The following is a 56,775-nucleotide window of genomic DNA, read 5'->3' as shown; positions in this document are numbered from 1 at the left end:
GCACGGGCAAACCCTTCCGGGCCGAGTTCCTGGAGACGCTGGCGGGACCCTGGCCGGGCCGCTGCGTCATCCAGGGCCGGAAGCTTGTCCGCCGGGTCCGTGTGGACCTTGAGTTCGCCGTTGGGCTTGTTGACTGTGACGTCGGCAAGCCAGGTCAGCAGCTTGGTGCCGCGGTCGGCCGAGACCCGTGCCTTCAGCAGCTGGGGCCGTTCGTCAATGAACGAGGTGGCCACATCCCCGGCGACGAAGTCGGGATCGTCCAAGACCGCCTGCAGGAAGGAGATGTTGGTGGACACGCCGCGGATGCGGAACTCGGCGAGGGCGCGGCGGGCCCGGGCGACGGCGGCCGGGTAGTTGCGGCCGCGGCAGGTCAGCTTGACCAGCATGGAGTCGAAGTGCGGGCTGATCTCCGCGCCCGAGTAGACGGTGCCGCCGTCAAGCCGGACGCCGGCGCCGCCGGCCGAGCGGTAGCCGGTGATCTTGCCGACGTCGGGCCGGAAGCCGTTGGCCGGGTCCTCCGTGGTGATGCGGCACTGCAGGGCGGCGCCCTTGAGCTGGACGCTCTCCTGGGACAGGCCCAGGTCCGCGAGGCTCTCACCGGCGGCGATGCGCAGCTGCGCCTGGACGAGGTCGACGTCGGTGACTTCCTCGGTCACAGTGTGCTCGACCTGGATCCGGGGGTTCATTTCGATGAACACGTGCTGGCCGGCCCGCTCACCCACCGTGTCGACAAGGAATTCGACGGTACCGGCGTTGACGTAGTTCAGCGCCTTCGCGAACTTCACGGCGTCGCGGTACAGCGCGTGCCGGATGCCTTCGTCGAGGTTCGGGGCCGGGGCGATCTCGATGACCTTCTGGTGGCGGCGTTGGATGGAACAGTCACGCTCGAAGAGGTGCATCACGTTGCCCTCCGCGTCGGCCAGGATCTGGACCTCGATGTGGCGCGGGCGCAGGACGGCCTGCTCCAGGAACATGGTGGGGTCGCCGAACGCGGCGTCGGCTTCGCGCATGGCGGCCTGCAGGGCCTCCGGGAGCGCCTCGCGGGTGTCCACGCGGCGCATGCCGCGCCCGCCGCCGCCGGCGACGGCCTTGGCAAAAATGGGGAAGCCGATTTCATCCGCGGCGGCGATCAGTTCGTCCAGGTCCTTCGACGGCTGGCTGGACTTGAGGACCGGGACGCCGGCCTTGCGCGCGGCCTCGAGGGCGGCAACCTTATTACCGGCGAGTTCCAGAACCTCGGCCGGCGGGCCGACGAAGGTGATGCCGGCCTCCTTCGCGGCCCGCGCCAGGCGCGGGTTCTCGGAGAGGAAACCGTAACCGGGGTAAATGGCGTCCGCCCCGGACTCCTTGGCGACGCGCACCACCTCATCAACGTCCAGGTAGGCCCGGACCGGGTGTCCCTCCTCGCCGATCAGATACGCCTCATCGGCCTTCTGGCGGTGAATGGAGTTGCGGTCCTCATGGGGAAACACAGCGACAGTCTTGGCACCCAGCTCGTAGCTCGCGCGGAAGGCGCGAATCGCGATTTCGCCGCGGTTGGCCACCAGAATCTTAGAAAACATACTTCTCCTGCTTCATCGCGGGCGTATCGGTAAGTGCTCACAGTGTCTAGGACCTGTGCGGGCAAACACAAATCATTGTGGCGACTGTCACAGCATTATCCGTCACGGACGCCGCGATGGGCAGGGCCTTGGCCTTAGAGCTTTCCCCGTCCATCCGATTGGCGAGGTTCTGGCGCCCCACGCCGGATGAAACGGGTTTCGCCGGAGCATCCACATATGATGAGTGGGTGGGTGGCGCATGCACGCCCCGGCTCCGAAGAACGCAGGAGCCGGCACGACCCCGTCTCGGCAACCGGCGTTAGGTATTGGTTTTTCAAGTGCAAGTAGTGAGCATCAGCAGCCTCAAAGGCGGTGTCGGCAAGACATCCGTGACCACCGGACTGGCGTCGGCGGCATTGGCCGCCGGAATCCCCACCCTCGTCGTCGACCTTGATCCGCATGCCGACGCCAGCACGGCCCTGGGCGTGAGTCCGGACGACCAGCTCGATATCGGCAGGATGCTGAGGTCGCCGCGGCGGGCACATCTGGCGGACAACGTGGTCCCCAGCGGCTGGGTGGAACACGCCCGGATCAACGGCCGCAGCAACGCCAGCGGCAGTGCCAACGGCAGGATTCAGTCCGGCGCGGCAACCTCCATCCTGGACGTGGCCGTCGGCTCTGCCTATACCGGCATCTACGACCGCCCCGACCTGGGCCGCCGCGACCTTCGCCGGCTTTCCACGGTCCTGGCCGGCGCCACGAACTACGAACTCGTCCTGGTCGATTGCCCCCCGTCACTGAACGGCCTGACCCGGATGGCGTGGTCCGCAAGCGACAAGGTGACCCTGGTAGCCGAGCCCGGGCTTTTCTCGGTGGCCGGCACGGAACGCACCATGCGCGCCATCCAGCTCTTCCGGCAGGAATTCGCCCCCAAGCTGTCCCCTGCCGGCATCGTGGCCAACCGGGTGCGCAGCAGTTCGGCTGAGCACACGTTCCGGCTCTCGGAGATGGAATCCATGTTCGGCCAACTGCTGTTGAGCCCGCATATCCCGGAGCAGGCCAACTGGCAGCAGATCCAGGGCGCCGCCCACTCCATCCACCACTGGCCCGGCGACTCGGCCAAGAATGCGGCAGGGCTCTTCGATGCCCTGCTGCAGAACCTGCTGAACCAGGGCGGCGTGGCCCCGGCCGGCGCTGTCCGCGACCGCAGCCTTCGGTAGCCCCGGACTGCCGTACACAGCCCAACAGAAATGAGGCCGCCTTCCCTGTCCGGGAGGCGGCCTCATCTTGTTGTACTTAGTTTCTGTGCACAGTCGTCCCTGTGCTCAGTCACGTCTATAGCTGCGGGGGCTAGCCGATCTTGCGGGCCGCCCGGCGTTTGCTCAGCTCGTCGTCGGGAAAGGACTGGTCCGCGGCGTGTTCGCTGGGAAGGGCTGCGAGGCTTCCTTCAACTTCGCGCCATACGCGGCCGACGGCGATGCCGAACACCCCCTGGCCGCCCTGGACGAGATCGATGACTTCATCTGCCGATGTGCACTCGTAGACGCTGGCGCCGTCGCTCATGAGCGTGATTTGGGCGAGGTCCTCGACGCCGCGCTCCCGCAGGTGTTCCACGGCGGTGCGGATCTGTTGCAGGGAGACGCCCGTGTCCAGGAGCCGTTTGACCACCTTGAGAACCAGAATGTCGCGGAAGCCGTAGAGCCGCTGCGAGCCGGAGCCGGCCGCACCGCGGACGGCGGGCTCAACGAGTCCGGTGCGCGCCCAATAATCGAGTTGGCGGTAGGTAATGCCGGCCGCCTTGCAGGCGGTGGGTCCGCGGTAGCCCGCGTCCTCGTCCAGAACGGGGAGATCCTCGGTGAACAGCAGGCCTTGGGCACCGCTGGCGGGCACAGCAACGCCGGCCGTTGAGGCCTGCTTCAGCTCGCCTGCTTCGCCTTTCGGACTCACGTGGACCCTCCTTGTCGTGGGTTCCCCTGGGTTTGTTGCATCGGCAGCAATAGATGTGAACAGCTGCATGACACCGGATGAATACTTCATCCGTGTAATTCAGCCGGACTCCACCTTCCAGTGTGACTTGCGCGGCTACCGTATGCAATGGGAACTTGTACCTTCGACGTTAGGCCTGCCGGGGCCCAAGGTCAAAGACGTTGGGGCTATTCCAAGGGCGTGTCGAAAGTTTCATCCTCGACTTTAACGTTTGGTGCCGCCACAGCTGTCACGCACGTATCAGAAACACCAGCAGTCACAGGCACGCCCGCAATCGCGGCAGGTTCCCTGGCGCCGGTTGCCTGGGCCGGCTCAGCCGCCGAAGTCTTCGGGTTCGACGTCGTCGAGGAACTCGCGGAAGCGCCGCAGTTCGACTTCCTCGTCCACGGCGGGTCCGGGGTGCGTGTCCTCGCCCTCGTCGTGTTCGGTGATCCGGACGCCGGCCTCGTCCATGACGGCGTCGGCGCACCAGATCCGGCACTTGGCGCGCAGGGCAACGGCCAACCCATCGGAGGCCCGGGAGCTCACGGTGGTGCCGTTCTCGAACTGCAGCTGCCCGTAGAAGATGTTGTCCTCCACCGCCACGATGTTGACGCTGACGATCGTGTGGCCCAGGGCCTCGACAACGTCCACCAGGAGGTCGTGGGTCATCGGCCGGGGCGGGATGACCCCCTGCTGGGCCAGGGCGATGGCGCTGGCCTCCGGGGTCCCGATCCAGATGGGCACGTGGCGCTCACCATGGATTTCCTTGAGCAGGACAAGCGGCTGGTTGGACGGCAACTCGATCCGCACGCCGACAATCTCCACCTCAATCATCAGATGTCCATCCTTGAGATGCGGTCGTGGACCAGCGCCTGGTGCAAGGACAGGCAGAGGTCGCTGATTTCCCGGGCCGCCTCGGCGGCGCGGGCGTGGGAGGCTGCGTCCTTGCGGGAGGTCAGGGTGGCCACAGCACGCTCCACGAGCCCGAATTCGCGGTCGGCAGCCGCCTGGAAGGGCCGCAGGTGGCGGGGTTCCAGGCCATGGCTCTCCAGCTGGACGCAGGCCCGCGCGACCTGCAGCGCGTGTTCGTCGAATTTGCCGTTGACGTGCCCGATCAGGCCGTAGCTCAGGAGCGATTCCAGCAGTGGGACGCTCGCCCCGGATTCGGCGCGCAGCTGCTCCTCGCTGAGCCTGCGTGCCCGGCTCTGCAGCTCGGAGGCGAGCTCCTCGGAGACAATCCGCGGGGACAACGTGACGCCTGCCGGCAGGTTCTCCGGCCGTTCGCCCCGGTCGATCGCATCCAGGTAGTCCTTGATGACCTTCAGCGGCAGGTACTGGTCACGCTGGAGTGAGAGGACGAAGCGCAGCCGTTCGACGTCGTTCTCGGAGTACTGACGGTAGCCGGCAGGTGTCCGCTGCGGGTTGATGAGTCCCTTTTCTTCAAGGAACCGGATTTTTGACGCAGTCATGCTGGGGAAGTCGTCGCTCAGTTGAGCCAGGACTTCCCCGATGTTCAGAACCTGGGGTCCGCGCCGATCCGCATGTGCCGTGGCCACAGGCAACTACCCCGGAATCAGACGTTGCCTGCTGCGCGGGCAGGGCTGAGGTAGAAGGTGAGGCGGAATTTGCCGATCTGGACCTCGTTGCCGGACTTCAGTTCCACCGAGTCCACGCGGTCGTGGTTGACGTAGGTGCCGTTCAGGCTCCCGGTGTCCACAACCTCAAAGCTGCGCGCAGTGCGGCGGAATTCGACGTGCCTGCGCGAGACAGTGACGTCGTCGAGGAAGATGTCGGCGTCCGGGTGGCGGCCCGCCGTGGTGACGTCGGAGTCCAGCAGGAACCGCGCACCGGCGTTGGGGCCGCTGTGCGCGACGAGCAGGGCCGATCCGAAGGGAAGGGCCTCAACCGCTGCCCGTTCCTCAGTTGAAAGCTTCGGCGTGAAATTGGGTTCGTCGCGCACCGGAGTGAGGTTGATCGACGTGGTCTCCGAAGCCTTCACTCCACCCGTGCCGTAACCGTCACCGGTGTCGTTCCGTTCGTGCCCAAACATTGAGTCCTCCTCATTCGTTGCAGGTGTCCCCCCTGCAAACAACGCATGCCGTCCGGAAAAGCCTTGCAGTCCCGGTAATGAGGCCCTTCGGCGGGGCGCGGCTTTGTTTTGTTATCCCAACAACACTCGCCGGCGGCCCCGGCCCGAATGACCTCTGTCTTTAGCCTACCTGCTGTTCATACTCGGATGCACTGAGCAAGGACTCGACCGCGTCGGCTTCCGCGAGCTTGATTTCGATCAGCCAGCCTTCACCGTACGGATCGGAGTTGATAAGGGCGGAATCGGTGTCCAGCGACTCGTTCCTGGCGACCACCTCGCCCGTCACCGGGGCGTAAATGTCACTGACGCTCTTGGTGGATTCGACCTCTCCGACGACGTCGTTGGCCTTGATGGTGGTCCCGACCTCGGGCATCTGGGCGTAGACGACATCCCCGAGGGCGTCCTGGGCAAAATCAGTGATGCCCACGCGCACAACCCCGTCGGCGTTGGGGGCCGAAACCCATTCGTGTTCTGCGGTGTAGGACAGGTCTTCGGGAATGATGCTCATGACGGGCCTTTCATCGGGTCAATCACCTGGCGGCGGCAGTCGTTTGTTCTAGCCGCCGCTGAAAGTATAGGCACATCGGGCAGGGGCCGGGGAGGCATCTGCGAAGATGGTGCCATGGCAGAACATGCTCCGCTGAAGGGCGGGAATGTGAACAACCGGGGCGCCGGGACCGTCCGGACACGTGAGGGCTAGGCCGTGCCTGAGCTTCCTGAAGTTGCGGCCCTGACGGACTTTCTGGACGAGCACCTGCGCGGAGCAATGGTGCGGAAAATCCAGCCGGTGTCCTTCGCCGTGCTCAAGACGGCAGACCCTCCCTACTCCGACCTCCAGGGCAAGGCCGTCAGCGGCGTGCAAAGGTTCGGCAAGTTTGTCAGCCTGGAAGCGGACGGGCTGCATTTTGTCTTCCACCTCGCCCGGGCCGGCTGGGTCCGCTTCACGGACTCCCCCACCGACGCCCAGCTGAAAATGGGGAAGGGCCACATCGCGCTGCGGCTGACGTTCTCGGGCGATTCCGGCCCGGTGGGCATGGACCTGACCGAGGCGGGCACGAAGAAGAGCCTGGCGGTCTATGTGGTCCGTGATCCGCACGACGTGCCCGGCATCGCGGCGCTCGGACCGGATCCGTTCAGTCCGGACTTCGACGTCGATGCCCTGGCCGGGATTCTCGGCTCCAGTTCCCAGCAGATCAAGGGCGTCCTGAGGAGCCAGGGCATCATCGCCGGGATTGGGAACGCGTACAGTGACGAGATCCTGCACGCCGCCAGGACTTCGCCGTTCGCGATCGCCAGGTCGCTGGACCGGACGGACGTTCAGCGCCTCTACGACGCCATCCACACCATTCTGGGAACGGCGGTGGCGGAGGCCAAGGGCAAGCCGCCCAACGAACTCAAGGACACCAAGCGGAGCCACATGCGGGTCCACGGCCGGACCGGCGAACCGTGTCCGGTGTGCGGGGACACGGTCCGGGAGGTTTCCTTTGCCGATTCCGCCCTGCAGTACTGCCCGGCGTGCCAGACCAAAGGAAAGATCCTGGCCGACCGCCGGACGTCCCGCTTCCTGAAATAGCGGATCACCGCGGACCTTCCTGGGAACACCACGGAGCGGATGTGTCCGGGAAACAGAAAACCCCGCCATTCCTTCATCAGGAATGGCGGGGTTTCAGCTGTTGGTCGGGCTGACAGGATTTGAACCTGCGACCCCTTGACCCCCAGTCAAGTGCGCTACCAAGCTGCGCTACAGCCCGCTGGTTCCACCGTTCTCCGCCCGGAAGTCTTCCCGGATTCGCTCCAGGTTTTCTTCCAAGCAGTCCGGCCGAACCACCTCCAAAAGCTTACACGATCCGGGAGGGTGCCTGTGACAATTTCAGGCTGTCACGCCAAGGTGTGTCGGAATTAACGTTTCTTGCCACGCTTTTCGCGCACGCGCATGTTGACCTCAATCGGCGTGCCCTCGAAGCCGAAGGTCTCCCGGAGGCGTCGGGTGATGAAGCGGCGGTATCCCGGATCCAGGAATCCTGTAGTGAAGAGCACGAACTTCGGCGGCCGGCTCGAGGCCTGGGTGCCGAACAGGATGCGGGGCTGCTTGCCGCCGCGGACCGGGTGCGGGTGCGCTGCGACAAGTTCGCCCAGGAACGCGTTGAGGCGTCCGGTGGGGATGCGCTTATCCCAGCTTTCCAGGGCGGTGTCCAGGGCCGGGACGAGCCGGTCCTTGTGCCAGCCGGTCTTGGCCGAGATGTTCACGCGCGGCGCCCAGGCCACGTGTGCCAGGTCCTGCTCGATTTCGCGTTCCAGGTAGCGGCGGCGCTCGTCGTCGAGGAGGTCCCATTTGTTGAAGGCCAGCACCAGGGCGCGGCCGGATTCAACGGCCAGCTGCAGGATGCGGACGTCCTGCTCGCTGAGCACCTCGTCCACGGCCAGGAGCACGACGGCGACCTCGGCCTTTTCGAGGGCGCTCTGTGTGCGCAGGGAAGCGTAGAAGTCCGCGCCCTGGGCCATGTGCTGGCGGCGCCGGATGCCGGCGGTGTCCACGAAGCGCCACGTGCGTCCGCCGAGTTCGATGAATTCATCGACCGGGTCGCGGGTGGTGCCGGCGGTGTTGTCCACCACCACACGCTCGGAACCGGCGAGCTTGTTCAGCAGCGAGGACTTGCCGACGTTCGGGCGGCCGATCAGGGCGATGCGGCGGGGGCCACCGGAGCGCTCGAGGCCCTCAATCAGGGAGTACTCCGGGAGGGTGTCCATGACGTGGTCCAGGAGATCCGCCACGCCGCGGCCGTGCAGGGCCGAGACGGGGTACGGTTCGCCGAAGCCCAGGCCCCAGAGGGTGGCCGAGTCGGCTTCCTGGGCGAAGTCGTCCACCTTGTTGGCCACCATGATGACCGGCTTCTTCGACTTGCGCAGCATCTTCATGACGCCTTCGTCGGTCGCGGTCGCGCCCACGGCGGAGTCGACGACGAACAGGACGGCGTCGGCAAGTTCCACGGCCATCTCGGCCTGCTCCGCCACACGGGCGTGGATGCCGCGGGCATCGTGCTCCCACCCGCCGGTGTCCACCACGGTGAAGTTGCGGCCGTTCCAGTTTGCCGAGTACATGACACGGTCGCGGGTGACGCCGGGGGTGTCCTCGACCACGGCCTCGCGGCGGCCCAGGATCCTGTTGACCAGGGTGGATTTGCCCACGTTGGGCCGTCCGATGATGGCGAGGACCGGGTCCAGCTTGACCGGGCCGTCAAAGTCCTCGTCGTCGAAGTGGCCGCTCAGCAGCGCGGCGTCGTCTTCGTCGAGCTCGTAGTCGTCCAGCCCGGCACGCAGTGAGGCCGCGCGGAGTTCCGCTTCGTCATCGTCCAGGGCGGCAAGGTTTTCAGCCACCTGGTCGGTGCCGGTGGGCGTGTATTCGTCTTCGCCGGCGCCAAAATTGCCGGAGGTTTGAGTCGTATCGCTCATTGCACTTTCCTTAGGTGGTGATCTGCCGGCGTCCCGGCTACTTCTTCATGACGTTCATGCGGTGATTCCGCGTGGGGCAGGGGCTGCCCGGTTCTTAGTACTGAGTCCTGGACATGGCGCGCTAATGCGGCCCGGATTTCGGTTCCCGCCCTGTCCATTGAAACACGCCCGGTCTCGCCGGGCCTGCGGCTGACGTTGATGGCCCCGCCGAAGCTGACATGCAGGCGCCGGCGCGGTGCGGGCACGGTGTCCAGGTGTTCGCCGTCGATTCTTGTGCCCAGGATGGCCACGGGGACCACAGTGGCGCGGGAGTTAAGCGCCAGCCAGGCGACGCCGTTGTTGATCGCGGCGGCCTCACCGCTCCCCCGCGTGCCTTCGGGAAGAATCCCGACGCACCGTCCGGCATCGAGCAGGCTCCGGGCCGTGGCCAGCGCCGCACGGCCACCGCGGCGGTCGACGGGCAACTGGCCCGACGCCGCCAGGACGCGGCCGAGGAACCCGGTGAACATCTCCTGCTTGACGAGGATGTGCATGGGCCGGGGCGAGGCGCCGAACATGACGGGCCCGTCCAGGAAGCTGATGTGGTTTCCCGCGAAGATCACGGGACCGGCCGCCGGGACGTTGGAGCGTCCGCTGACCGACGTGCGGTAGACGAGGTGGTCCAGGAGCCAGCCCACGGGCCGGCTCCACGCCGTCGTCCACTGACCGGGCAGGGAGGCCGGCGCTGTCCCCGGCAGTCCGGCGCGCCCCTCAGTCACCGTGGACGGCCCGGAGCGGAACGGGAGAGTGGTTGACCACGGTGTCCACGATGTCGAGGGCGGCCTGGACCGTCTCGTCAAAGTCCAGGTCGGAGGAGTCCAGGGTCACGACGCCGTCGGCGGCCGTGGTGAAGTTCACTACGGTGGAGTCCTTGGCATCGCGGTGCGTGACCTGGGCTGCCAGCTGCTCGGCATTCTGGCTGCCGCCCAACTGGATGCCGCGGCGGCGCAGCCGGGCTTCCTCGCTGGCGGTCAGCAACATCCGCACCTCGGCATGGGGCGCGACGACGGTGGTGATGTCCCGGCCCTCGACCACCATGCGGCGGTGGTGCTTTTCGATCAGCTCGCGCTGCCGGCGGATCAGTTCAGTCCGCGCGCCCAGGGTGGTGGCGACGGCGCTGACTGCCGCGGAAATGGCGGGTTCACGGATGGCGAGAGTGACATCGTGCCCGCCGACGCGGACGTACTCTTCCTGCGGGCTGGTGCTGATTTCCAGCGGCAGGGTCTCTGCGGCGGTCTCGACGGCGGCCCCGTCGTCCAGGTCCGTGCCACTCTGCAGGCAGAACCACGTCAGGGCGCGGTACATCGCGCCGGTGTCGAGGTAGGCCAGTTTCAGCCGGCGGGCCACCTCTTTGCTCACGCTGGATTTGCCGGAGCCGGAGGGGCCGTCGATGGCAACCACAAGGCTTTTTCCGGGGCGGACTACGTCCACTGTCTCGATGAGTTCCTGGGTCATTACTGGAGTACCCGCCATCCACGGTCGTTGAGGGCTGCTATCAAAAGGTCGTGCTTGTTGGGCAGGACGGAAATTTCCACCATGCCCACATTCTGCCCCGAAGAGTGGTCGAGGCGGAGGTCTTCGACGTTGACGCCGATCTCGCCAATCTCGGTCAGCAGCTTGGCGATCTGTCCGGGTGTGTCATCCACCAGCACCGTCAGCCACGAGTATGCCTGCGGGGGTCCGCCGTGCTTGCCCGGGATCCGGGACTGGCCGGCATTGCCTTCGCTGATCAGCTGGGCAAGGTCCAGCCTGGAGCCGGGAGCGGCCGGTGACTCCAGGGTGCCGATCAGCCGGTTGAGGTCCTCGCGGACTCCGTGCAGGATCTCCACCACCTTTTCCGCGTTCGCGCCCAGGATCTGGACCCAGAGCGTGGGATCGCTTGCGGCGATCCGGGTGACATCCCTCAGACCGTTGCCGGCCAGGGACAGGGCGTGCAGGGGCGTGCCCTGCAGGCGGCTGGCCACGAGCGAGGACATCACCTGCGGCAGGTGTGAGACGAGCGCCACGGCTGCATCGTGCTCGTCGGCAGCGAATTCGGACACGACGGCGCCGAGATCGCCGGCCAGCGCACGCGCCACCCGCAGGGACTCCGGCAGTGTCTCCTCCGCCAGGCACACGACCCACGGCATGGAGGTGAACAGCTCGCCCCGGGCCGCGACCGGGCCCGATTTCTCGCGCCCGGCCATGGGGTGGGTCCCCACGTAGCGGCCCAGGTCCGCGCCTCGGCTGCGCAGATCGGCCAAGATCTGTGCCTTCACGCTCGCGATGTCCACCACGACGGCGTGCGGGTAGTCCTGGAGCGCCTTGGCCACGACGTCCGCCGTGACATCCGGCGGCGCGGCCACGACGACGAGCTCCGGCGCCTCCCCCTCGAGGCGCGCCAGCGGCAGGCCGGCGCCGATGTCGACGGCGACGGCCTGGTTGGTCGGCGAGGGATCCGAGAGGAACACGGGAACGCCCCGCCCCCGCAGCCCCAGCCCGATGCTGGTGCCCAGAAGCCCGGAGCCCAGGACGAGCACCGGGCCGTTCAGGTGGCCGCGGCCGTGCGTGCGGAAGGCGGACATGCTTACAGCCCCACGGAGGCCAACAGGTGGCCGACTTCCTGCTTGCCGAGGTTGCGGATGCTGCCCTGGCGCTGGTCGCCGAGCCCGATGGGGCCGACCTTGACGCGCACCAGGCGCAGCACGGGGAAGCCGACGGCGTCGAACATGCGCCGGACGATCCGGTTCTTGCCCGAGTGCAGCACGACCTCGATCAGCACGTGGCCCGGGGTCGAGTCGACGAGCTTGAAGGAGTCCACCGAGGCGATGCCGTCCTCGAGTTCGACGCCGCCCTTGAGTTCGGCGCCCACGCCCTGCGGGAAGGGCCCGCGGACCTGCACCAGGTAGGTCTTGGGCACTTCATAGGACGGGTGCGTCAGGCGGTTGGCGAGCTCGCCGTCGTTCGTCAGCAGCAGCAGCCCTTCGGTGGCGACGTCAAGCCGGCCCACGTGGAAGAGGCGTTCGCCGTGGTGGTTGCGGACAAAGTCGCTGATGCACGGGCGGCCGTCCGGGTCCTCCATGGTGGAGACAACGCCCTTGGGCTTGTTGAAGACCATGTAGACCATGTTCTCGTCCAGCTGGATGCGCAGTCCGTCGACGTGGATCACTGCCGTCTTCGGGTCGACGCGCACGCCGAGTTCGGTGACCACCTGGCCGTCGACCTCGACGCGGCCCTCGGCGATCATTTCCTCGCAGACCCGCCGTGAGGCGACGCCGGCGGAAGCCATGACCTTCTGGAGGCGGGTGCCGTCGGCGTCGTGCAGCTCAGACTGCGGCACCTCGGCTCGGGGTCCGCGCTTGCGGGCCGGCTTGCGCACGGGCCCGAGGTTCTGGCCGAAGCGTTCACTGCCGAAGACGCGGGAACCGGTGGCCTTGGCCGCTCCGGCGCCGACGCGCGGCTTGGGTTTGAGGGCGCCGGGAGTGCCGGGGGCCTTGCCGAAGCCGGGCTTGCGGGCTGCTGCCTTGCGGGCGGCCTCCTTGCCGGAAGGCGCTTTCGACTTCCAGTCAGCGGAAGCCGGGCGGGCGGCCGACGGCGCGCCGTCCGGACCCTGCAGGTCCGGATCGATGAAGGCCTCTTCGCGAGGCTTGGGGTGCTTGAAGGGGCGGTCTCCGCCGCCCTTGTAGCCGGCTCCGCCGCTGCGGCCTGCGCCGCCCTGGGAGCTGCGGCCTGCGCCGCCCTTGTAGTCGGCTCCGCCGCTGCGGCCCGCACCGCCCTGTGCGCCGCGGCCTGAGCCTTGCGCTGAGTTTTGTCCGGCACTGTTACGTCCCGAACTGTTACGTGGTGAACCCTGGCGTCCCGCCTGTGTCATGACCCGTCCTTCGTTTGTTGGCCGACGGCCGCTGTCTCCCGACAACACCCGCCGACTGGGCAAAATGATTCTGCCCTAGTGGATACTCGTGCGCAGGCAGTTGTTCCTGCCTACATTCTTCCAGCGTCGTAAAACTCTTCGATGCCTTCAAGCCCCGGAAGGTGGGGTGAAAGCTGTGGCAATTCCGCCACCGAGCCGATTCCCATTCGCTCCAGGAAATACGACGTCGTGCGGTACAGGATTGCTCCGGATTCAGGATCGGTTCCCGAATCCTCGATCAGCCCCCGCTGCGTCAGCGTCCGCACGACAGAGTCAACGTTGACTCCTCGAATTGCAGACACCCGCGCCCTAGATACGGGCTGGCGGTAAGCGATGACGGCGAGCGTTTCGAGCGCCGCCTGCGTCAGCCTGGCCGTCTGTCCTTCCAGCACGAATTCCCCAACGATCTCGGCGAATTCAGCGCGGGAATAGATCCGCCAGCCTCCGGCGATATTCCGCAATTCAAAACCCCGGGCGGTGGCGCTGAAGCCGTTCAAACTGGCATCGTCCACATCCGGGGCATTAACAGTATAACCGTTATACTCCCGCTGCAGTTCAGCCAGCAGGGTCTCGACGACGTCGACCGTCAGGTTCAGCCCGGCTGCCAGGGCCTGGGCCGTGGCCGGTTCGTCGATCACCATCAGGACCGCTTCGAGGGCCGCGCGGGCGCCCCCAGGCAGGCTCGCGACGTCCGGCCCGGCGTCCGGCCCGGCCTCGCGGGCAGCGTCAGGGAGTCGTTCGTTCACGGTTGGTCCTCGTATTCTTCACTCAGGTTTTCGCTGCTCCACCCCTGGGTATCGGCCGTCCAGTGCACCGTCAGTTCCCCCAGCGGCAGCAGCTGGTCAAAGCCCACTGCCCGGTCGCGGAACAGCTCCAGCAACGCCAGGAACCGCGCCACCACCACCAGCGTGGATTCGGCGTCGGCGATCAGGGCCCGGAAGCTCAGCGGCGTGCCCAGCCGCAGCCGGTTCCCCAGCAGCTCGGCCTGGTCCTTGACGCTGACGGGCGCGCCGTGCAGGTGCGCGAGGCCTACTTCGGTGGGGGCTGCCACCTTGGGTTTGAGGGCCGCCTCGGCCAGGGAGGCGAACTGGGCAGGGGTGTGCCGCCACAGCAGTTCCGGAAGCAGAGCAGCGAAGTGTCCCTCAAGGGCAACCTGCCGGGGATAGCGCCGGGCCTCAAGCTCGAGTGTGGAGCCGATCATGCCGGCCACCTGCTTGAACGCCTTGTACTGCAGCAGCCGGGCGAACAGGAGGTCCCGGGCCTCCAGCAGGGCAATGTCCTCATCGTCCTCAACCTCGCCCGCGGGCAGCAGCCGGGCCGCCTTGAGGTCCAGGAGGGTGGCCGCAATCACCAGGAATTCGCTGGCCTCATCCAGGGCCCACTCCTCCCCCAGCTGCTGCAGGCCCCTGATGTACTTGATGAATTCGTCAGTGACCGTGGACAGCGCCACCTCGGTGATGTCCAGCTGGTGCTTGGAGATCAGGCCGAGCAGGAGATCGAACGGGCCGGTGAAGTTGGCCAGCCGCACTTCGAATCCGGGCTTTTTGACGCCCTGTTCTACTGGGTCCTCCGGCCGCGCGGCCCGCGCGGATTCCGCGCGTGTGTCGAGCTCCGCAGGCATGTCGAGATTCGCTGGCGGAGAAAAGGCGCCTGCCACGACCCTGGCTAGGGCGCGCCGCCGCGCGAGATCAGCTCTTTGGCCAGGCGGCGGTAGGCGTCGGCACCGACGTGGTTGCCCGCGTAGGTTGTGATGGGCTCGGCCGCGACCGTGGCGTCGGCAAATTTGATCGAGCGCTTGATGACGGTTTCGAAGACCTTGTCGCCAAAGGCCTCCACCAGGCGGGCGATCACCTCGCGGCCGTGCAGGGTCCGGGCGTCGTACATCGTGGCGAGCACGCCGTCGACCTGCAGGCGCGGGTTGAGGCGGTCCTGGACCTTGTCGATGGTTTCCACGAGCAGCGCCACGGCGCGCAGGGCAAAGAATTCACAGATCAGCGGGATGATGACCCCATGGGCGGCGGTCAGCGCGTTGACGGTGAGCAGGCCGAGCGAGGGCTGGCAATCGATCAGGACGACGTCGTAGTCGTCCTCGACCTTTTTCAAGGCCCGGTCCAGCACCTGTTCGCGGGCCACTTCATTGACCAGCTGCACCTCGGCGGCGGAGAGGTCGATGTTGGCCGGGAGCAGATCCACGTTCTCCACGCCGGTCTTCTGGATGGCGTCGCGGATGTCCACCTTGCGGTCCATCAGCACGTTGTAAACGGTGAGGTCGAGCTCGTGAGGATTGGTGCCCAGGCCGGCGGACAGGGCACCCTGCGGATCGAAGTCGACCAGGAGCACGCGGCGGCCGTATTCGGCCAGGGCGGCGGCGAGGTTGATCGTGGACGTGGTTTTGCCCACCCCGCCCTTCTGGTTCACCATGGCGATAACCCGCGCAGGACCGTGGGAGGACAGCGGCGCGGGCTCCGGAAAGTCGCGTTGGGGCCGCCCGGTGGGGCCCATGACGGCGTCTTCCAGATCGAGTTCGGTGCCTTCCAGAGTTGCTGAACCCTGTTCGCTGCTCACGTATCTATCCACACTTTCGATGACGGTGATTGTCGTGCTTCATTTTGCCGCCTCCGGGCTCCCGGAGCCCAGCGCGTTCCTCCCAAGGTTACAGCGCCCGACACGGTATTCGCCGGACCTTGACACTGCGCCGGAGGCTGTGCCTTGACGTTCGGGTTGAAGTCGAAGGTTGCTGCCGGGCTGTCACGGCGGCCCGGGCGTGCCGGCGGACAGGCCCGGGGGACGCCGAGGGGGACGCCCGCAGGCGCGCCGGTAGCGGTGAAGCAGGCGGCCGGGCCCGCGCTCCGGCGGCCCCGGAGATATTGAAGTTTGTACCCCGCAGGCCTACATTGAAACGACGAGGTGGCAGCGGCTTATGCACGAACTTTCGATCACGCAAAGTCTTGTGGAGGCGGTCCTGGACCGGACCGGTGGCCGCTCCGTGACGGGCGTCAACCTGCGGATCGGACCCTTGAGCGGTGTCCTCCCGGACGCCGTGCGCTTTTGCTTCGAAGTCGTTTCAGCTGACACGCCGCTGGCCGGGGCAACCCTGACGATCGATGAATCCGAGGGCCGGGCCAGATGCCGCAGCTGCCGCGACGAGTTCGTCCTTGAGGACATGTTTCTGCTCTGCCCCTGCGGCAGTGCCGATGTCGAAGTCGTCAGTGGCCGGGAGCTCCTGGTCACCTCGGTGGAGGTTGCGTAGACATGTGTGCGACGTGCGGATGCGGCGACGACGCCGGCACCAGAGTTTCGGACCTCGACGGCACTGTGCACGACATCTTGCCCGCTGCTGCGGCCCCGCACGAACATCCGCATCCGCACGATCACGGCCATCCCCACGATCACGATCACGATCACGATCACGGCCATCCCCATCCCCAATCCCCCGGGACAGCCGACGCCGGGCACAGCCCCGCGGCGGAAGGACGGACCCTCATCTCCCTGGAGGAGAACCTGCTCGCCAAGAACGACCTCCTGGCCGCACGGAACCGGGGTTGGCTGGAAGGACGCGGCATCCAGGCCTTCAATGTCATGAGTTCCCCAGGGGCCGGCAAGACCACGCTCCTGGTCCGGACCATCAGGGAACTTGCCGGTGAGCTGGACATTGGTGTGATCGAAGGGGACCAGGAGACCTCGCTGGACGCCGACCGGATCCGGTCCACCGGGCGGCCGGTGATCCAAATCAACACCGGGGCGGGCTGCCATCTGGATGCCGTGATGCTGCAGCGGGCGCTCGGCGCGCTGGATCCGGTCCCCGGATCGACACTCTTCATCGAAAACGTGGGCAACCTGGTGTGCCCGGCATTGTTCGACCTCGGCGAATCGGCCCGGGTCGTCGTGATCTCAGTTACGGAGGGCGATGACAAACCGCAGAAATACCCCCACATGTTCCTGGCTGCCGACCTGGTGATCATCAACAAAGCAGACCTGCTCCCCTATGTGGAGTTCGACGTCGAGCGTTGCGTGCGCCAGGCGCGCCTGCTGAATCCCGGCGTCGACGTCCTGACCCTGTCAGCTACCACCGGCGACGGCATGGACGGCTGGCTGGAGTGGATCCGGAAGAATCCCCTCCCGGCGGCGGCTGCCGCCGGGAGTGCGCCGCGCTCTGGCGGACTACGCGTTTGACCGTTGACGCAACATTCGAGCCGCGGCCACAGGGCGGGCTCCGAAGGAGGCAACGATGCCTACAGCTACTGCATTGAAAGCGGAAGAAACCTTGATCCACGTCCTGTGGATCAATGCCGGACTCAGTTGCGACGGTGACTCCGTGGCCCTGACGGCGGCAACCCAGCCAAGCGTCGAGGAGATAGCCCTTGGGGCGCTTCCCGGACTGCCCAAGATTGCCATGCACTGGCCGCTGATCGACTTCGAATGCGGCCCGCAGCAAGGCGCCGACGACTTCCTCGAGTGGTTCCGCAAGGCGGACCGCGGCGAGCTGGAGCCGTTTGTGCTGGTGGTGGAGGGGTCCATCCCGAATGAAAAGCTGCACGCCGCGGGCGGCTACTGGGCGGCCTTCGGCAACAACCTCGACACCGGACAGCCGATCACCACCAGCGAGTGGCTGGACCGGCTGGCGCCCAAGGCGACGGCGATCATCGCCGCGGGGACCTGTGCGACCTACGGAGGCATCCATGCCATGGCCGGAAACCCCACCGGCGCCATGGGGGTGCCCGACTATCTCGGGTATGACTGGCGCTCCAAAGCCGGGATCCCGATCGTGTGCGTCCCGGGCTGCCCCATCCAGCCGGACAACCTTTCCGAAACCATGACGTACCTGCTGTATCAGGCCACCGGACAGGCCCCCATGATTCCCCTGGATGAGGCGCTCCGGCCGACCTGGCTGTTTGGCCAGACGGTGCACGAGGGATGCGACCGCGCGGGATACTACGAACAGGGCGACTTCGCCACCGAATACGGGTCCCCGAAGTGCATTGTCAAGCTCGGCTGCTGGGGGCCGGTGGTCAAGTGCAACGTGCCCAAACGCGGCTGGATGAACGGAATCGGCGGCTGCCCCAACGTGGGCGGCATCTGCATCGGCTGCACAATGCCGGGCTTCCCGGACAAATTCATGCCGTTCATGGACGAACCTCCCGGCGGCAAGCTGTCGACCGCCTCGATCATGCCGTACGGCAAGACCATCAGGACACTGCGGAACATCACGAAGCACACGCTGGACCAGGAACCCCGCTGGCGCAAACCCGGTAATGATCTGCTGACCGGCGCCAAGCGGACCTGGTAGGGACGCTAGGCAGAGAGGCAATGCAATGACTTCGACGATTCCGATGCCCTCAGCGGACGGTACCGCGGGCGAGAACCTGGTAGAGATGGCCTGGGACCCGATCACAAGGATCGTCGGCAGCCTCGGCATCTACACCAAGGTCGATTTCAAGAACAACCAAGTGGTGGAATGCCACAGCACGTCCTCGATTTTCCGCGGCTATTCCATCTTCATGCGCGGCAAGGACCCCCGGGACGCACACTTTATCACGAGCCGGATCTGCGGAATCTGTGGCGACAACCACGCCACCTGTTCCTGTTACGCGCAGAACATGGCCTACGGCGTGAAGCCGCCCCACCTCGGCGAATGGATCGTCAACCTGGGCGAGGCTGCCGAGTACATGTTTGACCACAACATCTTCCAGGAGAACCTGGTCGGCGTGGACTACTGCGAGAAGATGGTCTCCGAAACCAACCCGTCGGTGCTGGCCAAAGCCGAGAACACACCGGCCCCGCAGGCAGCCGCGCACGGCTACCGCACCATCGCGGACATCATGCGCTCGCTGAACCCGTTTACCGGGGAGTTCTACCGCGAGGCACTGCAAGTGAGCCGGATGACCCGGGAAATGTTCTGCCTGATGGAGGGCCGGCATGTCCATCCCTCCACGCTGTATCCCGGCGGCGTGGGCACCGTGGCGACGATCCAGCTGATGACGGACTACATCACCCGGCTCATGCGGTACGTGGAGTTCATGAAGAAGGTCGTGCCGATGCACGATGACCTCTTCGACTTCTTCTATGCGGCCCTGCCCGGGTACGAGCAGGTGGGGCTGCGGCGCACCCTGCTGGGCTGCTGGGGGTCCTTCCAGGACCCGGAGTTCTGCAATTTCGCCTACAAGGACATGACGGAGTGGGGCCGGAAGATGTTCGTCACGCCCGGCGTCGTGGTGGACGGCAAACTCGTGACCACGGACCTGGTGCGCATCAACCTGGGGATCCGGATAATGCTGGGCTCGTCCTACTACGAGGACTGGGGCGACCAGGAAATGTTCGTCACCCGCGATCCGCTGGGCAACCCGGTGGACCGCCGGCACCCCTGGAACCAGCACACCAACCCGCGGCCGCAGAAGCGCGACCTCGAGGATAAGTACAGCTGGGTGATGTCACCGCGGTGGGATGACGGCGAAAGCAACCTGGCGCTGGATACCGGCGGCGGCCCGCTGGCCCGGCTCTGGTCGACCGCCCTTGCCGGCTTCGTGGACACCGGCTACCTCAAGTCAACGGGCAGCAGCGTCCAGATCGAGCTGCCCAAGACTGCGCTGAAGGGCCCGGTGACCCTGGAATGGAAGATCCCGCAGTGGAGCAACACGCTGGAGCGGAACCGCGCCCGGACCTATTTCCAGGCCTACGCGGCGGCCGCCGCCCTGCACTTCGCCGAAAAGGCGCTCGAGGAGATCCGGGCCGGCCGCACCAAGACGTGGGAGTCCTTCGAGGTGCCGGAGGAAGCCATCAGCTGCGGCTTCACCGAAGCCGTCCGCGGCGTGCTCTCGCACCACATGGTGATCCGCGACGGCAAGATCGCCAACTACCATCCCTATCCGCCGACGCCGTGGAACGCCAGCCCGCGCGACTCCGAGGGAACACCGGGCCCGTATGAGGACGCGGTGCAGGGCCAGCCCATCTTCGAGGAGAACGACCGCGACCATTTCAAGGGCATCGACATCATGCGCACCGTCCGCAGCTTCGACCCCTGCCTGCCGTGCGGCGTCCACATGTATCTCGGCGACGGGCAGACGCTGGACTTGCTGCACTCCCCCACGCAGTCGCTCACCGGTGAGTAGCCCGCCATGGACCGGGAGAATCTGTTGGGCTCGGCAGGTGAACGGATCAGTTCGCTCCTGGACGCGCTGGGCTCCGGCGGTCCGGTGGCCCGGGACCGGGCGGAAGAACTGGTCCGGCAGGTGACGGAACTGTACGGTGCCGGGCTGGAACGGATCCTGCACGTGCTCGATTCGCAGGGTGCGCTCGGGCCCGGAACGCTGTCCGCCCTCACGTCCGACCCGTTGGTGTCGGGCCTGCTCCTGATCCACGGGCTGCACCCCGTGGACCTGCCCGGCAGGGTCGCCGGCGCCCTGGACTCGGTCCGGCCCTACCTCGGCTCGCACGGCGGCGATGTGGAACTGCTCGGCATCAGCGAAGAAGGCGTCGTCCGGCTGAGGCTGCTGGGCAGCTGCCAGGGCTGTCCGTCGTCGTCGGTGACGCTCAAGCTCGCCGTCGAGGACGCGATCGAATCTGCGGCGCCCGAGGTGACCGGCATCGAAGTGGAGGAAGCGGCTCCCGCCGCCGTTCCCGCCCTCATCCCCGTCGGCGCCCTGCGCTCGCGGCTGGACGGGCTGGGCGGCCCGCCCGACGGCGGCATTCGCAGTGCCGCGCCGGACTGGGCGGTCCCCGACTCCGGCACGCCGGCCCCAGGCACGTGGCAGGCGGTCCCGGCCCTCGCTGAGCTGGAGTCCGGAGCCGTGGCCGGCTTCCTGGTGGCGGGCGTGGAGGTGCTCACGTGCCGGATCGGCCCGGACATCTACGCGTTTGTGGACCGCTGCCCGCGGTGCACCCACACCATGCCGGGCGCCTCGCTGCAGCGGGCGCTGGCCGCCCCGGTCGGCGGGGGGCTGTTGCGCTGCCCGCACTGCCGCAGCCACTTCGACGTCCGGAAGGCCGGGGCCTGCCTCGAGGACAAGGGGCTGCATCTTGATCCCCTCCCGCTGCTGCTCCGCGACGGGGTTCCCTCCGTGGCCGTCCCCACCACCGCGGACCCGCTGTGAGATGCCGGCACATGAATTCCGCGGCACGGGAACGGAGCAGGGCATGACGGCGACGCCGGGAAGCGGGAGTCAGCCGGCTGGCAGCGCCGGAAACAACAGCGCCGGAAACAACAGGGCCGGAAACAGCGCGTCGGCGCTGGCCGTGCTCCGCCGGATAACGTCCACCCGCCCGGCCCAGCCTGCCGGCGAGCGCTGCGAGATGTGCGCGGAGCCCATCCCGGACGCCCACCAGCACGTGGTGGATCTGGAGAGCCGCTCCCTGCTGTGCACGTGCCGGCCCTGCTATCTGCTGTTCACGGACTCGTCGGCCCATCTGCGTTACCGCTCCGTCCCTGACCGCTACCTCTCGTTCGAGCCCTTCGAGCTCGGCCAGGCCCAGTGGGACGAGCTGGAAATCCCGGTGGGGCTGGCATTCTTCTTCTTCAACTCGACTCTTGGCCGGACGGCCGCTTTCTACCCGAGCCCCGCGGGCGCCACGGAGTCCGAACTTCCCCTGGCTGCCTGGGCGTTGGTCGAGGCGGCCAACCCGGCCATCACCGTGCTCGCCCCCGACACGGAAGCCCTGCTGATCCGCGCCCCCGGCCCCGACCGGGACCGGGCGGACTGCCACCTGGTCCCCATCGATGCGTGCTACGAGCTGGTGGGCCGCCTGCGGCGGGTATGGAAAGGCTTCGACGGCGGCCAGGAGTCCCGCCAGGAGCTCGCGGGATTCTTCGACCGGATCAGCCGCCGCAGCAGGCCGGGCGCCCCCGCGGCAGACTTGGAGGGACGCCATGGTTGAGCTCGAATTCAGTGTGCTGGACATCGCCCCGGAGCCCTACGCGGCCGCACCCCAGCTGACCGCGCGCCTGCGGATCCAGGAGAAGAGTGGCGCCGCCGTCCATGCCATGGCCCTGCGGTGCCAGGTGCGGATCCTGGCCCAGCGCCGCGGCTACGACGCCGACGAGGAAGCCGGGCTGCTGGAACTCTTCGGCACCCGCGGACGATGGCCCACCACACTCAAGCCCTTCATCTGGATGCACAGCGGCATCCTGGTCCAGGGATTTGCGGACAGTGCCGACGTTGACCTGCCGCTGCCCTGCACGTTCGACTTCGACGTCGCAGCGGCAAAATACCTGAACTCCCTGCGGGACGGGACGGTCCCGCTCGAGTTCCTCTTCTCCGGGACGGTCTTCACGCGCGGCGCGGCGGGCTTCGGCGTCGAGCAGATTCCCTGGGACCGGGAAACGCGGTACGCCCTGCCCGTGGCGGCCTGGCGCTCGCTGATGGACGCATTCTTCCCGAACCAGGGATGGATCCGCCTGGACCGCGACGTCCTCGCGGCCCTGGCCAAGTACAAGGCGGTCCACGGCTTGATTTCCTGGGAGGCCGCCATCGAGGGGCTGCTGGCCGGGGCGGGTGACCCGGTGCCGTGAACACCGGACTCAGCCTGGCCCGCGCCGTCGCCGACGCCGTCCTCTACGAGGGATACCTCCTGTACCCCTACCGCGCCTCGTCCGCCAAGAACCAGGCCCGCTGGCAGTTCGGCGTGCTCGGGCCGCCGGGCGCGGCTGAATCCGGTGCCGGCGAAGCGCCGGACATGGCAGCGGATTGCCTCCTCGAGCCGGGACCCGCGGCGCGCGTCGACGTGCACCTGCGCTTCCTGCACCTCCAGAGACGGTCCGCCGAACGCGCGGATGACGGCGGATTCACGCCCGTCGACGAACTCACCGTCGGCGCCTCCCGGTGGCTTAGCTGGGACGAGGCAACGGATCAGGAGATCACCCTCGGGCCGTACAGCCTCGGCCAGCTTGCCGCGGGCGTGTCCGCGCCGGTGAACGTGCCGGCGAACGAGGACATCGAGCCCGTGCTGGATTCCGCCGGCGCCATTGCGGGCCGGCTTGTGCGCCGGCGGCGGGAGCTTCGTGGCGAGGTGCGCCTGCTGGCGGCGCAAGTGGCGACGCCGGGGCAGGCCGCCGGAGCAGATGCCGCGGCGGGGCCGGCCCACGGGCCGCTGTGGCGGCTCAGGGTCACGGTGGAGAACGCGGCGGCAGCGGCCACCGACACGCGTTCCGCCATCGAGTACTCGTTCATCGGAGCCCATGTCCTGCTCGCCGTCCACGATGCCGACTTCCTGTCGGTGATCGAGCCGCCGGGATGGGCAGCGGCGGCGGCGGCTTCGTGCAGCCAGCACCGCTGCTGGCCCGTGCTCGCCGGCCCCGAGGGGCAGCGCGATGTCCTGCTCCTGTCCCCGATCATCCTCTATGACCATCCGGCGGTGGCACCGGAAAGCACCGTGGAACTGTTCGACGCGACGGAGATCGATGAAATCCTGACCTTGCGGGTGCTCACCCTGACCGATGCGGAAAAGGCGGAGGCCCGGTCAACCGATGCCCGGGCCGCGGCGATCATCGAACGCTGCGAAAACATGACGGCAGAGGAGCTCCAGCAGTTGCACGGCATCCTGCGGAACCCGCACGCCGGTGCGCCCCGCGGACCCGGGAGCATCGGAGGCGACGGCTTCCCCGGCCCCGCGGTCCCGGCCTATCCTGAGTTCTCAGTTCCGGAGTTCTCAGTTCCGGAATTCTCGGTTCCGCGCGCCTCCGACGCGGACACCGGCGCCGGCACGCCGTGGTGGGATCCGGCCCGGGACGCCGCCGTGGATCCGGGATCGGACACCGTCTTCATCGACGGCGTCCCGATCTCACGCGGCAGCAGGGTGCGGGTTGTCCCGCTGCGCCGCGCCGACGCCCAGGACCTCTTCTTCGCCGGCAAGTCGGGTCGCGTCACCGGAGTCCACTTCGACGTCGACGGCGGAACGCACGTCGCGGTGGTCCTCGAGGCCGACCCCGCCGCCGAACTGCAGGAGTGGTACGGACGGTATCTGTATTTCGCCCCCGAGGAACTCGTGCCGCTCACCGCGGCGCCGGCCCCGGACAACGGAAAGGAACCATCACCATGAAAGCTCTGGGCATCATGACAGTCGTGCTCTTGCTGGCCGCGGGCCTGGCAGCAGCCGTCGTCGGCCTGCGTTCAATTCCGGACATCAAGCGCTACGTGCGAATGCGGAGCATGTGAGGCCCGGTGTGAGCGGGGTCCTCGTGGCGGGCGTGGGGAACGTGTTCCTTCGCGACGACGGATTTGGGCCGGCCGTCGCCCGCCGGCTGGCCGAGGAGGTGTCCGGCCTGCCCGGCTGGGCGCCGGAGGAGGTCCAGGTGCGGGACTACGGGATCCGCGGGCTGCACCTCGCCTACGATCTCCTGGACGGCGTGGATGCGCTGGTGCTCGTGGATGTGCTTCCGGCCCCGGCGGACGGGAGCACAAGCGCGGGAACGCTCCGGATCCTGAAGATCCGGGTGGAGGACCTGGAAAGCGGCGGTCCGCTGACGCCGGCCGGCCTGCGGGCCAATCCGGCCTTCGATCCTCATGGCATGGACCCGCTGGCTGTCCTGCGCCGTCTGCGTGTTTTGGGCGGATCGCTGCCGGAGACCTACCTGGTCGGCTGCATCGCGGGGCGAACGGACGAGGGCATGGGACTGTCCGAGGACGTGTCCCGCGCCGTTCCGGCAGCCGTGGAAGCAGTCCGCACCCTGGTCACAGCCCGCATCACGAACACAGACGCAGCGCCCGCGAGCGCGGCTCCGGATGAAACAGGCTGAGGAGGAACCACGGATGTGTCTGGGAATACCGGGCCGGATCATCGAAGTGATCGACGGCTACAACGGGCAACTCGCCCTCGTGGATGTGGCCGGAGTGGAGCGCAAAATCAACATTGGCCTCCTCGATGACGGCCCCGTGGAGAGCGGCACGTGGGTCCTGATCCACATGGGCTTCGCCCTGGAACGCGTGGACCAGGAAGGCGCCGACCGTGCGATGACGGGACTTGAGCTCATGGGACGGGGCCCGGACCCCACCGACACGGTCCCGTAGCCTTCACTCCCCCACTGAAGGATCTGAAGGCGCCGCTATTCGAGGGCGATCGCTGCGCCGCGGTGCTCCACGCCGGAATTCGCGATCTTGAGGTGGCGCGCAAAGTAGTGCTGGAGCCGGTGGAGCTGGGCGGCCGAGAGCCGGTCGCACACCCAGTCCCAGTGGAGGGACACCATGTCCCCGGGCATGAGGTCAGCGATGAAGCCGGACCCGGCCACGGCGTACTTGGCCGTCTCGATCACCGGTTCCCCCAGCGACAGCGCCATCCCGTCCCACGCCAGGGGCCGCGAGCGCACGAGGGCGCTGTCCGCTTCGACGGCCACCACCTCGCCCCACCGGATGCGGCATTGGTCAAGGACATTCAGGGCCGTGGATGAGCGCCTGTCATCGCGCAAGAGTCCCGTCCACGGATAGATTTCCAGGACGTGGAAGCTGTGATGCGGGACGCCGCCGGCCAGGACCCCTTCCATCAGATGCGGGAACTGATGCCCGGTCCGTGCACGGAACCGGTCCTCCATGGAATTGCCGATGCTGCGCACACCCACGGAGTCCAGCAGCGTGTTTCCCACCCAGTAGGCCTCCACCACCGCGTAATCCAGCGGGTCCGGGTTGCCGGTGGCACCTGCGATGAGCTCCAGGTACGGCCAGGCGCCGGCGAACCCCTTCGCAAGTTCGCGCAGGCCCGCGTCGGTCACCCCGGACTGGCCATAGTGCAGCAGCGCGTCGCTGTCAGGCGGCCCGCAGCTGCCCCGCGAATTCGGCGGATACGCGTAGCGGACAAACAGTTGGGCGCCGTTGACTTCCATCCCGTGGCCTCGTTTCACAGGGGATATCAGCGAGGCTAGCACCGGCGCCCATCGGCGAACAATGCCCGTCGTGACCGGCATTGACACCCCTGCGCATTCGGCGGATGCTGTGAGGAAATGCCGCACCGGGACCATTGCTGTGGCCGGCGCGGAGCGAATGGCCGTTGCGCGCGGTCCTTCCCGGGAGGTAGGCCGATGAGCATCCCCGAAGCCAACCGACGATCTGTACTGGCAGCGGCCCTCTACGGCGGAGGGGCGCTGTTCCTCGCTTCCTGCGCCGCGGCCGGCACGGCGCCACAGTCGTCGCCGCAGTCAACGCCGCCGGCAGGGGCTGCCGGTACTGCGCCCCCGGGTTCCGCCTCCGGCCCCGCCGGGATCCAGGTGACGGACCAGCGCGGGACGGTCCTGAGTTTCGACCGCCCGGTCACCCGGGTGGTGACCATTCCCATGCCCGCCGCCTCCCTGCTGGCCGCCGTCGACCAGGGCGCCGGCCATCTGGCCGGGATGCACAACGCCTCATGGGTCGCCATGCGCGACGGCGCCATGGGCACCATGTACCCGGAGACCCTGAACATCCCGCACGACATCGCCACGACCGACTTCACGCCCAATGTCGAAAGCATCCGGGCACTGAACCCCGACGTCGTGGTCCAGTGGAGCGATGCGCAACTGACGGCACCCCTGGAACAGGCCGGGATGAAGGTCCTGGGCATCACGAACACCGGCACGCAGCAGGACGTGGACACGTGGACCGCGCTTTTCGCAACGATGCTGGGCCGGCCGGACCGGGCCGTGCAGATGAAGGCGCGCAGCGACGGGCAACAGAAGGCCATCCTGGCCGAGGCCGCCGCCCGCGGCACCGGCGGCCCGGGCATCATCTACTTCAACAGGTTCAGCGGCGGCCTCAAGGTGGCCGGAAACGGCAGCTACAACGACTTCTACATCAAGCTCATCGGGGCACACAACCCCGCCACCGGCCCGCAGGGCCTTCAGGGCAAGGGCATGGTGGGCGTGGACGTCGAACAGGTCCTCGCCTGGGATCCGGAAATCATCCTGCTCGGGAACTTCGACGACGCGATGCCCGCCGACGTCTACGGCAACCCGGTGTGGCAAAGCGTCTCCGCGGTGCGCTCCCGCCGCGTCTACAAGGTCCCGCTGGGCGGCTACCGCTGGGATCCCCCCGGCCAGGAATCGCCACTGATGTGGCGCTGGCTCACAGATGTCAGTTTCCCCTCCGGCAACCGCTCCACGCTGAGGGACGAGACAAACGACTACTTCGACTTCCTGTACCGCTACCGGTCATCGGCGCCGGAGCTGGACAAGATCCTCTGGACCGAGGCCAACGGCACCTCGGCCAACTACCGGCAGTTCGATGCTTCGTGAGGCCCAGCCTCTGACCACGGGACCCCCCGGCGGCCGGGGACCGGGGCTGCGCCAGGTCATCGGTCCATGCCTGCTTTCAGGAGCAGTCCTGGCGGCCGTGTCGGCGGTTGCACTCGCCAGCGGCCGCTACAGCGTGTCCCTGGACCATGTCGTGCAGATCCTGGCGTCGCGAATAGTTCCCTTCGGCCCGGGCGTTCCCGCGGCCGAGGAAAACGTGGTGCTGCTGGTCAGGTTGCCCAGGGTCCTGCTGGCCCTGCTGGTCGGTGGCGCCCTCGCAATCGGCGGCGCGGCCCTGCAGGCCGTGTTCCGCAATCCCCTGGTCAGCCCTGAGGTCATCGGCGTCTCCTCGGGGGCCTCCTTCGGCGGTGCCCTGGCCCTGCTGCTGGGCCTGGGCCCCGTCGCCCTCGTGGGCGGATCGTTCGGCTTCGGGCTGCTGGCACTGGGAATCGTCTTCCTCATCACGTCCGGGCGGGGCGGCGCCCACATCCTCATGGTGGTCCTCGGAGGAATCGTCACGGCCTCCTTCTTCTCCGCCCTGGTGGCCCTGGTGACGTATCTGGCGGACCCGTTCACCACCTTGCCCGCCATCGTTTTCTGGCTGCTTGGCAGTGTCTCCACCGCCACCTGGGCGAAAGTGCTGGTGGCCCTCATTCCGATCGCTGCCGGCGGCGTCGTCCTGCTGGCCCTGCGGTGGCGGATCAATGTGCTCTCGCTCGGCGACGACGACGCCACCGCCCTGGGGCTCCGGCCCCGCCCCCTGCGCTGGGCGGTCCTCGCCGCCGTGGCCCTCATGGTCGCCGGGGCCGTCGCCGTCAGCGGCGTCATCAGCTGGGTGGGGCTGGTCATCCCGCACCTCGCACGCATGTGGGTGGGACCGGACCACCGGGTGCTGCTGCCGGTCTCCTTCCTGCTGGGCGGGGCCTACCTGATCGCTATCGACACCATCGCGCGCACCGCCACGGCCGGGGAAATCCCGCTGGGCGTCCTGACCGCCCTGATCGGCGCACCGGTGTTCTTCGTGCTGTTGCGCCGGAACCGGGAGAGGATCTGGGACGGTGCTTGAGCTGCGCGGGGCCGGGTTTGGCTATTCACCGCAGAACTGGGTGTTCAAGGATCTCAGCTTCTCGGTGCCGCCGGGCACCGTGACCGCGGTCCTGGGGCCTAACGGCAGCGGCAAAACGACCCTGGTGCGCTGCGCGGCCGGCATGCTGGCCGTACAGGAGGGTGCGGTGCGCAGGTCCGAGACGGCGGGCTATGTTCCCCAGGCGCGCGGCAGCACGTTCGGCTACCCGGCCCTGGACATGGTGGTCATGGGCCGTGCCCGCCACATCGGCGTTTTCCGCTCCCCCGGCAGCCGGGACAGGGCCGCCGCGCTCCGCGCCATGGACCGGGTGGGGATCGCCGCCCTGGCCGACCGGCTGTTTCCGACGCTGAGCGGGGGCGAGCAGCAGCTGGTCCTCATTGCACGGGCTATCGCGGGCGGTTCGCGGCTCCTCGTCCTGGATGAGCCGTCCACCGGGCTGGACCTGAAGAACCAGGTCCGGGTCCTCCAGCTGCTGAGGGAACTCGTGCGGACCGGGATGTCGCTGCTCGTGAGCACCCATCACCCGGACCACGCCCTGTTCCTCGCGGACTCGGTGGTCCTCATGGGCGCCGCGGGTGTGGTGACCGGGCCTGCCGGGCCGCTCCTCGCCGATGCGCAGCTTTCCGCGCTGTACGGCGTCCGTGTCAGCACCCTGAACTACGACGACGCCGGGACGCCCCGCCGCACGGTGGTCACCCCCTTCGGCGCCGACGAGGGCTGAACCGAACGCCCAAGCGCCCGGCAGCTGGGCTGCCGGGCGCTTGGGGCGTCATCGAGCGGTAGTGCGTCCGGTCAGTTTAGGGCCGGGGTGCGGCCCTGGCCGGTTCCCGCGTGGTTCGGGACGGTGCAGGCGCGGGTTCAGGCGTGTGCCAGGACCGGTTGTGCCGGCTGTGCGGGCTGTTCGGCGGCATCCTGTGCGCCGGAGTGGCCGGCCAGCATCGTCTCTTCGTCGAACGGCTCGGCACCGGCCAGGACACGGTCCACGCGTCCGCCGTCGATCTCCTTGACCCAGGTGCCGATCAGCACCGTGGCGACGGCGTTGCCGGTGAAGTTGGTCAGGGCGCGCGCCTCGGACATGAACCGGTCGATGCCGACGATCATGCCCACGCCGCCCAGCAGTTGGGGTGCGTGCGCCTGGAGTCCGGCGGCCAGCGTGGCCAGGCCGGCACCGGTGACGCCGGCGGCACCCTTGGAGGCGATGATCATGAAGACCAGCAGGGAAACCTGGGCGCCAAGGTCCAGCGGCGTGCCCATGGCGTTGGCGACGAACAGTGCGGCCATGGTCAGGTAGATGGCGGTCCCGTCGAGGTTGAAGGAGTACCCGGTGGGGACCGTGACACCCACGACGGGCTTGGACACGCCGAGGTGTTCCATCTTCGCGATCAGGCGGGGCAGCGCGGCTTCGGAGGAGGACGTGGAGAAGATCAGCAGGTATTCGCGGCCGAGGTACTTCATGAGCTTGAAGATGCTGACGCCTGCGACCGCCTTGAGCAGGCCGCCGAGGATCACGACGATGAACAGGGCGCAGGTGATGTAGAAGGCGCCCATCAGGGTCGCCATGCTGATGATGGCCTGGAAGCCGGTTGCACCGACCACTGCGGCGATCGCGCCGAAGGCTCCGACCGGGGCCAGCCACATGATCATGATGAGGATGCGGAACACGAGGGCCTGGCCGTAACCGACGGCCTTGAGGATCGGGGCTCCCTGCGGGCCCATCTTCTGCAGCGCGAAGCCGACCAGGATGGCGGCGAGGAGGGTCGGCAACACGGGAATGTCGCCCGGGATGATGCCCAGAAGGAAGTCAACGGTGCTGTCGACGGCCGCTTTCTTGTTCGGATCATAGGGGGCGAGCTTGAGGCCCTCGCCCGGGTGGATCAGGTTGCCGACCACCAGGCCGATCCCCAGGGCGAACGTGGACATGACCACAAAGTAGGCGAGCGCCAGGCCGCCGACCTTGCCGACCGTGGCGGCCTTGGCGATGGAGCCGATGCCCAGCACGATGGTGCAGAAGATCACGGGCGCGATCATCATCTTGATGAGTTTGATGAAGCCGTCGCCGAGTGGTTTGAGGGATTTGCCGACCTCGGGGAACAGCAGGCCGATAACGGCACCTGCAATCACGGCTACGATGACTGCGATGTAGAGGTAGTGGGACTTGTCCAGTCCCTTGCGCTTCTTGGCCGGAGCGGCGGCCGGTGCTGCTGACTCTCCTCGTTGAGAGGCCATGGTGTTCTCCTTGGATAGGCTGGACTTGGTGCGGTCCTGGCTGTGGTCCGCTCTTGTCCTTCTTGCGTGTAACCCCATCATTGATGAGAAGGTGACGCGCATCACCCTTGCGTTCATATTGGTCATGGAAGGTGTTGATGATCCGGCGCTGGAGCATCGCCCGCAGGCTGTTTGCGGCCAACCTGCTGTTCGTGGTGGCCCTGACGGCCATCGTTGGCACGGCCGTGTTCGTGGACGCGCGCGATCACGCCTACGACGAGGCCGGACGCCGGATGGCCGGCATCGCCACCGCCGTCGCCGACGCCCCCTTCGTCCTGGCGGCGGCGGACTCGGCCGATCCCACGGCCCTGCTGCAGCCGTATGCCCTGAAGACCATGAACGACGCCGACGCGGATTTCATCACGATCATGGCCCCGGACCGCACGCGCTGGACCCACCCGCGGGATGAGGAACTGGGCAAGCCGTATATCGGCTCCATTGATGCGGCCCTCCATGGCCAGGTGTTCACGGAAGTCGTGGCCGGCACCCTCGGCCCGTCGGTGCGCACCATCGCCCCGGTCAAGGATGCCGACGGCAAGGTCCGGGCGCTCGTGGCCGCGGGCGTGACGGTCCGGACGGTGGACGTCGCACTCTCCGGCCGGCTGCCGGCGCTGCTGGCCATCAGCCTGGCGCTGCTGGCCGGCGGGTCGGCGGCGGCCTGGCTCCTGGGACGGTACCTGCGCCGGGTGACCCGCGGCTGGGGCCCCGAAGAGCTGGGCCAGCTCTTCGCGTACTACGAATCGGTGCTGCATTCGGTGCGCGAGGGCGTGATCCTCATCGACCCCAAGGGCAAAGTGGTGATGTACAACGACCAGGCCGCCGAACTGCTCGGGTTGAGGAAGCAGTCCGCCGACGGCGGTCCCACCTCCGGCGCTGACCGCGGGGTTGCGGGGGGCGGCCGCCAGGCGGCGCCCTCCCTCGCGGAGTTGCCGCTGGCCCCCAGCCTCAAAGAGCTCTTCGAATCGGGGCGGACCGCCCTGGATGAGATCCACCTGACCGGCTCGCGGATCCTGGTGGTCAACCAGGGCCCCGCGGTGGGACCCGAATCTGCCAGCGCCCGCCCGCGCGGAGCGAAGTCCGGCGCTGCCGGCGCTGGCACTCCTGTTTATGGAACGGTCGCCACCATCCGGGACCGTACCGAGATCGAATCCCTGGGCAGTGAACTCGAGACCATGCGCACGCTCTCGGACGCGCTCCGCGCCCAGACCCATGAACACGCCAACCGGCTCCACACCATCGTCTCGCTCATGGAACTGGGCCGGGGCCCCGAGGCGCTGGACTTCGCCACCAAAGACCTGGAACTGAGCCAGCGGCTCACGGATGACATTGTGAGCTCCATCGAGGAACCCGTGCTCGGCGCCCTGATCATGGGCAAGGCAGCCGAAGCACACGAACGCGGCGTCGAACTGACCCTCAATACCAGCGGTTCCACGGCCGTGACCGGACTGGCCGTGCAGGACCTCGTGGCCATCCTGGGGAACCTGCTGGACAATGCCATCGACGCCGCGGCCGAGGCGCCGGCACCGCGGCTCGTGGAGCTGACCGTCGAGACCACCGGCTCCGCCCTGGAGATTACCGTGGAGGACAGCGGCCCCGGGATCGATCCCGCGGCCGTGGAGGACGTCTTCCGGCATGGTTTCAGCACCAAGGCCCCGGGACCGTTCGGACGCGGCCTTGGACTGGCCCTGGTGCGCCAGGCGGTACAGCGGCTGGGCGGTACCATGACAATCACCAGCCCGGCCGGGGCGCTGTTCCGCGTCACTCTGCCCGTCACAACACCGCCGGTCACTCCGCTGCCGGTCACTACCGAGGGACAACCATGAGCGAGATCCGGGTACTCGTCGTCGAGGACGAGCCCATCGCTGCCGCAGCGCACGCCGCCTACATAGAAAGGCTGGACGGTTTCACCCTGGCGGGCTCCGCGCCCGACGGCCAGTCCGCCCTGCGCCTGCTCACCGAATTCTCCGCGGCAGGCAATCCGGTGGAGCTGGTCCTGCTGGACATGAACCTCCCGGACCTCCACGGGCTGGACATCGCACGCCGGATGCGGGCGGCCGGACTGTTCGCGGACATCATCGCCATCACCGCGGTGCGGGAACTGAACATTGTCCGCAGCGCGGTGGCCACCGGCGTGGTCCAGTACCTGATCAAACCGTTCACCTACGCGACCTTTGCGGACAAGCTCGCCAGCTACCGGCTGTTCCGCGAGCAGCTGGCCGCACCCCTGGCCGGGGAAGCCGGAGCCCGGGCGTCCCAAAGCGATGTGGACCAGGCCTTCGCCAGCCTCCGTGCCCCGTCCGAGCTGTCGCTGCCCAAGGGCCTGGCCGTATCCACGCTGGAATCCGTCCAGGACTACATCAAGCAGCAGGCCGAGGCGGTGTCGGCCAGCGAGGTCATGGAGGCGCTCGGGATGTCCCGGGTCACCGCCCGGCGCTATCTCGAATACCTCGCCGACGCCGGAACGGTCTCCCGCGCCGCCCGCTACGGCGCCCCCGGGCGGCCGGAGAACGAATACCGCTGGAACCGGCCGCGGACGTAGGCCTGCCGCTCCCCGTTACCGTCACCGGGAGGGCACTTGCCGGCAATCCCGGGAAACACTGCCGCGAAATGCCGTCCCGGCGGTTTCCTTGTGGCGGGATGATCGCGAATGCTTAGTGCCATGCGGCCGCTGTTGACGTGTCAGGGCAGCGGGGCGGCGCGCGTTGCGAATAGGCGATGATCCGGGTGATCATCATTCGCCGCCCCACTGCGGTCTGGTGCCGGCGGACACTGTGTGTCCGGGCCTTCTGCGTGGTTACTTGCCGCAAACGAAGACTTCATTCAATGCGGCGGGGTCGGCCCGGCTATCGGTAGCCGCACCGCCGGTGGCCGCTCGGTTACATGATGCCGGTGGGAACCAGCAGGACCCAGGCGAGGGCCGGGGCTACGAGCACCACTCCCCCGGCATACGCCATCAGCTGCCGGTACACTCGCTGCCTGTCATTGTCGCGGGCGTTGGCGACCACCAGCGCACCGTCGGTGGAGAAGGGCGAGACATCCACCACCGTGGCAGCTATAGCCAGCGCCGCGACCGTTCCTGATGCGCTCAGCGAGCTGGTAGCCAGGAGCGGACCGGCCAGGGGAATGAACGCGGTCAGCAACGCCGTGGAGGAGGCGAAGGCTGAGCCGACGCCAATGACATAGCAGAGGACCAGCGCCACCAGCAGCGGTGCGCCCAGTGCCAGAGCCTGCTCGGCGAGGGTGTCGATGACGCCAACGTGCTGGAGCAGGGAGACATAGGTGATCATGCCGGCTACCAGCAGGACGGTGGACCAGGAGACACCGCCGATGAACGTCTGGTGTTCTTTGATATTGACCAGCGCCAGCAGGAGCCCGGCGGAGAGTGCGACAAAGCCGATCGGCAGGTGGAAGCCCAGGGTGCACACGAGCATCACCGCGATCAGTGCCAGCGTGAGGATCTGCTGCCCGCGAGGGCGGCTGGTGCGGGCGGTGTCGACGTCGGCATGCTGGCCGCCTTCGCCGTCCCGCAGCCTGCCCAGGAGGGCGAACAGGACGATGGTGAGCACGGAGAGAATGAGGTTAAGAGCGAAGCTGGCGATGAAGAGTGCGCCCTGGGAAATGGGAAATCCGTTCTTCAGGGCGATATCGTGCACCAGCACGCCGGCGACGGACAGCGGGGAAAAGCCGCCGGCGTGGGCTCCGTTGATGATGAATGCGCCCATCAAGACGGGATGGATCCGGGACTCGTAGGCGAAGCCGATGGCCGCCGGCGCCAGCAGCGCGACGGCGGCCGGCGAGAAGGTGCCCAGTGACGTGAGCGCAGCAGCGATCAGGAAGAACACCCAGGGCAGCAGCATCGTCTTGCCCCTGACGAGGCGTACACAGGTCTGGACGATGATGTCGATGGTGCCGTTCCGCTGGGCCATGCTGAAGAAGTACGTGACTCCGATGATCGTCACGACGATGCTGGCGGGGAACTCTTCGAGGATCTGCTTGTCCGTCATTCCGAGCATGAAATAGCCGACGCCGAAGGAGGCAACCAGCCCCATCACGCCGATGTTCAGCGGCCATTTCGTGGCGACGATGAACATAATGACGAGGATGACGAGCGGGATGATTTGGACAGCGGTCATGGAGTGCTCCGGTTGCGGGGTGGCCGAAGGGTTGAAGATATCACCCCCCAGCACGAGCGCAATCAAAGCCAGGAACGCGAACCCGGCGGCCGCCGCCAGTAGGATTCGGCGGCGGCGGGTTGGACGCGGGGCATCGTTGTCCCGGGTCTGGTCCGCAGCGACAGCGGTGCGGTGCTCAGTCTTGGTCATGATGGTCTCCTCAGCGGGTGGCTCCCGCGAGGGAGGCAGCGACGGCGCTGCCGGGGACCTCGGGGAGATGGATGATGGTTGTGGCGATGGTGCGGGCCGTGCGGTCGACGCCTACGAGGAGCGTCCCGTCGTGCTCCTCGCTCCAGGTCTCGATGACCCCGGCGGGGGTGCGGAGCCGGAGCGTGCTCCCCAGGGAGTCGCCCGTAATGGTGTGCAGCACGGTGCCGGGGGTGCGGGCGGCCAGGGTCAGGGCGATGCTGCCGGTGATGGCCAGGGCCGGGTGGGGCTTGCCCATGGAGAGCATCATGACGTTGGCGTCGCAGTCTGGGTCAGCCTGGGCGGCCGCGGCGACGATGGCGAGCTTGGGGATGGCCCGGGCCGCTTCGGCTGTTGTGCGGACCAGCCCCATCCGCACCGCCGCCTGCCGCCGGATCTGCTCCAGGGTATCCAGCTGCAGCTCCACTCCGGCGCGCCAGCTGTCGTACCTGGCCGGGTCCAGGCCCAGTTCTTCGGCGTTGACGATCACGACGGGCGCTCCGGCGTCGACCATCGACACAGTCCAGCGGGTTCCGCCGGCGGTGAGGGTGTCAGTGGCCGCACCGGTGGGCAGCAGCGCACCGGTGGTCCTGCCGGCAGGGTCCTGGAAGCCGAGCCCCACAGCGTAGCCGGGGAAGGGTACGCCTGGCGTCCGGGCGTCCGGAACGGAGGCCAGGGCTCCGGCAGGGGTGGCCACGCGCTGGACGATGATTTGGTTGGTGTTGGTGTTGCGGGTGACGATCCGGGTGACGTCTCCGTTGGGGAGCACCCAGCCCTTCTCGATGGCGTACAGACCCACCACCGCCGAGCCGTTCCCGCAGTTGCTGCCCCAGTCCACCGCGGCTTCTTCGACACCGACTTGGGCAAAGGTGTACTCAACGTCGACGTCGCCACTGACGGGCCGGTGCACGATCACGGCCTTGCTGGTGGTCGAGGTGGCGCCGCCGACGCCGTCGATCTGGCGCGGATCCGGGCTGCCGAACAGCCGCGGCAGCAGCACATCCAGGCTGATGCCGCCCGCCTGAAGATGCTCCGCTTCGAACACCCAGCACTTGCTGGTGCCTCCGCGCATCCATTGGGCTTCGATCTTCATGGTGTTTCCCGCTTCTCCTCGTGCCTCAGACTTGAATGAGGACCTGAAAAGAGATTGAGCCAGATCACAACTTTAGACAATGTTGGATTTTTTCAGGGGGATGTAGGATTGCTTAATTCATAGAGCGCTGGAGGATTATTCCCCAGCTGCAAAGCGTCCGTTGCCAGGAAAAGTGCTCGAAGTCCTCAAGGCAGGCCTCGTCCCGGCAGGGAATGAACCAAAGGCGAAGAAGGGTGAAGCGTTGCTAAAGGACGAAGGTCAGGATTTGTTCGACATAAGGCGGCTGGCGCTTCTGCTGGAGGTGGTGGAGCAGGGCTCGATCACCGCGGCGGCCGAGTTGATGATGTACACGCCCTCGGCCGTCTCCCAGCAGCTGCGCAAGCTCGAACAGGAAGTGGGGCAGCCTCTGCTCACCCGCCGCTCCCGCGGGGTGGTGCCCACCGAGGCCGGCCAGGTTCTGGCCGGCCACGCCCGCAAGATCGTCTGGCAGATGCAGGCAGCCCGGTCCGACCTGGGCCAGATTGCCGGCCTCAGACGCGGTTCCCTGACTGTGGGTACATTCCCAACCCTGGCCGGATCCTTCCTGCCCATCGTCATCCGGACCTTCAAGAAGCGCTACCCGGCCATCAGCCTCTCTTTGCGCAGCGCCCGCTTCGACGAACTAGTCGCAGATCTGCAGTCCGGGGTCACGGGTCTGTGCCTGCTCTGGGATTACCCCTGGAACCCGTTCCGGGACGATTCCATCCGCGTAACCGAAGTCTTCCGGGAGAGCACCGTTATCCTGGTGGCCCGCAGCCATCCACTCGCCGAGCGGGAGCAGGTACGCATGGAAGACCTGCGCAACGAGTCCTGGATCGTGCGCGCCGAGGCCCACCCCGTCGTGGAGGTGCTGCAGCGTTCCGCTCACGACGCCGGATTCGAACCGGAGATTGCCTTCCTGGCCAACGACTACCAGGAGGCCCAGGCCATGGTCAGCGTGGGAATGGGCGTGGCTATGGTGCCCAAAACCGCCGTGGCACTTCAGCATCCCGACGTGAAGGTGCTGAGCCTGGGTTCCGCTGCCCCGCTGCGGAGAATACTGCTGGCGCAGCGGGAGGACAAGGTCTATGCCCCGGCCGAGGTGGCCTTCCACTCCACCCTGTTGGAAATCGCCCGCGAACGGGCCGGCGACTATCACTAGACCACGAGGCTGCTCCGGTCACTCCGTAGGGCCGGGGCGCAGGGTGTCGAGCAGCGCGTCGATCACGCCGGCGTCCTCGATCGTGGAGGGCACCACGTAGGTCTCGCCGTCGGCGATCTGGCGCATGGTCTTGCGCAGGATCTTTCCCGAACGGGTCTTCGGCAGGGCATCCACCACGGTGACGTGCTTGAAGTCCGCCACGGCCCCGATGTCGCGCCGGACCAGGGCGATCAGGTCCTTGACCAGGACGTCCTCGGGCACGTCCACCCCGGACTTGAGGACCACGTAGCCGCTGGGCCGCTGGCCCTTGAGCGGGTCGGCGAGGCCGATCACGGCGCATTCGGCAACTGCCGGGTGCTGGCCGATCACCTGTTCCATGGCGCCGGTGGAGAGCCGGTGTCCGGCGACGTTGATGATGTCATCCGTGCGGCCCATGACGAAGACATAGCCGTCCTCGTCCCGGTAGCCCGAGTCACCGGTGGCATAGTAGCCCTCAAACGCCTGGAGGTAGGAGGAAATGTAGCGGTCGTCGTTGCGCCAGAGCGTGGTCAGGGTGCCAGGCGGCAGCGGCAGGCCGAGGACGATGTTGCCTTCCGTGCCGGCCTCGACGTCCCCGCCCGCGCCGTCGACGACGTTGAGCCGGAAGCCGGGCATCGGGACGCTCGGCGACCCGGCCTTGATCGGCAGTCCGCCGAGGCCTCGGGGGTTGGCGCAGATGGCCCAGCCCGTCTCCGTCTGCCACCAGTGGTCGACCACCGGAACACCGAGCACCCGGGAGGCCCAGTGGAAGGTATCGGTGTCCAGCCGCTCGCCGGCCGCGAACAGGGTCCGCAGGCTGGCAATGTCGTACTTGTCCAGGAACCGGCCCTCAGGGTCGGCCTTGCGGATGGCCCGCAGCGCGGTGGGCGCGGTGAACAGCACGTTGACCTTGTGGTCCTGGATGACCCGCCAGAACGCGCCGGCGTCGGGCGTCCCCACCGGCTTGCCTTCGTACAGCACCGTGGTGGCGCCGGCCAGCAGCGGACCGTAGACGATGTAGGAGTGGCCCACCACCCAGCCGACATCCGAGGCGGTCCACATGACGTCGCCGGGGCCGACGTCGTAGAGGTTTTCCATGGTCCATTTCAGGGCCACGGCGTGGCCGCCGTTGTCCCGCACCACGCCCTTGGGCGAGCCGGTGGTGCCCGAGGTGTAGAGGATGTACAGAGGGTCCGTCGCCTTGACGTCCACCGGCGCGGCCGCCTCGGCGGAGGCCATCTCGGTGTCCCAGTCGAGCCACCCGGGGTGCTCGGCCGCCATGGAGGCCACCGTCGAGCCGAAGCCGTCCCTGGCCTTGACCAGCACCGGGGTTTCGGCGGCGCCGGCGATACTGAGGGCCTCGGCGACGGCAGGCAGGTACTCAATCCGGCGCGACGGCTCGATGCCGCCGGACGCCGTCACCACCGCCGCGGGGGCTGCGTCGCGGATGCGGGCGGCAAGTTCCTTGGGGGCAAACCCGCCGAAGACGACCGAGTGCACGGCGCCGAGCCGTGCGGTGGCCAGCATCGCGATCACGGCCTCGGGGATCATCGGCATGTAAATCACCACGCGGTCGCCCTTGCCGACGCCGCTGCGGCGCAGGACGCCGGCGAACCGGGCCACGAGGTCCGTCAGTTCCGCATAGGTATAGCTCTGCCGGATGCCCACCATCGCGGAGTCGTAGACCAGGGCATCCTGCTGACCCCTGCCCTGGGCGACGTGCCGGTCGAGGGCGTTGTACGACGTGTTCAGGACCCCGTCCGGAAACCAGTCGTAGAGCGGTGCCCGGCCCGCCTCGAGGGCCTGCCGCGGGGACGTCTGCCAGGAGATCCCTTCCGCGGCCTCCAGCCAGAACTCTGCGGGATGTTCCAGGCTCCGTTCGTAGGCTGCCCTGTAGCTCTTGGTGACCATGACGTACATCCTGTCCACGACGTTGTGATGCGACCAATGATAGACAAGGGTAAACCGGGGCGGACCGGTGATACAAGGGTCATGTATACACAACTCGGCTATTTGTTCACCACAGGCGGCAATTGCTGGGCAAAGGGCCGTTGCGTGTATACACTGATGATGTTCCATCCCGACACAGCCGCCACCGAAGGAGGCAGGATGCGCGCCAGCGACAAGGCCTACGCGGCCCTGCGCGACGACATCATCGAATGGCGCCTCCTGCCCGGAACCGTGCTCGCGGAGGTGGAACAGTCGGCGCGCCTCGGCATCTCCCGCACCCCGCTGCGGGAGGCCCTGAGCCGGCTCACGGCTGAAGGGCTGACGACGACGGCGGGCGGCCGCGGCGTCGTCGTCACCGACATTTCCCTGGACGACATCGACGAACTGTTCGAACTGCGCGAAACCCTCGAGGGCAGGGCCGCCGCCCTGGCCGCCGAGCGCGGCGACCCCGCAACCTTCGATGCGTTGCGGCGCGAACTGCTCCAGGCCCCGGAACTGATCGGCGGACAGGATCCGGCTCTGCACGACTATTACGGGCTGGTCGGACGGCTGGACGCGGCCATCGACGCCGCCATCTCCAACGCCTACCTCGTCCAGGCCATGCGCAGTCTCCGCGTCCACCTCGTGCGCGTCCGGCGCCTGGCCGCCGACGACGCCGCCCGGCTTACTGCCGCAGCCGCCGAGCACGCGGCCATCGCCGAGGCGATCGCCGCCGGCAACCCGCGCCTGGCCGAGGCCGCCACCACGCTTCACCTGCACCGCAGTCTTTCGCACGTCAAAGCCACCCATACACCTCAGCAAAGGGAGCACCATGGTTAAGGAACACCACGTCCGCGTTTACAAGAGCGAGGAAAACCTGGGCCGCGAGGACCAGCTCGCCTACAAGATCGCCAAGGTCGCCGCGGATCCCGTGGAGGTCACCGATGAGGTCACCGACATGGTGATCAACCGGATCATCGACAACGCCTCGGTGGCGGTTGCCTCGCTGAACCGCGCCCCGATCGTCGCGGCCCGGGCCCAGGCCCTCACCCACGGCCCCAGCACCGGCGGCAAGGGCGCCAAGGTCTTCGGCATCGAGGAACGCGTCTCCCCCGAATGGGCCGCCTGGGCCAACGGCGTCGCGGTCCGTGAACTCGACTACCACGACACCTTCCTGGCCGCGGACTACTCGCACCCGGGTGACAACATCCCCCCGGTCCTGGCCGTCGCCCAGCACGTCGGTTCCAGCGGCCGGGACCTGGTCCGCGGCATCGCCACCGGCTACGAGATCCAGGTCAACCTGGTCAAGGCCATCTGCCTGCACAAGCACAAGATCGACCACGTGGCCCATCTCGGCCCGTCCGCGGCCGCCGGCATCGGCACCCTGCTGGGCCTCGACGTCGAGACCATCTTCCAGTCGGTCGGCCAGGCGCTGCACACCACCACCGCCACCCGGCAGTCCCGCAAGGGCGAAATCTCCACCTGGAAGGCGCACGCCCCCGCGTTCGCAGGCAAAATGGCCGTCGAATCCGCGGACCGGGCGATGCGCGGCCAGACCTCGCCCGTACCGATCTACGAGGGCGAAGACGGCGTGATCGCCTGGATGCTGGACGGCCCGGACGCCTCCTACACCGTGCCGCTGCCTGAGGCCGGCGAGGCCAAGCGGGCCATCATGGACACGTACACCAAGGAACACTCGGCCGAATACCAGGCCCAGGCGTGGATCGACCTCGCCCGCAAGCTCAACGGCGAACACCCCGAGGTCACGGACCCGGCCAACGTCGAATCCGTGCTGATCAAGACCAGCCACCACACCCACTACGTGATCGGCTCCGGCGCCAACGACCCGCAGAAGTACGATCCCACGGCCAGCCGCGAGACGCTGGACCACTCGATCCCGTACATTTTCACCGTCGCCCTGCAGGACGGCACCTGGCACCACGTGGACTCCTACGCCCCGGAACGCGCCGCCCGCCCCGACACCGTGGAACTCTGGCACAAGGTCACCACGGTCGAGGACCCGGAATGGACCCGCCGCTACCACTCCCTGGACATCGCCGAGAAGGCCTTCGGCGGCACCGTGGAGATCACGCTCAAGGACGGCACGGTCATCACTGATGACATCGCGGTCGCCGATGCCCACCCGCTGGGCGCCCGGCCGTTCGCCCGGGAGCAGTACGTCAACAAGTTCCGCACCCTCGCCGCGGGCCTGGTGGCCGACGAGGAGATCGAGCGCTTCCTCGCCGCCGCCGCCCGGCTCCCCGAGCTCGCCGCCGGCGAGCTGGACCAGCTGAACATCCAGGCCGCCGACGGCGTGATCGACCTCGCCGGCGCCCCGAAGGGACTCTTCTAATGTTGTATTCGAAAGTCACCCCGGAGCAAAAGCGGATCCGGTTCCGCGAAATCCTCGCCTCCGGCACCATCGCCCAGTTCCCCGGCGCGTTCAACCCGCTCTCGGCGCGGCTGATCGAGGAGAAGGGCTTCGCCGGGGTGTACATTTCCGGCGCCGTCCTCGCCAATGACCTGGGCCTGCCGGACATCGGGCTGACCACCCTCACGGAGGTCGCCACCCGCGCCGGGCAGATCGCCCGGATGACGGACCTGCCGGCAATCGTCGACGCCGACACCGGCTTCGGTGAGCCCATGAACGTGGCCCGGTCGGTCCAGGAACTCGAGAACGCCGGCCTGGCCGGCTGCCACATCGAGGACCAGTTCAACCCCAAGCGCTGCGGCCACCTCGACGGGAAGAACGTCGTGGACCTGGAAACCGCCACCAAGCGGATCCGGGCCGCGGCCGATGCCCGCCGCGACCCGAACTTCCTGATCATGGCCCGGACCGACATCCGCGCCACGGACGGGCTCGAGGCCGCCCAGGAGCGCGCCAAAGCGCTCGTGGAGGCCGGTGCGGACGCGATCTTCCCGGAGGCGATGAAGGACCTGGCCGAATTCCAGGCCATCCGCGACGCTGTCAACGTCCCGATCCTGGCCAACATGACCGAATTCGGCCAGAGTGCCTTGTTCACCGTGGAGGAGCTGGCCGGCGTCGGCGTCAATATGGTCATTTATCCGGTGACGCTGCTCCGTAGTGCCATGGGCGCTGCGGAGCGTACTCTGGAATCGATTAAGGCCGACGGAACCCAGGAGGCACAGGTTGGAAGCATGCTGACCCGTGCGCGTTTGTACGATCTCGTTGATTACGAGGCTTACAACCGTTTCGATACCGGAGTCTTTAATTTCCAGATCCCCGGTAAGTAAGCCCCGCATAGAACCTCCGGCACGTGCCGGTATACAGGCGTTAGGAACAAAGGAGTTTCAGCATGGCTGAACAGGACATTAAAAAGGGCCTCGCCGGCGTCGTGGTGGACTACACCGCAGTCTCCAAGGTCAACCCGGACACGAACTCGCTGCTGTACCGCGGCTACCCCGTCCAGGAACTGGCTGCCAAGTGCAGCTTCGAGGAAGTCGCGTACCTGCTCTGGAACGGCGAGCTGCCCGACGCGGAGCAGCTGGCGGAGTTTACCGCCCGGGAACGCGCCGGGCGTGCCCTGGATCCGGTCGTCAAACAGGTGATTGACGCGCTGCCCACCACCGCGCATCCCATGGATGTCTGCCGGACTGCCACGTCGGTGTTGGGGGCCCGGCACCCCCTCGCCGAGGACGCCTCGCGCGAAGCCAACCTGGCCAAGGCCATCGATCTGTTCGCCGCGATGCCGGCCGTGGTGGCCTACGACCAGCGGCGCCGGCACGGCCAGGACGTGGTGGAACCCCGCGAGGATCTGGGCTACGACGCCAACTTCCTCTGGATGACGTTTGGTGAGGAGGCCGTCCCCGAAGTAGTCGACGCGTTCAATGTCTCCATGATTTTGTACGCCGAGCATTCCTTCAATGCCTCGACCTTCACGGCCCGGGTGATCACCTCCACGCTCTCGGACCTGCACTCAGCCGTGACCGGCGCCATCGGGGCCCTCAAGGGATCGCTGCACGGCGGTGCCAACGAGGCCGTCATGCACACCTTTGACGAGATCGGCATCCGGCCGGAGGAGTCCCTGGAGGACGCCCACGTCCGGGCCAAGGCCTGGATGGAGGACGCCCTGGCCCACAAGAAGAAGGTCATGGGCTTCGGCCACCGCGTCTACAAGCACGGCGACTCCCGGGTGCCCACCATGAAGTCGGCGCTGGACAAGATGATCGCGCACTATGGCCGGCCGGAGCTGCTGGGCCTCTACAACGGGCTCGAGACGGCGATGGACGAGGCGAAGGGGATCAAGCCGAACCTCGACTACCCGACCGGACCCACGTACCACCTCATGGGCTTCGACACCGCCACGTTCACCCCGCTGTTCGTCGCCAGCCGCATCACGGGCTGGACGGCGCACATCATGGAGCAGCTGGATTCGAACTCCCTGATCCGTCCCTTGAGCGAGTACAACGGCGTCGAGGAACGGCACCTGGCGTAGCAGGGCTTCCTGCGGGACGCACGGGACCGGACAGCCGGCACGGGCCGGCCACCTATTCGTAGGTGGCCGGCCCGTGCTGTTTGCCCGCGGACTTCAGCGTCGCGGGATCCGGACCGACGCAACAGTCTCGTTGTCCTCGTTGAGGACCACGACGACGTCGATCGTTTCGCCTGCCAGCGCCGGAGGCAGCCAGTGCCCCGCATCCTGCCACATCCGCTCCAGCGGCAACGACGCGGAGTCGAACCATTCGGGCGTGATTTCCGGGCTCTCGGCGGGTTCGCCGTGCCACCGCCGGGTGGTGAAGAGCCGGCACGACATGTTCCAGTCAGGCCGGGCCGGAAAGATGAACTCGACAACGCCGGCGTGGGCCAGGTCCTCTTGGAGCACTATGATCCCAGCTTCTTCCCAGACCTCGCGGACCACGGCCTCGGCGTCGCTCTCCCCCGGCTCCACGTGGCCGCCGATTCCCACGATCTTGCCGATGCCAAAGCCGGTCCTCTTCATGCCCAGCAGCACCTCGGTGCCGCTCTCCGCATCACGGAGCGGGAAGCAGAGAGTGACTGGCGTGAGCTTCATGTGCTCAACCTTATAGCTGCCGCAGACTGCCGGCGCTATCCGGCGGCCGGGCCGTCGCCGACAAGCTGCGGCCTCAGTTCGACCGGTATCCCCTTCTGCGCGAATTCCTTGTCCATGGCCTGCTGCGGCGTGAGGCCCTGGTTGTTCGTGGCTTGGAACTCCCAGTTGTAGACGCTGGACCACTCCTGCCGGACATCGCAGAGGAATCGGCCGTTCTGCAGTTTGGCGATCTTGAACCAGGCGTTGCCGCCGTCGAGCTGGAGCGCCCGGATCCCGTCACCGGAAATGGAATAGGCGAGCCAGCCGCCGGCGCAGCCCAGCACCGTGTAGTAGCCCTGGTCGGCGGGGGCAATCGGGATGATCGCGCGCTGCTGGTCATTGCGCTGCTGGTCAATGTTGGCCAGGGTGCATGCGACCCCGCCGGTGCTCAAAGCGGCAGGACCCGCTTTCGTGGGAGACGCTGTGGGGGCGGCAGCGGAAGGGGTTGGGGACGACGGCGATGGGCTGGCGGAGACAGTCGGGGCCGGGATGCCCGTCTGGGCCGGCCCCGGCGCTGGTTGCGGCATCAGATTGCCGCCGACAACCACCGCGCCAACGATGGCTGCAGCGGCCAGTACAGTCGCGGCCGCAGACCGCACGGCATTCCGTCGTGCCGGAGCGCGCCCTGCCAAAAGGACGACATTCGGATCCGTGGAAAATACGATTGAGCGGGCAGAGTCGCTTCCCGGCTCTGCTCCCGGCGCTCCCACCCGAGGTTTTGCATCCCTCATGAGCTGTTCGATGCGGTCCATGGCTAGTCCTTCCGTTCGGTCATGAGATGTGAGGGGGCAGCTTTCGCAAACGCCCGGCGTGCCCGGTGGAGGCGAACCGCAGCGGCGGATGAGGAACATCCCAGCGTCTGCGCCAGTTCAGCGATGGTCAGCTCGTCCCAGTAGCTGAGCATGAGGACCTCGCGGTCCCGCTCCCTGAGCTGCACCAGCACCTCTGCCACGGCGCCTCGTTCTTCATTGTTTGACTCGGGGATTTGGCTGCGCGCATCGTCTTTCAGCCTTTCGACAAGTTCCTGGCGGCGACGGCGGCCCTTGTACTCATTGCCGACCACATTCCGGGCCGTTGCCAACAGCCAGCCAATGCCGGGCGGTTCCGACAGCTCCTTCTCCCAGGCAATTCTGAAGACGTCCGCGGCCAGTTCCTCGGCGCGGTGCCGGTCACTGATACGGCAGGCAATGTAGCGGTAGACCCGCGCGGAGTGCTCGGTGTGCAGATCAATGAACGCTTGCTCTTTGGCAGCCAACATGGTGGTTCCCCCGGACATCGATGACTTCTTCTTGCTGTGTAAGTGTCCAGTGAACGGCATTTTCTTACACAGGCCCGCAAAAAAGTTTGCCGGCACCGGCGCGGTGCGGGGACCCGGCTGACTACGCCTTAGCCCAGGGCGCGCGGGTGCGCGGCGGCGTAGATCTCCCGCAGCGTATCGGCCGTCACCTGGGTGTAGACCTGCGTGGTGGTCACCGAGGCGTGCCCCAGCAGCTCCTGCACCACCCGGACGTCGGCACCGCCCTCCAGCAGGTGGGTGGCGAAGGAGTGCCGCAGCGTGTGTGGCGAAACGTCCTTGGTGATGTGGGCCTTGTCCGCCGCCGCCTTCAAAATGGTCCAGGCGCTTTGCCGGCTGATCCTGCCGCCGCGGGCGTTGAGGAACAGGGCGGGGGTGCCCTTGCCCTTGGCGGCCAGCAGGGGCCGGCCACGGACGAGGTAGGCGTCAAGGGCTCGTGCCCCGTAGGATCCGAGCGGGACGAGGCGTTCCTTGGACCCCTTGCCGAAGAGCCTGACGATCGCGGGCCCGTCGCCGGCATCGGACCCGCCGGAGGTGTGCAGGGAAATGTCGTCAACGTCCAGGCCCACGGCTTCGCTGATGCGGGCACCGGTGGAATAGAGGAATTCGAGCAGCGCGCGGTCGCGCAGGCCCGTTGCCGTGTCCGTGCCGGCCGCCTCGAGGATCCGGGTGACCTCATCGACGCTGATGGCCTTGGGCAGCCGCTTGCCGGGCATGGGCGGGTGGACGTCGCTGGCCGGGTCGGTGGACGTGATGCCTTCGAGGGCCCAGAACTTGTGGAGTCCGCGCACCGCCACCACCGTCCGGGCCGCCGAGCGGATGCCCAGGGCGGAGCCGCCGTCGGACCCGTCGGAGAGCGCCTGAACGAATCCGGTGACGTCGTGCCGGGTAATCTCCGCGGGGCGTTCCCGGCCGGCGTGGGCCAGATGCCTGGCGTAGCGGGCCAGGTCCCGCCGGTAGGCGGAGAGGGTGTTGGCCGCGAGGCCCCGCTCCACGCCCATGTGCTGCAGGTAGTCAGTGATTGCGCGGTCGATCGCCGTCAACGCCCTGGCGGGCGGGCGCTCGGGAGCGGCTGCCTGCGCCGGGGCCGGAAGTTGCGCCGGGGCCGGCGGTTCGGCGATCAGCGGCTCCACTAGCGCTGGCTGGGATGGGCGGGCCAGGGCGCGTCGGCCGGGCGGAGACTTTCGAAATTGCCCGCGCGGGCGGCGGCAGCGGCCAGGACGCCGACGACGGCGGACGGGTTGTGGAGGCGGCCGTCAAGGACCGCCTGCACGGCCTCGTCCAGCGGGGTCCAGCGCAGTTCGATTTCGGCTTCCTCGTCCGTGCGGACGTGCCGCTCATGTCCCGGCACCTCACTCAGGCCGCGGGCCAGGTAGATGCGGATGGCCTCGCTGGAGGAGCCCGGGGAGTTGAAGAAGTCCGCCAGCACGTTCCAGCGGTCCGCGACAAGGTCCGCTTCCTCGGCCAGTTCGCGGGCGGCCCCGACGACGAAGTCCTCCCCTTCGACGTCAAGCAGCCCGGCGGGGATCTCCCAGAGGTCCATGCCGACGGGGTGCCGGTACTGCCGGAGTAGCAGCACGTCGCCGTCGTCGTTCATCGGGAGAACCGCCACCGCGCCTGGATGGTCGATGTAGTCCCGGACCAGGGTGTCGCCGTCGTCGTTGAGCTGGAAACTGTCGCTGACGACGTCCCAGATCCTGCCCTCGTACACCTTTCGGGACGACAAAAGACGGCGCGGGCTCGGCTCATCCGAAACCTGCCGTGCAGCATTGGGGGTCTCAGACATACCGGGCATCGCGCCGTCCTTTGATTTAGTTGGAAATTACTTGGACACTGCTGCCGACGAGGGCTTGGGCGCAGGTGCCGGGGCATCGGCCTTTGCACTCGGGCTGCTGCTTGCAGCGTTCGCGGCGTCGCCGGCCCGCTGGTGGCCAAGGGCAGCCTCAATCAGGCCCGCGAACAGCGGGTGCGGGCGCGTGGGCCGCGAGCTGAGCTCGGGGTGCGCCTGCGTGGCCACGTAGTACGGGTGGACGTCGCGGGGAAGTTCCACGAACTCGACCAGTTTGCCGTCGGGCGACGTTCCGGAGAACGACAGGCCCTTGGCGGCGATCTGATCGCGGTACTTGTTGTTGACCTCGTAGCGGTGCCGGTGCCGTTCGCTGACCTTCGTGGCGCCGTAGGTCTCGGCGACGACGGAGCCTTCGTCGAGCTTGGCCTCGTACAGGCCCAGGCGCATGGTGCCGCCGAGGTCGCCCTTGCCGTCAACGATGTCCAGCTGCTCTTCCATCGTGGCGATGACGGGGTACTTGGAGTCCGGCTCGAACTCGGACGAGGACGCCCCCTCGAGGCCGACTACGTTGCGGGCATACTCTATCACCATGCACTGCAGGCCCAGGCACAGGCCCAGGACCGGGAGCTTGGTTTCGCGGGCGTACTTCAGGGCGCCGAGTTTGCCTTCCAGGCCGCGGATGCCGAAGCCGCCGGGAACGCAGATGGCGTCGACGCCGGCCAGGGACTGCACGGCGCCCTCACGGGTTTCGCATTCGTCCGAGGGGACCCAGCGGATCTTGACCTTGGTGTCGTTGGCGAAGCCGCCGGCGCGCAGGGCCTCCGTGACGGACAGGTAGGCGTCAGGCAGGTCGATGTACTTGCCCACGAGCGCGATCTCAACTTCGTGCTTCGGGTTGTGGACGGCGTCGAGCAGCTTGTCCCAGCTGGTCCAGTCCACATCCTTGAACGGCAGGTCCAGGGCGCGGACGATGTAGGAATCCAGACCCTGGGAGTGCAGGGTCTTCGGGATGTCGTAGATGCTCGGTGCGTCCGGGCAGCCGATCACGGCGTCGATGTCGACGTCGCACATGCGGCCGATCTTGTCGCGCATCGGCTGCGGGACTTCTCGGTCCGACCGGATCACGATTGCCTCGGGCTGGATGCCGATGGAGCGCAGCGCGGCAACGGAGTGCTGCGTCGGCTTGGTCTTCAACTCCTGCGACGGGCCGATGTAAGGCACGAGGGACACGTGGAGGAAGAACACATTTCCGCGGCCGATGTCCTGGCGGACCTGGCGGGCGGATTCGAGGAACGGCTGGGACTCGATGTCGCCCACCGTGCCGCCGATTTCGGTGATGATGACGTCGGGGGCGTTCTTGCCCTCGGCGGGAAGCCGCATGCGCCGCTTGATCTCATCGGTGATGTGCGGGATGACCTGGACGGTGTCGCCGAGGTATTCGCCGCGGCGTTCCTTCGCGATGACGGTCGAGTAGACCTGGCCGGTTGTGACGTTGGCCGATCCTTCGAGGTTTTCATCGAGGAAGCGCTCATAGTGGCCGATGTCCAGGTCCGTCTCGGCGCCGTCGTCAGTGACGAAGACTTCGCCGTGCTGGAAGGGGTTCATCGTGCCCGGATCCACATTCAAATAGGGATCGAGCTTTTGCATTGTTACAGACAGACCGCGTGCCCGCAGAAGGTGGCCGAGGCTCGAAGCCGTCAGTCCCTTACCGAGCGAGGACGCTACACCACCGGTGACGAAGATGTGTTTGGTCGTCTTGGACGAGCCCGGAAACCGGGAATTTACACGAGAGTTTGATCGCTGCACCACGGGGTTTGAGCTTATCATCAATTCGGCCTTCCACGGGTTCCTTGGCGGGATCCCGATGTGATTGTTGTCCTAGCAGCGGTCCTTGCGGAAGTCCCTGCGGAGGTCCTTTCGGGCCCGCCTAGCTTTGCGGGAGGAGTTTGGCGTCGTCCAGCAGCTCCTGGGCGTGGGCCTGGGCTGATTCGGAGTCCTCTTGGCCGGCCAGCATGCGGGCCAGTTCGCGGACGCGCTCGGCCTCGTCCAGCAGCTGCACGTCGCTGGAGGTGAAGCCGGTGGCGGTAGCCCCGTCAGCGCCCCGCACGGAGGTCTTGGTGACCCTGATGTGCTGGTTCGCGAAAGCGGCCACCTGCGGCAGGTGGGTCACCACGAGGACCTGGACGTGCTGGGCCAGCATCGCCAGCCGGCGCCCGATCTCGACGGCGGCACGGCCGCCGACGCCGGCGTCGACCTCGTCGAAGACAAACGTCGGGACGGGATCGACGGCGGCAAGCACCACCTCAATGGCGAGCATGACGCGGGAGAGTTCACCGCCCGAGGCGCCTTTGCCCAGCGGCCGGGCCGGCGCGCCGGAGTGCGGCTGAAGCAGGAAGGAGATCTCGTCGGCCCCGAACGGTCCCAGCTGGCCTGCGGGCTCCACATTGATGACCAGGGTGGCATCGGCCATGGCCAGCGCCGTGAGCTCAGCGCTGACCCGCGCGGAGAGGTCCTTGGCGGCCTTGGTGCGGGCCTTGCTGATCCCGGCGGCCTTCTTCCGGAGCTCGGTTTCGGCCCGTGCGACTTCGGCGTCCAGCGCTTCGATCCTGGTGGAGTCGTCCTGGAGTTCCTCGTGCCGGGCCCGGGCCTCCTCCGCCCAGACCAGCACCTCGTCGATGCTCGGCGCGTACTTGCGGACCAGCTTGGCCAGCGCGGCCCGTCGGTCCTCGATTTCGGCGAGCCGTTCCGGGCCCTCCGTGTCAAGGGCGGCCTGGTAACTGGCGAGTTCAGCGGCGACGTCGTTGAGCAGGAAACCGACCTCGGCCAGGCGCGCCGCGGCAGAGCCCAGCTCCCCGTCGTGTTCGGCCACGTGCTCCAGGGTGCGTTTGGCAGCGTCCACGAGGGTGGTGGCGTCGGCTTCTTCACCGAAGTCCTCGGCGATGAGGGCCTGGTGGGCGGTGCTGGCCGCGATCCGCAGTTCCTCTACGTTGGCCAGTTTCACGGCCTCGGCCTTGAGGGCCTCGTCCTCCCCCGGCTGCGGGTCCACGGCGTCGATCTCGGCCAGGGCAACGTGCAGCGACTCGGCCTCGCGGAGGCGTTCACGCGCGGCACTGCGCAAGGAGTCCAGCTCGCCCTGGCTGGCATGCCAGTGCGCGTAGAGGTCCTGATAGGCGGTCAGCGCGCCCGCAAGGCTCTCGCCAGCGAATTTGTCCAGGGCGCCGCGTTGCGCCACCGGGCTCTTGAGCCGGATCTGGTCCGACTGTCCGTGCACCACCACGAGGGTTTCGCCGATTTCGGCCAGCACCCCCACCGGCGCGGCGCGTCCGCCCAGATAGGCCCGGCTGCGGCCGTCAGCTCCGACGCTGCGGGCCAGCAGCAGTTCCACACCGCCGTCGAACTCCTCCACCTCGGCCCCGGCTTCCCTGCACCGCGCGACGGCAGCGTGGCCGGCGTCGAGCTTCAGCACAGCCTCCGCCGAGGCGCTCTTCGCGCCGCTGCGGACGGCGCCGGCGTCGGACCTGGCACCGAGGAGCAGCCCGACGGCGGTCACCACCATGGTCTTGCCGGCACCGGTTTCACCGGTCACCACGCTGAGGCCCGGGCCCAGCGGCAGGGTGGCGTCGGTGATGACGCCGAGGTCGCGGATACGCAGTTCTTCAAGCATGGTTCACTTCTCGGTTGTGGGATCTGGCAAGGGATCGGGCGCGTCACCGGGTTCGGCGTGGCGCGGCGAGGGAAGCGGCGGCATGGGACGGGGCGTGCGGATGATCGGGAGGGGGCCGGTGTGGATGGCCCGGGTTTGGGGCACGGGCCCGCGCCAGCCCTGGATGGGGAGCTGGAATTTGCGCACGAGCCTGCCGGAGAAGGGGGTCTGGTGCGTCCTGGCCAGACGCACGGGCGTTGCGGAGCGGGTCACTTCGACGCGCGCGCCGGGCGGCAGATCCACCGAGCGGCGGCCGTCGCACCAGAGGACGCCCTGGGCGTCGGTGCGGTTCAGGATCTCGACGGCGAGCCGGGACCGCGGCGAAACCACGAGCGGCTTCGCGAAGAGGGCATGGGCGCTGATCGGCACGATCAGGAGGGCCTCGACCTCGGGCCACACCACGGGACCGCCGGCGGAAAACGCGTAGGCCGTGGAGCCTGTGGGCGTGGCCAGGACGACGCCGTCGCAGCCGAATGAGGTCAGGGGGCGTTCGTCGACTTCGGTGACCACCTCCAGCATCCGTTCCCGGTTGCCTTTTTCGATCGCGGCCTCATTCAGGGCCCAGGTGTGCCAGATCTTCTGGCCGCGGACCCAGACCTGGACGTCGATCGTCATGCGCTCTTCCACCGTGTAGTCACGGCTGGCGATCCACTCGACGGTCTGGGCGAGGTCGGCCCGTTCGCTCTCGGCCAGGAACCCCACGTGGCCAAGGTTCACCCCAAGCAGCGGCACGTCGACTTCGCGGACCAGTTCGGCAGCCCGGAGGATGGTGCCGTCTCCGCCGAGGACCATGACAAGTTCCACGTCGGGCAGCTTCACGTGGTCGTGAAGGACCTCGACCGGGTGGTCGAGCCGGCCGAAGAAGCGGACCATGTCCCCGAGCTCGTTCTCCTGCAGCACGGGGACCAGCCCGGATTCGTGCAGCAGCGCACACGCTTCCCAGGCAGCCTTGAGGGACTCCTCGCGCCCTGTGTGGGCCAGGATCAGGACACGCCTGCTCATCAGGTTCCGCCTTCTGGTGGTACTAGTGGTTCGGCCAGATTGTTCCGAGCAACGCAGCAACAGCTGCGTCCCGCTCCTCGATCTTAGGCGGGACTTCCGACATCGCGCGTTTTATCCACAGGAAGTATTCGACATTGCCGTCCTGGCCCGGCAGCGGGCTCTGGGCGAGGCCTGACAAGACCAGGCCCGCGTCCACGGCGGCGGCAGCCACCTTGCCCACGGCGAGCCGGCGTTCGCGTTCCGAGGTGACCACGCCGGTCCGGCCCAGCCGGTCCTTGCCGATCTCGAACTGTGGCTTGACCATGAGGACGAGGTCGCCGCCGGGCAGGGTGCAGGCCGCGAGTGGCGCCACCACAAGCGTCAGCGAGATGAAGGACAGGTCAGCCACCGTCAGGGCGGCCGGTCCGCCGATTTCCGCGGCCGCCATGTAGCGGACGTTGAGGCCTTCGTGCACGGAAACCCTGGAGTCATTCCGGATTTCCGGCACCAGCTGGCCGTGCCCCACGTCGACGGCCACCACGTGGGCCGCACCGCGCCGAAGCAGCACATCGGTGAACCCGCCGGTGGAGGCGCCGGCGTCGAGGCACCGTTTGCCTGCGACGTCGACGGCGGGAAAGGCATCCAGCGCGCCGGCCAGCTTGTGCCCGGCGCGGCTGACGTAGCCGTCCTCGGCCGAGGCCGTGACGTCCAGCGCGGCGTCCTCCGGGACCTGCAGGGACGCCTTGGCGAGGACCTCGCCACCGGAGCTCACCTTGCCCTCGGCAATGAGCCGGGCGGCATGGGTCCGGGACCTGGCGAGCCCCCGGCTGACGAGTGCCTGGTCAAGCCGGCTCACGATCCCCCCTTCCCCGCGGCATGGATACGGCGCGCCACGCCGGCGTGGCCGGCCACGTCTTCGTTCAGGGCCTCCAGCAGGGCATCATGCATGCCCGCATAGACTTCGCCGTGCCCGGACACAGGCATTTGCCGCACGGCCCCGAGGCGGTCCAGGACAGCGTTGACGGCCGGATCCAGGACTGCTGCCGCGTGTTCTGGTGCGGCGTGCCCGGACAGCTCCGCCGGGAGCTGCTGCGACGGCAGCTCGGGCCAGGCGACATCGGCCGCAGGGGTCGGCGCCTCAGCCGGCTGTTCGTCTGGGGCCTGGTCCAGTCCCTGGTGTAGCTCGCTCATGTGTCCAGCCTAGTGATCGGACCACTCGAGGACCGGAGCCAGCGCGCTGGTCGTCTCGGGGTTTGCGGCCCACCAGGCCGAACAGGCGGCACGCCACGAATCGAGGTCGGCGGGGTCGCCGCTGATGTGGACCGACTGCCCCCGCACGACCGCCGAGGCCGTGCCGCTGCGGAACCGCCCGGCGTCGTGCTCTACGGCAGGGTATGGCGCGTACAGGCCGGTCAGATCATTGATGAGGAAATCGGGGCGTTCCACAGATCGTGCCGCGAGGATCGATTCCCTCGTGTCCACTCCGGTCAGCACGGCGACGGTGGCGAAACCGGCGTTGTTGCCGCCCAGGATGTCGGTGTCCAGGCGGTCGCCGACGACCAACGGCCGGTCCGCCGCCAGCCGCTTGGCGGCAGTGTGGAACAGTGGGGCTTCGGGTTTGCCGGCCACGATCGGACTCTTGCCGGTCGCGGCTGCCACTGCGGCCACGAGCGTCCCGTTACCGGGGGCAATTCCACGCGCCTGGGGAATGGACCAGTCCGTGTTGGTGGCCACCCACAGGGCGCCGCCGGCGACGACGTACGATGCCTCGGCGAGGTCCTTCCAGCCAAGTTCCGGACTAAAGCCCTGAACGACGGCGACGGGGGCATCCTCCGCGCCGCGGACGGGAACCAGGCCAACCAGTTCAATTTCCCGGGCAAGTGCGGCACTGCCCGTGATCAGCACGTGTGCCCCGGCCGGCAGCATCGACGCCAGCAGCGCTGCCGCTGCCTGCGAGGAACTCACCACCTGGTGGTCCTCGGCGGGGGCGCCGAGATCGCGCAGGTGTTGGGCCACCTGTGCCGGGGAACGGGATGCGTTGTTGGTGACGTAGCCCAGCCCGACGCCCACCCCGGCCAGCCGGCGCAGCGACTCGACGGCCCCGGGAATGGCGTTGGGGCCGGCATAGACAACGCCGTCAAGATCGGAGAGCAGGGCATCAAAGGTGGCGATCAGGGCGGTTCCCGTCATGCGATTAGTCCTCCACACTTTCGTGCTGCGCCGGCTCTGAGTCAGCGGAGAGTTCCTCGTCCGCGTCATCGTTCAGTTCCAGGTCGGCCTCGTCGATCGCTTCGCCGTCGGCTTCGTCATCGGCTTCGTCATCGGCTTCGTCGAGCACGTCGGATTCCACTGAATCCACGTCGGACTCGGCGTCGTCAGACTCGAAGTAGTCGGCTTCTGCGTCGTCGGCTCCGTCGTCGCTGGCGAGCTCATCGCCCGCGTTCAAGCCGGCCACTCCGGCTGCGGCGCCGGTGGCTTCTGCCGCGGCAGCGGCACCTGCGGCACGCGGTGCGCGCTCTTCGGTTCCGGCGTGCGTGTCAGCATGCTCCTGCGCCCGGAGGCGGCGCTGCCGTTCCTCCTCGCGGGCTTCTTCTTCCTCGTCCCAGCCGAGATCGATGATGTCGGGTTCCTCGTCAGCCCCGAGGCCCAGCGCGTTTTCGGCCACGGTGGCCTGGCGTTGCCATTTGGCGGCTTCGGCAGCGCGGCCGGCTGCCGTCAGCGCGTCAGCATAGGCACGGAACAGCCGGGGGCTGTAGGAAAAGGCGCGGTTGATGTCCAGCTGCGGGATTTCCAGTTCGGAAACCGCGGCGTCGAGCTGCCCGAGGTCGGTGCGGGCCCCGGCTGCAACGATGGCCAGTTCCACCTTGCCGGGGGCGTCGAGATCCTTGGCTTCGTCGGACCGGGCCATGTCCAGGGCACGGTCCGGGCGGCCAAGGCCGCGTTCGCAGTCGGCCATGACCGGCAGGTGCATGTTGGAGCCACTGATCCGGCGGTAGGTCCGGAATTCCCGGAGGGCTTCACCATAGTGGCCGGCTGCGTAGGCCGTCAGGCCGACAGCTTCGCGGACGGACGCGAGGCGTCCGCCACGGCGGCTGGCTGCCAGGGCATGCTGGAAGGCAAGCTCAGGTTCTTCGTCCAGGAGCCTCCCGGCCATGACGAGGTGGCGGGCCACCCATTCGGCGCTGGTGCCTTCGAGGGTCTTGATCTGGTGCTGCGTGGCGCGGTCAAGCTCCTTGCCCGTGACGTCCTCGTCGATCTGGGGTGAACGCTCCCGGTCCGGGCGGTTGGCGCTGCGGAGGTCGCGGGCATTGGGCACGCGAACCGGACGGTCCTCGGGGCGGTCGCGTCCGTACTGGCGCGGGCCCGAGTCGCCACGGTCGAAGCCCCGTGCGGGACGATCCTCGCGGGTGCCGAAGGGCTTGCGGTTCTCGCCGCTGCCGTACGGCTTGCGGTCACGGTCGCCACCGCCGCCGAAGCTGCGCTGGCCGCCGCCTTCACGCGGGGCACGGTCACCGTACGGCTTACGGTCACGGTCGCCGCCGCCGCTGTACGGCTTGCGGTCACCATAGGACGGGCGGCTGTCGCCACCAAAGCTACGCTGATCCCCACCTTCACGCGGAGCACGATCACCGTACGGCTTACGGTCACCGCCGCCGCTGTACGGCTTGCGGTCACCATAGGACGGGCGGCTGTCGCCACCGAAGCTACGCTGTCCCCCACCTTCACGCGGAGCACGATCACCGTACGGCTTACGGTCACGATCGCCACCACCGCTGTACGGCTTACGGTCACGGTCGCCGCCGCCGCTGTATGGCTTGCGGTCACCATAGGACGGGCGGCTGTCGCCACCGAAGCTACGCTGTCCCCCACCTTCACGCGGAGCACGATCACCATAAGGCTTACGGTCGCCGCCGCCGTAGCTGCGCTGTTCCCCGCCTTCGCGCGGAGCACGATCACCATAAGGCTTACGCTCACCACCGCCGCTGTACGGCTTGCGGTCACCATAGGACGGACGGCTGTCGCCACCAAAGCTGCGCTGTCCCCCACCTTCACGCGGAGCACGATCACCATAAGGCTTACGCTCACCACCGCCGCTGTACGGCTTACGCTCGCTGTTTCCGAAGCCGCGCTGATCCCCGCCCTCACGCGGAGCACGATCACCATAAGGCTTACGGTCACGGTCTTCCCTGGAACGGAATCCTCGGGGATCGCCGCCAGAGTTGCTGGTGCCGCGGAAAGGGGCTCCACCGGAACTGCGTCCGCCCGAGTTGCCGGGGGCCTTGCCGCCGCGGTTGCCATCATTGTGCTCAGCCATGCTGGAATCCTCCTGTTGTGAGCTGACCACTGGCGCAATCGCAGCCGCTCTGTTCCGTGTTTCGTTTCCTACGCAACCCGAAATCAAGCGCTTCGAAGTCCGTACATCTCCCCCAATTCTAGGCGAGCAACCCGCCACCGGCTAACGGCATCAGGTCGACGGGGGCCCGCGGTGGGAAGTCTCACAACCTCCTGCGGCACTTCTGTCGGCGGCCGCCGGCTGCCGGGCAGTTGGGTGGTCGACGGCGGCTGTGACGCTCCCCCACCTCGGGCGGGAAGTCCGGTGACGCTCCCTCACGTTTGGCGGGAAGTCCGGTGACGCTCCCTCACGTTTGGCGGGGTGTGGCGGGATGCTCCCGCAGGTGTTGCGGGGTCCCGGTCCGGAGGGGGTTAAATGCGGGAGGACCCCCACCTGGTGGTGGGGGTCCTCGACCGTTAATGGTGTTCCGGCGGTGACCTACTCTCCCACACCCTCCCGGGTGCAGTACCATCGGCGCTGTGGGTCTTAGCTTCCGGGTTCGGGATGGGACCGGG

The 56,775-nt window shown here is 67.6% G+C and carries 54 protein-coding genes, 1 tRNA gene and 1 rRNA gene (1 of these 56 only partly in view); 23 read left to right on the top strand and 33 right to left on the bottom strand.

Annotation, left to right across the window (positions count from 1 at the left end; all coding sequences use genetic code 11):
• Positions 1–1,562, bottom strand: the 5' end (the start) of a protein-coding gene (locus tag AC1DN2_RS11405; RefSeq protein WP_476850405.1) for a pyruvate carboxylase. The gene continues 1,834 nt to the left of window position 1, outside the view; 1,562 of the gene's 3,396 nt are visible here — the first part of the coding sequence; the start codon lies at positions 1,560–1,562; its stop codon lies off the left edge, out of view.
• A gap of 317 nt (positions 1,563–1,879) precedes the next feature.
• Between AC1DN2_RS11405 and AC1DN2_RS11400 the strand changes: the two genes are divergently transcribed.
• Positions 1,880–2,761, top strand: a complete 882-nt coding sequence (locus AC1DN2_RS11400) for a ParA family protein (RefSeq protein WP_476850404.1) — start codon at positions 1,880–1,882, stop codon at positions 2,759–2,761.
• A gap of 130 nt (positions 2,762–2,891) precedes the next feature.
• On the opposite strand, the gene AC1DN2_RS11395 is transcribed toward AC1DN2_RS11400, so the two are convergent.
• From AC1DN2_RS11395 to gcvH, 5 genes are all read right to left on the bottom strand, one after another.
• Positions 2,892–3,488: a MerR family transcriptional regulator gene (locus AC1DN2_RS11395; protein WP_028275903.1), complete on the bottom strand. Its 597-nt coding sequence runs from the start codon at positions 3,486–3,488 to the stop codon at positions 2,892–2,894.
• 351 nt (positions 3,489–3,839) lie between these two features.
• The gene (locus AC1DN2_RS11390) at positions 3,840–4,343 is read right to left on the bottom strand and encodes a bifunctional nuclease family protein (RefSeq protein WP_230009361.1); all 504 of its coding nucleotides are present in this window, start codon (positions 4,341–4,343) and stop codon (positions 3,840–3,842) included.
• Positions 4,343–5,065 (bottom strand): transcriptional regulator FtsR, encoded by a 723-nt coding sequence (gene ftsR, locus AC1DN2_RS11385; protein ID WP_026266235.1) that lies wholly within the window; start codon positions 5,063–5,065, stop codon positions 4,343–4,345. Before ftsR ends, AC1DN2_RS11390 begins: the two co-directional genes overlap by 1 nt.
• A gap of 17 nt (positions 5,066–5,082) precedes the next feature.
• Positions 5,083–5,559 carry an FHA domain-containing protein gene (locus AC1DN2_RS11380; RefSeq protein WP_028275906.1) on the bottom strand — a complete coding sequence of 159 codons (477 nt, stop codon included), beginning with the start codon at positions 5,557–5,559 and terminating at the stop codon, positions 5,083–5,085.
• 160 nt (positions 5,560–5,719) lie between these two features.
• A complete protein-coding gene (gcvH, locus tag AC1DN2_RS11375; protein ID WP_079553886.1) occupies positions 5,720–6,106 on the bottom strand; it encodes a glycine cleavage system protein GcvH in 387 nt (128 codons plus the stop codon).
• 195 nt (positions 6,107–6,301) lie between these two features.
• Here gcvH and AC1DN2_RS11370 point away from each other — a divergent pair, with 195 nt between their 5' ends.
• The gene (locus AC1DN2_RS11370) at positions 6,302–7,171 is read left to right on the top strand and encodes an Fpg/Nei family DNA glycosylase (RefSeq protein ID WP_476850403.1); all 870 of its coding nucleotides are present in this window, start codon (positions 6,302–6,304) and stop codon (positions 7,169–7,171) included.
• Between the two features lie 101 nt (positions 7,172–7,272).
• Here AC1DN2_RS11370 and AC1DN2_RS11365 read toward each other — a convergent pair.
• The 9 genes from AC1DN2_RS11365 to AC1DN2_RS11325 all read right to left on the bottom strand — a co-directional run bounded on the left by AC1DN2_RS11365 (position 7,273) and on the right by AC1DN2_RS11325 (position 15,541).
• Positions 7,273–7,349, bottom strand: a tRNA-Pro gene (locus AC1DN2_RS11365).
• 148 nt (positions 7,350–7,497) lie between these two features.
• Entirely contained in the window at positions 7,498–9,048 is a 1,551-nt protein-coding gene (der, locus tag AC1DN2_RS11360; protein WP_028275909.1) for a ribosome biogenesis GTPase Der, read from the bottom strand.
• A complete protein-coding gene (locus AC1DN2_RS11355; RefSeq protein ID WP_476850474.1) occupies positions 9,045–9,725 on the bottom strand; it encodes a lysophospholipid acyltransferase family protein in 681 nt (226 codons plus the stop codon). The genes der and AC1DN2_RS11355 overlap by 4 nt, the downstream gene beginning before the upstream one ends.
• 73 nt (positions 9,726–9,798) lie before the next feature.
• A complete protein-coding gene (cmk, locus tag AC1DN2_RS11350; RefSeq protein WP_028275911.1) occupies positions 9,799–10,542 on the bottom strand; it encodes a (d)CMP kinase in 744 nt (247 codons plus the stop codon).
• Positions 10,542–11,651, bottom strand: a complete 1,110-nt coding sequence (locus AC1DN2_RS11345) for a prephenate dehydrogenase (RefSeq protein ID WP_476850402.1) — start codon at positions 11,649–11,651, stop codon at positions 10,542–10,544. The genes cmk and AC1DN2_RS11345 overlap by 1 nt, the downstream gene beginning before the upstream one ends.
• 2 nt (positions 11,652–11,653) lie before the next feature.
• Entirely contained in the window at positions 11,654–12,937 is a 1,284-nt protein-coding gene (locus tag AC1DN2_RS11340; RefSeq protein ID WP_476850401.1) for a pseudouridine synthase, read from the bottom strand.
• A gap of 110 nt (positions 12,938–13,047) precedes the next feature.
• On the bottom strand, positions 13,048–13,656 hold the full coding sequence (gene scpB / locus AC1DN2_RS11335) for an SMC-Scp complex subunit ScpB (protein ID WP_156945075.1): 609 nt from the start codon (positions 13,654–13,656) through the stop codon (positions 13,048–13,050).
• A 62-nt stretch (positions 13,657–13,718) separates the two neighbouring features.
• Entirely contained in the window at positions 13,719–14,597 is an 879-nt protein-coding gene (locus AC1DN2_RS11330) for a segregation and condensation protein A (RefSeq protein ID WP_476850400.1), read from the bottom strand.
• A 44-nt stretch (positions 14,598–14,641) separates the two neighbouring features.
• A complete protein-coding gene (locus AC1DN2_RS11325) occupies positions 14,642–15,541 on the bottom strand; it encodes a ParA family protein (protein ID WP_018772307.1) in 900 nt (299 codons plus the stop codon).
• 355 nt (positions 15,542–15,896) lie between these two features.
• Between AC1DN2_RS11325 and AC1DN2_RS11320 the strand changes: the two genes are divergently transcribed.
• Genes AC1DN2_RS11320 through AC1DN2_RS11270 form a run of 11 tightly spaced genes read left to right on the top strand, consistent with a single transcriptional unit; the run spans position 15,897 to position 24,972 of the window.
• Positions 15,897–16,226 (top strand): hydrogenase maturation nickel metallochaperone HypA/HybF, encoded by a 330-nt coding sequence (locus tag AC1DN2_RS11320; RefSeq protein ID WP_028275916.1) that lies wholly within the window; start codon positions 15,897–15,899, stop codon positions 16,224–16,226.
• A gap of 2 nt (positions 16,227–16,228) precedes the next feature.
• Positions 16,229–17,149, top strand: coding sequence for a hydrogenase nickel incorporation protein HypB (hypB, locus tag AC1DN2_RS11315; protein ID WP_476850399.1), 921 nt, complete (start codon positions 16,229–16,231; stop codon positions 17,147–17,149).
• Between the two features lie 55 nt (positions 17,150–17,204).
• Positions 17,205–18,263 carry an NADH-quinone oxidoreductase subunit B family protein gene (locus AC1DN2_RS11310; RefSeq protein ID WP_476850398.1) on the top strand — a complete coding sequence of 353 codons (1,059 nt, stop codon included), beginning with the start codon at positions 17,205–17,207 and terminating at the stop codon, positions 18,261–18,263.
• Positions 18,264–18,288: 25 nt separating this feature from the next.
• On the top strand, positions 18,289–20,082 hold the full coding sequence (locus AC1DN2_RS11305; RefSeq protein WP_476850397.1) for a nickel-dependent hydrogenase large subunit: 1,794 nt from the start codon (positions 18,289–18,291) through the stop codon (positions 20,080–20,082).
• A 6-nt stretch (positions 20,083–20,088) separates the two neighbouring features.
• Positions 20,089–21,063, top strand: a complete 975-nt coding sequence (locus AC1DN2_RS11300) for a NifU family protein (protein ID WP_476850396.1) — start codon at positions 20,089–20,091, stop codon at positions 21,061–21,063.
• A gap of 43 nt (positions 21,064–21,106) precedes the next feature.
• The gene (locus AC1DN2_RS11295; protein ID WP_476850395.1) at positions 21,107–21,844 is read left to right on the top strand and encodes a DUF5947 family protein; all 738 of its coding nucleotides are present in this window, start codon (positions 21,107–21,109) and stop codon (positions 21,842–21,844) included.
• Positions 21,837–22,478 (top strand): DUF6084 family protein, encoded by a 642-nt coding sequence (locus tag AC1DN2_RS11290; protein ID WP_476850394.1) that lies wholly within the window; start codon positions 21,837–21,839, stop codon positions 22,476–22,478. Before AC1DN2_RS11295 ends, AC1DN2_RS11290 begins: the two co-directional genes overlap by 8 nt.
• A complete protein-coding gene (locus AC1DN2_RS11285; protein ID WP_476850393.1) occupies positions 22,475–24,004 on the top strand; it encodes a hypothetical protein in 1,530 nt (509 codons plus the stop codon). The genes AC1DN2_RS11290 and AC1DN2_RS11285 overlap by 4 nt, the downstream gene beginning before the upstream one ends.
• On the top strand, positions 24,001–24,120 hold the full coding sequence (locus AC1DN2_RS11280) for a DUF6893 family small protein (RefSeq protein ID WP_018772298.1): 120 nt from the start codon (positions 24,001–24,003) through the stop codon (positions 24,118–24,120). Before AC1DN2_RS11285 ends, AC1DN2_RS11280 begins: the two co-directional genes overlap by 4 nt.
• 8 nt (positions 24,121–24,128) lie before the next feature.
• Entirely contained in the window at positions 24,129–24,701 is a 573-nt protein-coding gene (locus tag AC1DN2_RS11275; RefSeq protein ID WP_476850392.1) for a hydrogenase maturation protease, read from the top strand.
• A gap of 13 nt (positions 24,702–24,714) precedes the next feature.
• On the top strand, positions 24,715–24,972 hold the full coding sequence (locus tag AC1DN2_RS11270; RefSeq protein WP_230008283.1) for a HypC/HybG/HupF family hydrogenase formation chaperone: 258 nt from the start codon (positions 24,715–24,717) through the stop codon (positions 24,970–24,972).
• 35 nt (positions 24,973–25,007) lie between these two features.
• On the opposite strand, the gene AC1DN2_RS11265 is transcribed toward AC1DN2_RS11270, so the two are convergent.
• On the bottom strand, positions 25,008–25,778 hold the full coding sequence (locus AC1DN2_RS11265; protein WP_476850391.1) for a DUF6390 family protein: 771 nt from the start codon (positions 25,776–25,778) through the stop codon (positions 25,008–25,010).
• A gap of 195 nt (positions 25,779–25,973) precedes the next feature.
• Here AC1DN2_RS11265 and AC1DN2_RS11260 point away from each other — a divergent pair, with 195 nt between their 5' ends.
• The 3 genes from AC1DN2_RS11260 (at position 25,974) to AC1DN2_RS11250 (ending at position 28,966) form a co-directional block, all read left to right on the top strand.
• Positions 25,974–27,161 (top strand): ABC transporter substrate-binding protein, encoded by a 1,188-nt coding sequence (locus tag AC1DN2_RS11260; protein ID WP_476850390.1) that lies wholly within the window; start codon positions 25,974–25,976, stop codon positions 27,159–27,161.
• Between the two features lie 97 nt (positions 27,162–27,258).
• Positions 27,259–28,224: a FecCD family ABC transporter permease gene (locus tag AC1DN2_RS11255; RefSeq protein WP_476850389.1), complete on the top strand. Its 966-nt coding sequence runs from the start codon at positions 27,259–27,261 to the stop codon at positions 28,222–28,224.
• Complete coding sequence (locus tag AC1DN2_RS11250; RefSeq protein WP_476850388.1) at positions 28,217–28,966, top strand: ABC transporter ATP-binding protein; 750 nt, start codon at positions 28,217–28,219, stop codon at positions 28,964–28,966. The genes AC1DN2_RS11255 and AC1DN2_RS11250 overlap by 8 nt, the downstream gene beginning before the upstream one ends.
• A 137-nt stretch (positions 28,967–29,103) precedes the next feature.
• On the opposite strand, the gene AC1DN2_RS11245 is transcribed toward AC1DN2_RS11250, so the two are convergent.
• Positions 29,104–30,471 (bottom strand): cation:dicarboxylate symporter family transporter, encoded by a 1,368-nt coding sequence (locus AC1DN2_RS11245; protein WP_476850387.1) that lies wholly within the window; start codon positions 30,469–30,471, stop codon positions 29,104–29,106.
• 137 nt (positions 30,472–30,608) lie between these two features.
• Here AC1DN2_RS11245 and AC1DN2_RS11240 point away from each other — a divergent pair, with 137 nt between their 5' ends.
• Positions 30,609–32,333, top strand: coding sequence for a sensor histidine kinase (locus tag AC1DN2_RS11240; protein WP_476850386.1), 1,725 nt, complete (start codon positions 30,609–30,611; stop codon positions 32,331–32,333).
• A complete protein-coding gene (locus AC1DN2_RS11235) occupies positions 32,330–33,049 on the top strand; it encodes a response regulator (RefSeq protein WP_223916554.1) in 720 nt (239 codons plus the stop codon). Before AC1DN2_RS11240 ends, AC1DN2_RS11235 begins: the two co-directional genes overlap by 4 nt.
• Before the next feature lie 337 nt (positions 33,050–33,386).
• On the opposite strand, the gene AC1DN2_RS11230 is transcribed toward AC1DN2_RS11235, so the two are convergent.
• A complete protein-coding gene (locus AC1DN2_RS11230; protein ID WP_476850385.1) occupies positions 33,387–34,832 on the bottom strand; it encodes an SLC13 family permease in 1,446 nt (481 codons plus the stop codon).
• A gap of 10 nt (positions 34,833–34,842) precedes the next feature.
• The gene (locus tag AC1DN2_RS11225; RefSeq protein WP_476850384.1) at positions 34,843–35,961 is read right to left on the bottom strand and encodes a PrpF domain-containing protein; all 1,119 of its coding nucleotides are present in this window, start codon (positions 35,959–35,961) and stop codon (positions 34,843–34,845) included.
• A 241-nt stretch (positions 35,962–36,202) separates the two neighbouring features.
• Here AC1DN2_RS11225 and AC1DN2_RS11220 point away from each other — a divergent pair, with 241 nt between their 5' ends.
• On the top strand, positions 36,203–37,141 hold the full coding sequence (locus AC1DN2_RS11220) for a LysR substrate-binding domain-containing protein (protein ID WP_476850473.1): 939 nt from the start codon (positions 36,203–36,205) through the stop codon (positions 37,139–37,141).
• 18 nt (positions 37,142–37,159) lie between these two features.
• Here AC1DN2_RS11220 and AC1DN2_RS11215 read toward each other — a convergent pair whose 3' ends face one another.
• Positions 37,160–39,070 (bottom strand): AMP-binding protein, encoded by a 1,911-nt coding sequence (locus tag AC1DN2_RS11215; RefSeq protein ID WP_476850383.1) that lies wholly within the window; start codon positions 39,068–39,070, stop codon positions 37,160–37,162.
• Positions 39,071–39,268: 198 nt separating this feature from the next.
• On the opposite strand from AC1DN2_RS11215, the gene AC1DN2_RS11210 reads away from it, so the two are divergent.
• The 4 genes from AC1DN2_RS11210 to AC1DN2_RS11195 all read left to right on the top strand — a co-directional run bounded on the left by AC1DN2_RS11210 (position 39,269) and on the right by AC1DN2_RS11195 (position 43,545).
• Complete coding sequence (locus tag AC1DN2_RS11210) at positions 39,269–39,928, top strand: GntR family transcriptional regulator (RefSeq protein WP_028277407.1); 660 nt, start codon at positions 39,269–39,271, stop codon at positions 39,926–39,928.
• Positions 39,921–41,441, top strand: coding sequence for an MmgE/PrpD family protein (locus tag AC1DN2_RS11205; protein WP_230007910.1), 1,521 nt, complete (start codon positions 39,921–39,923; stop codon positions 41,439–41,441). The genes AC1DN2_RS11210 and AC1DN2_RS11205 overlap by 8 nt, the downstream gene beginning before the upstream one ends.
• Complete coding sequence (gene prpB, locus AC1DN2_RS11200; RefSeq protein WP_230007909.1) at positions 41,441–42,343, top strand: methylisocitrate lyase; 903 nt, start codon at positions 41,441–41,443, stop codon at positions 42,341–42,343. Before AC1DN2_RS11205 ends, prpB begins: the two co-directional genes overlap by 1 nt.
• Before the next feature lie 62 nt (positions 42,344–42,405).
• A complete protein-coding gene (locus tag AC1DN2_RS11195) occupies positions 42,406–43,545 on the top strand; it encodes a bifunctional 2-methylcitrate synthase/citrate synthase (protein WP_028277410.1) in 1,140 nt (379 codons plus the stop codon).
• A 93-nt stretch (positions 43,546–43,638) separates the two neighbouring features.
• On the opposite strand, the gene AC1DN2_RS11190 is transcribed toward AC1DN2_RS11195, so the two are convergent.
• The 13 genes from AC1DN2_RS11190 to rrf form a co-directional block, all read right to left on the bottom strand.
• Entirely contained in the window at positions 43,639–44,121 is a 483-nt protein-coding gene (locus AC1DN2_RS11190; RefSeq protein ID WP_476850382.1) for an 8-oxo-dGTP diphosphatase, read from the bottom strand.
• 35 nt (positions 44,122–44,156) lie between these two features.
• The gene (locus tag AC1DN2_RS11185; RefSeq protein ID WP_476850381.1) at positions 44,157–44,552 is read right to left on the bottom strand and encodes a hypothetical protein; all 396 of its coding nucleotides are present in this window, start codon (positions 44,550–44,552) and stop codon (positions 44,157–44,159) included.
• Between the two features lie 362 nt (positions 44,553–44,914).
• Complete coding sequence (locus AC1DN2_RS11180; RefSeq protein ID WP_476850380.1) at positions 44,915–45,436, bottom strand: RNA polymerase sigma factor; 522 nt, start codon at positions 45,434–45,436, stop codon at positions 44,915–44,917.
• Positions 45,437–45,546: 110 nt separating this feature from the next.
• Entirely contained in the window at positions 45,547–46,578 is a 1,032-nt protein-coding gene (gene xerD, locus AC1DN2_RS11175; RefSeq protein ID WP_476850472.1) for a site-specific tyrosine recombinase XerD, read from the bottom strand.
• 8 nt (positions 46,579–46,586) lie between these two features.
• The gene (locus AC1DN2_RS11170; RefSeq protein ID WP_476850379.1) at positions 46,587–47,249 is read right to left on the bottom strand and encodes an NUDIX domain-containing protein; all 663 of its coding nucleotides are present in this window, start codon (positions 47,247–47,249) and stop codon (positions 46,587–46,589) included.
• 27 nt (positions 47,250–47,276) lie between these two features.
• Positions 47,277–49,070, bottom strand: coding sequence for a CTP synthase (locus AC1DN2_RS11165; protein WP_476850378.1), 1,794 nt, complete (start codon positions 49,068–49,070; stop codon positions 47,277–47,279).
• A 100-nt stretch (positions 49,071–49,170) separates the two neighbouring features.
• On the bottom strand, positions 49,171–50,907 hold the full coding sequence (gene recN / locus AC1DN2_RS11160) for a DNA repair protein RecN (RefSeq protein WP_476850377.1): 1,737 nt from the start codon (positions 50,905–50,907) through the stop codon (positions 49,171–49,173).
• Positions 50,908–50,910: 3 nt separating this feature from the next.
• Positions 50,911–51,948, bottom strand: coding sequence for an NAD kinase (locus AC1DN2_RS11155; protein WP_476850376.1), 1,038 nt, complete (start codon positions 51,946–51,948; stop codon positions 50,911–50,913).
• Positions 51,949–51,970: 22 nt separating this feature from the next.
• Positions 51,971–52,783 carry a TlyA family RNA methyltransferase gene (locus tag AC1DN2_RS11150; RefSeq protein WP_459384348.1) on the bottom strand — a complete coding sequence of 271 codons (813 nt, stop codon included), beginning with the start codon at positions 52,781–52,783 and terminating at the stop codon, positions 51,971–51,973.
• Complete coding sequence (locus AC1DN2_RS11145) at positions 52,780–53,118, bottom strand: hypothetical protein (protein WP_476850375.1); 339 nt, start codon at positions 53,116–53,118, stop codon at positions 52,780–52,782. The genes AC1DN2_RS11150 and AC1DN2_RS11145 overlap by 4 nt, the downstream gene beginning before the upstream one ends.
• Positions 53,119–53,127: 9 nt before the next feature.
• Entirely contained in the window at positions 53,128–54,117 is a 990-nt protein-coding gene (locus tag AC1DN2_RS11140; protein ID WP_476850374.1) for an HAD-IIA family hydrolase, read from the bottom strand.
• A 4-nt stretch (positions 54,118–54,121) separates the two neighbouring features.
• The gene (locus AC1DN2_RS11135) at positions 54,122–56,242 is read right to left on the bottom strand and encodes a hypothetical protein (protein ID WP_476850373.1); all 2,121 of its coding nucleotides are present in this window, start codon (positions 56,240–56,242) and stop codon (positions 54,122–54,124) included.
• 443 nt (positions 56,243–56,685) lie between these two features.
• Positions 56,686–56,775: ribosomal RNA gene (rrf, locus tag AC1DN2_RS11130) — 5S ribosomal RNA — on the bottom strand; the annotation flags it as partial.

It is taken from the genome of Arthrobacter sp. 01L42 (assembly GCF_056400005.1).
This window is presented reverse-complemented; position numbering and strand designations above follow the sequence as displayed.

Coding starts and splice junctions, on each gene's coding strand:
- recN (WP_476850377.1), bottom strand. CDS start 50,907: ATGCTTGAAGAACTGCGTATCCGCGACCTCGGCGTCATCACCGACGCC.
- prpB (WP_230007909.1), top strand. CDS start 41,441: ATGTTGTATTCGAAAGTCACCCCGGAGCAAAAGCGGATCCGGTTCCGC.
- AC1DN2_RS11170 (WP_476850379.1), bottom strand. CDS start 47,249: ATGCCCGGTATGTCTGAGACCCCCAATGCTGCACGGCAGGTTTCGGAT.
- AC1DN2_RS11260 (WP_476850390.1), top strand. CDS start 25,974: ATGAGCATCCCCGAAGCCAACCGACGATCTGTACTGGCAGCGGCCCTC.
- der (WP_028275909.1), bottom strand. CDS start 9,048: ATGAGCGATACGACTCAAACCTCCGGCAATTTTGGCGCCGGCGAAGAC.
- cmk (WP_028275911.1), bottom strand. CDS start 10,542: ATGACCCAGGAACTCATCGAGACAGTGGACGTAGTCCGCCCCGGAAAA.
- AC1DN2_RS11390 (WP_230009361.1), bottom strand. CDS start 4,343: ATGATTGAGGTGGAGATTGTCGGCGTGCGGATCGAGTTGCCGTCCAAC.
- AC1DN2_RS11145 (WP_476850375.1), bottom strand. CDS start 53,118: ATGAGCGAGCTACACCAGGGACTGGACCAGGCCCCAGACGAACAGCCG.
- AC1DN2_RS11320 (WP_028275916.1), top strand. CDS start 15,897: ATGCACGAACTTTCGATCACGCAAAGTCTTGTGGAGGCGGTCCTGGAC.
- AC1DN2_RS11295 (WP_476850395.1), top strand. CDS start 21,107: ATGACGGCGACGCCGGGAAGCGGGAGTCAGCCGGCTGGCAGCGCCGGA.
- AC1DN2_RS11225 (WP_476850384.1), bottom strand. CDS start 35,961: ATGAAGATCGAAGCCCAATGGATGCGCGGAGGCACCAGCAAGTGCTGG.
- AC1DN2_RS11195 (WP_028277410.1), top strand. CDS start 42,406: ATGGCTGAACAGGACATTAAAAAGGGCCTCGCCGGCGTCGTGGTGGAC.
- AC1DN2_RS11230 (WP_476850385.1), bottom strand. CDS start 34,832: ATGACCAAGACTGAGCACCGCACCGCTGTCGCTGCGGACCAGACCCGG.
- AC1DN2_RS11165 (WP_476850378.1), bottom strand. CDS start 49,070: ATGATAAGCTCAAACCCCGTGGTGCAGCGATCAAACTCTCGTGTAAAT.
- AC1DN2_RS11135 (WP_476850373.1), bottom strand. CDS start 56,242: ATGGCTGAGCACAATGATGGCAACCGCGGCGGCAAGGCCCCCGGCAAC.
- AC1DN2_RS11215 (WP_476850383.1), bottom strand. CDS start 39,070: ATGGTCACCAAGAGCTACAGGGCAGCCTACGAACGGAGCCTGGAACAT.
- AC1DN2_RS11180 (WP_476850380.1), bottom strand. CDS start 45,436: ATGTCCGGGGGAACCACCATGTTGGCTGCCAAAGAGCAAGCGTTCATT.
- AC1DN2_RS11300 (WP_476850396.1), top strand. CDS start 20,089: ATGGACCGGGAGAATCTGTTGGGCTCGGCAGGTGAACGGATCAGTTCG.
- AC1DN2_RS11140 (WP_476850374.1), bottom strand. CDS start 54,117: ATGACGGGAACCGCCCTGATCGCCACCTTTGATGCCCTGCTCTCCGAT.
- AC1DN2_RS11340 (WP_476850401.1), bottom strand. CDS start 12,937: ATGACACAGGCGGGACGCCAGGGTTCACCACGTAACAGTTCGGGACGT.
- AC1DN2_RS11265 (WP_476850391.1), bottom strand. CDS start 25,778: ATGGAAGTCAACGGCGCCCAACTGTTTGTCCGCTACGCGTATCCGCCG.
- AC1DN2_RS11245 (WP_476850387.1), bottom strand. CDS start 30,471: ATGGCCTCTCAACGAGGAGAGTCAGCAGCACCGGCCGCCGCTCCGGCC.
- AC1DN2_RS11280 (WP_018772298.1), top strand. CDS start 24,001: ATGAAAGCTCTGGGCATCATGACAGTCGTGCTCTTGCTGGCCGCGGGC.
- AC1DN2_RS11205 (WP_230007910.1), top strand. CDS start 39,921: ATGGTTAAGGAACACCACGTCCGCGTTTACAAGAGCGAGGAAAACCTG.
- AC1DN2_RS11380 (WP_028275906.1), bottom strand. CDS start 5,559: ATGTTTGGGCACGAACGGAACGACACCGGTGACGGTTACGGCACGGGT.
- AC1DN2_RS11270 (WP_230008283.1), top strand. CDS start 24,715: ATGTGTCTGGGAATACCGGGCCGGATCATCGAAGTGATCGACGGCTAC.
- AC1DN2_RS11210 (WP_028277407.1), top strand. CDS start 39,269: ATGCGCGCCAGCGACAAGGCCTACGCGGCCCTGCGCGACGACATCATC.
- AC1DN2_RS11310 (WP_476850398.1), top strand. CDS start 17,205: ATGCCTACAGCTACTGCATTGAAAGCGGAAGAAACCTTGATCCACGTC.
- AC1DN2_RS11290 (WP_476850394.1), top strand. CDS start 21,837: ATGGTTGAGCTCGAATTCAGTGTGCTGGACATCGCCCCGGAGCCCTAC.
- AC1DN2_RS11330 (WP_476850400.1), bottom strand. CDS start 14,597: ATGCCTGCGGAGCTCGACACACGCGCGGAATCCGCGCGGGCCGCGCGG.
- AC1DN2_RS11190 (WP_476850382.1), bottom strand. CDS start 44,121: ATGAAGCTCACGCCAGTCACTCTCTGCTTCCCGCTCCGTGATGCGGAG.
- AC1DN2_RS11345 (WP_476850402.1), bottom strand. CDS start 11,651: ATGTCCGCCTTCCGCACGCACGGCCGCGGCCACCTGAACGGCCCGGTG.
- AC1DN2_RS11240 (WP_476850386.1), top strand. CDS start 30,609: ATGATCCGGCGCTGGAGCATCGCCCGCAGGCTGTTTGCGGCCAACCTG.
- AC1DN2_RS11235 (WP_223916554.1), top strand. CDS start 32,330: ATGAGCGAGATCCGGGTACTCGTCGTCGAGGACGAGCCCATCGCTGCC.
- AC1DN2_RS11155 (WP_476850376.1), bottom strand. CDS start 51,948: ATGAGCAGGCGTGTCCTGATCCTGGCCCACACAGGGCGCGAGGAGTCC.
- hypB (WP_476850399.1), top strand. CDS start 16,229: ATGTGTGCGACGTGCGGATGCGGCGACGACGCCGGCACCAGAGTTTCG.
- AC1DN2_RS11305 (WP_476850397.1), top strand. CDS start 18,289: ATGACTTCGACGATTCCGATGCCCTCAGCGGACGGTACCGCGGGCGAG.
- gcvH (WP_079553886.1), bottom strand. CDS start 6,106: ATGAGCATCATTCCCGAAGACCTGTCCTACACCGCAGAACACGAATGG.